Origin of the sequence: Bacillus sp. FJAT-42376 (assembly GCF_003816055.1) — a bacterium.
GTDB lineage: Bacteria > Bacillota > Bacilli > Bacillales > Bacillaceae > Metabacillus_B.
Map to the genome: position 1 here is coordinate 3,209,102 of NZ_CP033906.1, position 57,671 is coordinate 3,266,772.

Annotated in this window: 54 protein-coding genes, 3 pseudogenes and 2 other annotated features (2 of these 59 running past the window's edge); of the genes and pseudogenes, 8 read left to right on the forward strand and 49 right to left on the reverse strand. The window is 41.6% G+C overall.

What is annotated here, in order from left to right; all coding sequences use genetic code 11:
• The 3 genes in view from nadA to nadB are tightly spaced (at most 12 nt apart) and all read right to left on the reverse strand, a layout consistent with a single transcriptional unit that may run on beyond the window.
• Positions 1-960 carry the 5' portion of a quinolinate synthase NadA gene (nadA, locus tag CEF21_RS16155; RefSeq protein ID WP_481747598.1) on the reverse strand. Its footprint begins 141 nt before the window's first position, so 960 of the gene's 1,101 nt are visible here — the first part of the coding sequence; its start codon is at positions 958-960; the stop codon falls past the left edge of the window.
• A gap of 12 nt (positions 961-972) precedes the next feature.
• A complete protein-coding gene (gene nadC, locus CEF21_RS16160; protein WP_123918135.1) occupies positions 973-1,803 on the reverse strand; it encodes a carboxylating nicotinate-nucleotide diphosphorylase in 831 nt (276 codons plus the stop codon).
• Positions 1,800-3,329, reverse strand: coding sequence for an L-aspartate oxidase (gene nadB, locus CEF21_RS16165; RefSeq protein ID WP_123918137.1), 1,530 nt, complete (start codon positions 3,327-3,329; stop codon positions 1,800-1,802). The genes nadC and nadB overlap by 4 nt, the downstream gene beginning before the upstream one ends.
• Positions 3,330-3,417: 88 nt before the next feature.
• Here nadB and CEF21_RS16170 point away from each other — a divergent pair, with 88 nt between their 5' ends.
• The gene (locus CEF21_RS16170) at positions 3,418-4,566 is read left to right on the forward strand and encodes an IscS subfamily cysteine desulfurase (RefSeq protein WP_123918139.1); all 1,149 of its coding nucleotides are present in this window, start codon (positions 3,418-3,420) and stop codon (positions 4,564-4,566) included.
• Positions 4,563-5,099: a transcription repressor NadR gene (locus tag CEF21_RS16175; protein ID WP_241156694.1), complete on the forward strand. Its 537-nt coding sequence runs from the start codon at positions 4,563-4,565 to the stop codon at positions 5,097-5,099. Before CEF21_RS16170 ends, CEF21_RS16175 begins: the two co-directional genes overlap by 4 nt.
• A gap of 93 nt (positions 5,100-5,192) precedes the next feature.
• Here the strand turns inward: CEF21_RS16175 and pheA are convergent, their stop codons facing one another.
• The 19 genes and pseudogenes from pheA to CEF21_RS16265 all read right to left on the reverse strand — a co-directional run bounded on the left by pheA (position 5,193) and on the right by CEF21_RS16265 (position 21,291).
• On the reverse strand, positions 5,193-6,053 hold the full coding sequence (pheA, locus tag CEF21_RS16180; protein ID WP_123918141.1) for a prephenate dehydratase: 861 nt from the start codon (positions 6,051-6,053) through the stop codon (positions 5,193-5,195).
• Between the two features lie 15 nt (positions 6,054-6,068).
• Complete coding sequence (locus tag CEF21_RS16185) at positions 6,069-6,518, reverse strand: ACT domain-containing protein (protein WP_164462223.1); 450 nt, start codon at positions 6,516-6,518, stop codon at positions 6,069-6,071.
• 108 nt (positions 6,519-6,626) lie between these two features.
• Entirely contained in the window at positions 6,627-7,916 is a 1,290-nt protein-coding gene (gene obgE, locus CEF21_RS16190; protein WP_123918145.1) for a GTPase ObgE, read from the reverse strand.
• 30 nt (positions 7,917-7,946) lie between these two features.
• On the reverse strand, positions 7,947-8,495 hold the full coding sequence (locus CEF21_RS16195; protein ID WP_123918147.1) for a Spo0B C-terminal domain-containing protein: 549 nt from the start codon (positions 8,493-8,495) through the stop codon (positions 7,947-7,949).
• Positions 8,496-8,875: 380 nt separating this feature from the next.
• Complete coding sequence (rpmA, locus tag CEF21_RS16200; RefSeq protein ID WP_123920319.1) at positions 8,876-9,166, reverse strand: 50S ribosomal protein L27; 291 nt, start codon at positions 9,164-9,166, stop codon at positions 8,876-8,878.
• Between the two features lie 15 nt (positions 9,167-9,181).
• Positions 9,182-9,520 carry a ribosomal-processing cysteine protease Prp gene (locus CEF21_RS16205; protein ID WP_123918149.1) on the reverse strand — a complete coding sequence of 113 codons (339 nt, stop codon included), beginning with the start codon at positions 9,518-9,520 and terminating at the stop codon, positions 9,182-9,184.
• A gap of 11 nt (positions 9,521-9,531) precedes the next feature.
• A complete protein-coding gene (gene rplU, locus CEF21_RS16210; RefSeq protein ID WP_035405301.1) occupies positions 9,532-9,840 on the reverse strand; it encodes a 50S ribosomal protein L21 in 309 nt (102 codons plus the stop codon).
• A gap of 16 nt (positions 9,841-9,856) precedes the next feature.
• Positions 9,857-9,947 (reverse strand) — a sequence feature (ribosomal protein L21 leader region).
• Positions 9,948-9,989: 42 nt separating this feature from the next.
• The gene (locus CEF21_RS16215; protein ID WP_123918151.1) at positions 9,990-11,450 is read right to left on the reverse strand and encodes a ribonuclease E/G; all 1,461 of its coding nucleotides are present in this window, start codon (positions 11,448-11,450) and stop codon (positions 9,990-9,992) included.
• A gap of 58 nt (positions 11,451-11,508) precedes the next feature.
• Positions 11,509-12,375 carry a M50 family metallopeptidase gene (locus CEF21_RS16220; protein ID WP_164462224.1) on the reverse strand — a complete coding sequence of 289 codons (867 nt, stop codon included), beginning with the start codon at positions 12,373-12,375 and terminating at the stop codon, positions 11,509-11,511.
• Positions 12,368-13,150, reverse strand: a complete 783-nt coding sequence (locus CEF21_RS16225; protein ID WP_123918153.1) for a M23 family metallopeptidase — start codon at positions 13,148-13,150, stop codon at positions 12,368-12,370. The genes CEF21_RS16220 and CEF21_RS16225 overlap by 8 nt, the downstream gene beginning before the upstream one ends.
• 306 nt (positions 13,151-13,456) lie before the next feature.
• The gene (gene minD / locus CEF21_RS16230; protein WP_123918155.1) at positions 13,457-14,260 is read right to left on the reverse strand and encodes a septum site-determining protein MinD; all 804 of its coding nucleotides are present in this window, start codon (positions 14,258-14,260) and stop codon (positions 13,457-13,459) included.
• 2 nt (positions 14,261-14,262) lie between these two features.
• The gene (gene minC / locus CEF21_RS16235; protein WP_123918157.1) at positions 14,263-14,946 is read right to left on the reverse strand and encodes a septum site-determining protein MinC; all 684 of its coding nucleotides are present in this window, start codon (positions 14,944-14,946) and stop codon (positions 14,263-14,265) included.
• 66 nt (positions 14,947-15,012) lie between these two features.
• Entirely contained in the window at positions 15,013-15,528 is a 516-nt protein-coding gene (gene mreD, locus CEF21_RS16240; protein ID WP_123918159.1) for a rod shape-determining protein MreD, read from the reverse strand.
• Positions 15,525-16,412, reverse strand: a complete 888-nt coding sequence (gene mreC, locus CEF21_RS16245; protein ID WP_123920323.1) for a rod shape-determining protein MreC — start codon at positions 16,410-16,412, stop codon at positions 15,525-15,527. Before mreC ends, mreD begins: the two co-directional genes overlap by 4 nt.
• 95 nt (positions 16,413-16,507) lie before the next feature.
• Positions 16,508-17,530 (reverse strand): rod shape-determining protein, encoded by a 1,023-nt coding sequence (locus CEF21_RS16250; RefSeq protein ID WP_123918161.1) that lies wholly within the window; start codon positions 17,528-17,530, stop codon positions 16,508-16,510.
• A gap of 117 nt (positions 17,531-17,647) precedes the next feature.
• A pseudogene (locus tag CEF21_RS16255) lies at positions 17,648-17,806 on the reverse strand (JAB domain-containing protein); the annotation flags it as partial.
• Positions 17,807-17,998: 192 nt separating this feature from the next.
• Positions 17,999-18,122, reverse strand: a pseudogene (locus tag CEF21_RS21965) (transposase); the annotation flags it as partial.
• Positions 18,123-18,296: 174 nt separating this feature from the next.
• On the reverse strand, positions 18,297-20,015 hold the full coding sequence (locus tag CEF21_RS16260; RefSeq protein WP_123918163.1) for a trypsin-like peptidase domain-containing protein: 1,719 nt from the start codon (positions 20,013-20,015) through the stop codon (positions 18,297-18,299).
• 286 nt (positions 20,016-20,301) lie between these two features.
• On the reverse strand, positions 20,302-21,291 hold the full coding sequence (locus CEF21_RS16265) for a DGQHR domain-containing protein (RefSeq protein ID WP_123918165.1): 990 nt from the start codon (positions 21,289-21,291) through the stop codon (positions 20,302-20,304).
• 115 nt (positions 21,292-21,406) lie between these two features.
• On the opposite strand from CEF21_RS16265, the gene CEF21_RS16270 reads away from it, so the two are divergent.
• Entirely contained in the window at positions 21,407-21,733 is a 327-nt protein-coding gene (locus tag CEF21_RS16270; protein ID WP_123918167.1) for a helix-turn-helix domain-containing protein, read from the forward strand.
• 590 nt (positions 21,734-22,323) lie between these two features.
• Positions 22,324-23,265: a hypothetical protein gene (locus CEF21_RS16275; protein WP_123918169.1), complete on the forward strand. Its 942-nt coding sequence runs from the start codon at positions 22,324-22,326 to the stop codon at positions 23,263-23,265.
• An 82-nt stretch (positions 23,266-23,347) separates the two neighbouring features.
• Here CEF21_RS16275 and CEF21_RS16280 read toward each other — a convergent pair whose 3' ends face one another.
• The 22 genes and pseudogenes from CEF21_RS16280 to CEF21_RS16380 all read right to left on the reverse strand — a co-directional run bounded on the left by CEF21_RS16280 (position 23,348) and on the right by CEF21_RS16380 (position 46,180).
• A complete protein-coding gene (locus CEF21_RS16280; RefSeq protein WP_241156695.1) occupies positions 23,348-24,466 on the reverse strand; it encodes a DUF4238 domain-containing protein in 1,119 nt (372 codons plus the stop codon).
• A gap of 287 nt (positions 24,467-24,753) precedes the next feature.
• Positions 24,754-26,622 (reverse strand): hypothetical protein, encoded by a 1,869-nt coding sequence (locus CEF21_RS16285; RefSeq protein WP_123918173.1) that lies wholly within the window; start codon positions 26,620-26,622, stop codon positions 24,754-24,756.
• A gap of 12 nt (positions 26,623-26,634) precedes the next feature.
• The gene (locus CEF21_RS16290; protein WP_164462225.1) at positions 26,635-26,949 is read right to left on the reverse strand and encodes a helix-turn-helix domain-containing protein; all 315 of its coding nucleotides are present in this window, start codon (positions 26,947-26,949) and stop codon (positions 26,635-26,637) included.
• Positions 26,946-28,025 (reverse strand): tyrosine-type recombinase/integrase, encoded by a 1,080-nt coding sequence (locus CEF21_RS16295; RefSeq protein ID WP_123918175.1) that lies wholly within the window; start codon positions 28,023-28,025, stop codon positions 26,946-26,948. Before CEF21_RS16295 ends, CEF21_RS16290 begins: the two co-directional genes overlap by 4 nt.
• A gap of 93 nt (positions 28,026-28,118) precedes the next feature.
• Positions 28,119-28,655: pseudogene (gene radC / locus CEF21_RS16300) on the reverse strand (RadC family protein); the annotation flags it as partial.
• Between the two features lie 34 nt (positions 28,656-28,689).
• The gene (locus CEF21_RS16305; protein WP_123918179.1) at positions 28,690-29,271 is read right to left on the reverse strand and encodes a Maf family protein; all 582 of its coding nucleotides are present in this window, start codon (positions 29,269-29,271) and stop codon (positions 28,690-28,692) included.
• A 118-nt stretch (positions 29,272-29,389) separates the two neighbouring features.
• Complete coding sequence (locus CEF21_RS16310) at positions 29,390-30,490, reverse strand: GerAB/ArcD/ProY family transporter (RefSeq protein WP_164462226.1); 1,101 nt, start codon at positions 30,488-30,490, stop codon at positions 29,390-29,392.
• On the reverse strand, positions 30,487-30,654 hold the full coding sequence (locus tag CEF21_RS21380; RefSeq protein WP_164462227.1) for a hypothetical protein: 168 nt from the start codon (positions 30,652-30,654) through the stop codon (positions 30,487-30,489). Before CEF21_RS21380 ends, CEF21_RS16310 begins: the two co-directional genes overlap by 4 nt.
• Positions 30,644-31,834 carry a Ger(x)C family spore germination protein gene (locus CEF21_RS16315; RefSeq protein ID WP_123918183.1) on the reverse strand — a complete coding sequence of 397 codons (1,191 nt, stop codon included), beginning with the start codon at positions 31,832-31,834 and terminating at the stop codon, positions 30,644-30,646. The genes CEF21_RS21380 and CEF21_RS16315 overlap by 11 nt, the downstream gene beginning before the upstream one ends.
• Positions 31,831-33,357, reverse strand: coding sequence for a spore germination protein (locus tag CEF21_RS16320; RefSeq protein ID WP_123918185.1), 1,527 nt, complete (start codon positions 33,355-33,357; stop codon positions 31,831-31,833). The genes CEF21_RS16315 and CEF21_RS16320 overlap by 4 nt, the downstream gene beginning before the upstream one ends.
• Positions 33,358-33,478: 121 nt before the next feature.
• Positions 33,479-34,459: an SPOR domain-containing protein gene (locus CEF21_RS16325; protein ID WP_123918187.1), complete on the reverse strand. Its 981-nt coding sequence runs from the start codon at positions 34,457-34,459 to the stop codon at positions 33,479-33,481.
• 100 nt (positions 34,460-34,559) lie between these two features.
• Entirely contained in the window at positions 34,560-35,363 is an 804-nt protein-coding gene (locus CEF21_RS16330) for a hypothetical protein (protein ID WP_123918189.1), read from the reverse strand.
• Positions 35,347-35,970: a hypothetical protein gene (locus CEF21_RS16335; protein ID WP_123918191.1), complete on the reverse strand. Its 624-nt coding sequence runs from the start codon at positions 35,968-35,970 to the stop codon at positions 35,347-35,349. Before CEF21_RS16335 ends, CEF21_RS16330 begins: the two co-directional genes overlap by 17 nt.
• Before the next feature lies 1 nt (position 35,971).
• Positions 35,972-36,979 (reverse strand): type IV pilus biogenesis protein PilM, encoded by a 1,008-nt coding sequence (pilM, locus tag CEF21_RS16340; RefSeq protein ID WP_123918193.1) that lies wholly within the window; start codon positions 36,977-36,979, stop codon positions 35,972-35,974.
• A gap of 44 nt (positions 36,980-37,023) precedes the next feature.
• Complete coding sequence (locus CEF21_RS16345) at positions 37,024-37,791, reverse strand: prepilin peptidase (RefSeq protein WP_123918195.1); 768 nt, start codon at positions 37,789-37,791, stop codon at positions 37,024-37,026.
• Positions 37,792-37,878: 87 nt separating this feature from the next.
• A complete protein-coding gene (locus CEF21_RS16350) occupies positions 37,879-38,322 on the reverse strand; it encodes a prepilin-type N-terminal cleavage/methylation domain-containing protein (RefSeq protein ID WP_123918197.1) in 444 nt (147 codons plus the stop codon).
• Between the two features lie 104 nt (positions 38,323-38,426).
• Positions 38,427-39,632, reverse strand: coding sequence for a type II secretion system F family protein (locus tag CEF21_RS16355; protein ID WP_123918199.1), 1,206 nt, complete (start codon positions 39,630-39,632; stop codon positions 38,427-38,429).
• Positions 39,632-40,672 carry a type IV pilus twitching motility protein PilT gene (locus tag CEF21_RS16360; RefSeq protein WP_123918201.1) on the reverse strand — a complete coding sequence of 347 codons (1,041 nt, stop codon included), beginning with the start codon at positions 40,670-40,672 and terminating at the stop codon, positions 39,632-39,634. The genes CEF21_RS16355 and CEF21_RS16360 overlap by 1 nt, the downstream gene beginning before the upstream one ends.
• A gap of 15 nt (positions 40,673-40,687) precedes the next feature.
• Positions 40,688-42,355, reverse strand: coding sequence for a GspE/PulE family protein (locus CEF21_RS16365; protein WP_123918203.1), 1,668 nt, complete (start codon positions 42,353-42,355; stop codon positions 40,688-40,690).
• Positions 42,356-42,370: 15 nt separating this feature from the next.
• The gene (locus CEF21_RS16370; protein WP_241156882.1) at positions 42,371-43,765 is read right to left on the reverse strand and encodes a VanW family protein; all 1,395 of its coding nucleotides are present in this window, start codon (positions 43,763-43,765) and stop codon (positions 42,371-42,373) included.
• 14 nt (positions 43,766-43,779) lie between these two features.
• Positions 43,780-44,604 (reverse strand): PRC-barrel domain-containing protein, encoded by an 825-nt coding sequence (locus CEF21_RS16375; RefSeq protein ID WP_123920327.1) that lies wholly within the window; start codon positions 44,602-44,604, stop codon positions 43,780-43,782.
• Positions 44,605-44,641: 37 nt separating this feature from the next.
• Positions 44,642-46,180: an O-antigen ligase family protein gene (locus CEF21_RS16380; protein WP_123918207.1), complete on the reverse strand. Its 1,539-nt coding sequence runs from the start codon at positions 46,178-46,180 to the stop codon at positions 44,642-44,644.
• A 137-nt stretch (positions 46,181-46,317) separates the two neighbouring features.
• Here CEF21_RS16380 and CEF21_RS16385 point away from each other — a divergent pair, with 137 nt between their 5' ends.
• The 3 genes from CEF21_RS16385 to CEF21_RS16395 are packed head-to-tail and all read left to right on the forward strand — an operon-like array spanning position 46,318 to position 49,206.
• On the forward strand, positions 46,318-46,842 hold the full coding sequence (locus CEF21_RS16385) for a type IV pilus modification PilV family protein (RefSeq protein ID WP_123918209.1): 525 nt from the start codon (positions 46,318-46,320) through the stop codon (positions 46,840-46,842).
• A complete protein-coding gene (locus CEF21_RS16390; RefSeq protein ID WP_123918211.1) occupies positions 46,826-47,443 on the forward strand; it encodes a PilW family protein in 618 nt (205 codons plus the stop codon). Before CEF21_RS16385 ends, CEF21_RS16390 begins: the two co-directional genes overlap by 17 nt.
• A gap of 17 nt (positions 47,444-47,460) precedes the next feature.
• Entirely contained in the window at positions 47,461-49,206 is a 1,746-nt protein-coding gene (locus CEF21_RS16395; RefSeq protein ID WP_123918213.1) for a hypothetical protein, read from the forward strand.
• A gap of 44 nt (positions 49,207-49,250) precedes the next feature.
• Here the strand turns inward: CEF21_RS16395 and CEF21_RS16400 are convergent, their stop codons facing one another.
• The 4 genes from CEF21_RS16400 to CEF21_RS16415 all read right to left on the reverse strand — a co-directional run bounded on the left by CEF21_RS16400 (position 49,251) and on the right by CEF21_RS16415 (position 56,787).
• A complete protein-coding gene (locus CEF21_RS16400; protein ID WP_123918215.1) occupies positions 49,251-50,816 on the reverse strand; it encodes a vWA domain-containing protein in 1,566 nt (521 codons plus the stop codon).
• 156 nt (positions 50,817-50,972) lie between these two features.
• Positions 50,973-52,682: a sensor domain-containing diguanylate cyclase gene (locus tag CEF21_RS16405; RefSeq protein WP_123918217.1), complete on the reverse strand. Its 1,710-nt coding sequence runs from the start codon at positions 52,680-52,682 to the stop codon at positions 50,973-50,975.
• 85 nt (positions 52,683-52,767) lie between these two features.
• On the reverse strand, positions 52,768-54,078 hold the full coding sequence (locus tag CEF21_RS16410; protein ID WP_123918219.1) for a bifunctional folylpolyglutamate synthase/dihydrofolate synthase: 1,311 nt from the start codon (positions 54,076-54,078) through the stop codon (positions 52,768-52,770).
• A gap of 63 nt (positions 54,079-54,141) precedes the next feature.
• Positions 54,142-56,787, reverse strand: coding sequence for a valine--tRNA ligase (locus tag CEF21_RS16415; RefSeq protein ID WP_123918221.1), 2,646 nt, complete (start codon positions 56,785-56,787; stop codon positions 54,142-54,144).
• Between the two features lie 45 nt (positions 56,788-56,832).
• Positions 56,833-57,065 (reverse strand) — a binding site (T-box leader).
• A 158-nt stretch (positions 57,066-57,223) separates the two neighbouring features.
• On the opposite strand from CEF21_RS16415, the gene CEF21_RS16420 reads away from it, so the two are divergent.
• Positions 57,224-57,415, forward strand: coding sequence for a hypothetical protein (locus CEF21_RS16420; protein WP_123918223.1), 192 nt, complete (start codon positions 57,224-57,226; stop codon positions 57,413-57,415).
• Positions 57,416-57,435: 20 nt separating this feature from the next.
• Here CEF21_RS16420 and ysxE read toward each other — a convergent pair whose 3' ends face one another.
• Positions 57,436-57,671, reverse strand: the 3' end of a protein-coding gene (gene ysxE, locus CEF21_RS16425; RefSeq protein WP_123918225.1) for a spore coat protein YsxE. Its footprint extends 781 nt past the window's final position; 236 of the gene's 1,017 nt are visible here — the last part of the coding sequence; the start codon falls outside the window, past its right edge; its stop codon occupies positions 57,436-57,438.

Genomic DNA, 57,671 nt, shown 5'->3' on the forward strand with positions numbered 1-57,671 from the left:
TAAACAAGGACACATATAGGGGTTCAGCGAAACAATTTCCTTTTCCGGATTCATAGAGATCAGTCTGTTGACGAGGTTCATTTCTGTACCGACCGCCCACTTCGAACCAGCAGGCGCCGCAGAAATCTGTTCGATGATATATTTTGTCGATCCGGCCAGATCGGCAAGCTGAACGACTTCGTGTGTGCATTCAGGATGAACAATAATCGTCATATCGGGTTTTGTCTTCCTGATGTGGGCAATATTTTTTTCTGTAAACTTCTCATGAACAGAGCAATGCCCTTTCCAAAGAAGAATGGAAGCCTGCTCGGAAGGACCCTCCAGCGTTTCTGAAACCGGGTCCCAGACGGCCATCTGATCCAAAGGAATTCCAAGATCAAATGCGGTATTTCTTCCCAAATGCTGATCAGGCAAAAATAGGATGCGCTTTTTTTGCTGCAAGGCCCATCTTACAATTTCTTTTGCATTGGAGGAGGTTACCGAAGCTCCGCCATTTCTCCCTACAAAAGCCTTAATCGCTGCAGTAGAGTTAACATAAGTAAGCGGAATAATGGTATCACCGAAGAGGGCCTGTAATTTTTCCCATGCACGCTCTGTCTGGCTGATATTCGCCATGTCCGCCATGGAACAGCCGGCTCTCATGTCAGGCAAATAAACATACTGATCGCTGCTCGTCAGCATATCTGCCGTTTCGGCCATAAAATGGACTCCGCAAAAAACAATATGCTCTGCTTCTTGGTTGGCTGCCGCTGCCTGGGCAAGCTGAAGCGAATCCCCCGTGCAGTCAGCAAATTGAATGACTTCGTCTTTCTGATAATGATGCCCCGGAATAAACAGTTTGCTGCCATATTCCTTTTTGATTTCCCTGATTCTCCGCTCCATCTCCTCTGTTGTTAGAGATCTGTATTTCTCGGGAATCAGCGAAACGGATTCTTCCATCAGCACATCCATTAAATTCATGATTCTTTCCCCCTATTTCATCAATAAGCTGTAATCGAGTGCTTTGACCGAGTGAGTCAGGTAACCGAGAGATATGTAGTCGACACCTGTATCCCGGTACAAATGGAGATTCCCGGCATTTATTCCGCCGGAAGCCTCTGTAATAATGAAGTCCGGTGTGATTTCAATGAATGTTTTTACTTCCTCCGGTGTCCGGTTATCAAACATGATAATGTCCGCTCTCGCTTCAATTGCTTCCAAAAGCTGCTTCTCATCTTCTATTTCCACTTCAATCTTGACGGTATGGCCAACCGCTTTTCTTGCTTTTTCAACCGCTTCACTGATGCTGCCCGCAAAGGAAATATGATTATCCTTAATCATGACTGCATCATATAGACCGGAACGGTGACTGCGTCCGCCGCCGCATCGAACAGCATGTTTATCAAACATCCTTAATCCGGGCGCTGTTTTTCTCGTGTCGCAAATACGTGTATGACCGGAATCCAGCCGGGTAACGGCGTGATGCGTCATCGTAGCGATCCCGCTCATGCGCTGCAGCAGATTTAACGCAACACGCTCTGCACTGAGAATCGATATAATTTTTCCTTTTACAACGGCAGCGGGTTCACCTATCTGGACCGCTTCTCCGTCTTTTTTCAGTACTTCAATTTCTGTCTCCCGATCAAGCAGGCTGAAAACAGCCCGCAACACAGACTCTCCTGAAAAAATTCCTTTTTCTTTTGCATAAATGACTGCCTCTCCGCGGTCTTCCTCCCTAAAGATTCCGCTTGCCGACAAATCCCGGTCCCCAAGATCCTCTATTAAAAATTGCTTTATGCTCTCTTTTACTTTCAGCGGATTCATGCCATCACCTCTAAAGCTTTTTTAGAATGATTCCAAACGATCTCTTTTCGTTCCCAGGACACTTCTTTAACGGGATAATCGGCCCGAAAATGACACCCTCTGCTTTCTGTCCTCTGTAGTGCTGCACGTGCAATCAGCTCTCCGACCGTCAGCATGTTGGCTATTTCAAGGGATTCTGCAGTTAGGTTAACGGCTGGCTGAATCTCTTTTTTCTTGCGTATGAACCATTCAGCAAGCTTATTCAGCCCATCCTCATCTCTTTCAATCCCTGCAAACCGGTCCATCCTGTCTGCGATGTCCTGTTTTGCAAGGCGATAAGTCCACCCTGTTATTTCGCGCATGACTGGCGGTCGCATTGTATAATCAGCATGATTCAGATCTTCCGCGATTTTTTTTCCAAAAACAAGACCTTCCAGAAGGGAATTGCTCGCAAGCCGATTCGCCCCGTGAACACCTGTGCAGGCTGCTTCGCCTGCCGCATACAGCCGCTCAATATTCGTTCGTCCATTCAAATCGGTTTTAATTCCGCCCATAAAAAAATGCATACCTGGCATAACCGGAATAAGCCCCTGCTCCAAATTTATCCCCTGATCCGTACACATTTTCGTAATACTTGGAAATCGTTTTTCAAATTCGGGAACGTCTTGAATATTTAAAAATATTGATTCACCGTTCTGAATCCTTTTGAACATCTCTCTTGAGACTACATCTCTTGGAGCAAGATCCTTCATTGGATGAGCGGTTTCCATGATTCTCTGTCCAGCGGCGTTTTCCAGAAAAGCCCCTTCTCCCCTCACAGCTTCCGAGATCAGCCCGGTGACTTTGCCTTCCTTATGCAGCATAGTCGGATGAAACTGAACGAATTCCATATCCGTAAGCCTTGCTCCAGCCCTATAGGCGAGGGCAATGCCGTCCCCTGTACAATGACTGTGATTGGATGTGGTTTTGTAAAGCGCCCCGCAGCCACCTGCTGCAAGAACGACGGCTCCAGCCTGGATCCATTCCGTGTTCCCGTCCTCGCGGAGAATACAGGCTCCGCAGCATTTTCCATTTTCCACGAGAAGCTCTGCGACCATCGTATTTTCCAGGATTCTGACTTTATTTTTGACTTTCTTTACAAGAAATTGAATCAGTGCTTTCCCGGTTTCATCGCCGCCTGAATGAATGATGCGGTTCTGTCTGTGCGCACCTTCCCTCCCGAGCTTCAATGTGCCGTCCTCTGTACGGTCCGCCGGCATTCCATCTTTGATCAGGTGCTGAATCAGTAAGCTGCCTTCTGATGTGAGCTGCTTAACCGCTTCCGGTTGAGTATGTCCGTCTCCCGCGAAAACGGTGTCTTCAAAATGTTTTTCCCAGGAATCCTGTTCAGAAAGAGCGGCAGCTACACCGCCCTGAGCCATATAGGAATTCCCTTCACCTGTCCGGCCTTTTGTGACCAGCGTTACGTTCAATTCTTCACAAATATGATAAGCAGCTGCTAAAGCTGCAATTCCGCTTCCGACAATCAGTACATCTGTTTGCCGCATCTTCTCACCTTACTTCACATGTGTCTTGACACTTATCTTTACATAATTTTAAAATAAGCACAAGAGTTTTTTGACTGGGGGAGCCTCATTGATTTATTTAGATTATGCTGCATCCGCTCCTATGAGCGAACAGGCCATTGATGCTTATGCGAAAGCGGCAAGAAATGTATACGGAAACAGCCAGAGTCTGCATGATGAGGGAGGGCGTGCTTCGGAATGGCTGGCTGCATCGAGGAAAAAAATCGCTTCTCTTTTAGGAGGATTTGAGGAAGGTCTTTATTTTACAGGCAGCGGAAGCGAAGCCAATGTGCTCGCCCTGCAGTCCTTATTGAATGGTGCGGATCCCGCTAAAAAGGAAATCGTGTATGGAGGAACGGAGCATACCTCCATCAGAACCTATATCAAGCAGTTATCAGCCAGGGGGTATACGGTAAAAAAAGCACTTCCCGGAAAAAATGGAGTGATTGGCTGGAACGAAATTCAGCCATTCGTAACGGCTCAAACCGCTCTCATCAGTGTCCAGCATGCCAATTCAGAGACCGGTATACTCCATAACATAAAAGAAATCAGCGGGCATGCTTATGAAAAACAGATTTTATTTCATTCTGATTGTGTACAAACGTTTGGAAAAATACCGATTCTTGCAGAAAAATGGAAATTGAGCGCTCTTTCTTTGTCAGCGCATAAGGTTCAGGGGCCAAAAGGGATGGGAGCTGCCTACATTTCCCCGGGAGTCAGCTGGAGGCCAGCCATTGAAGGTACAGCTCATGAGCACGGTTTCCGTCCGGGTACAGTTGATGTTCCGGGAGCAGTCTCCTTTGCAGTAGCGGCCATGGAGTCGTTTAAAGACATGGACAAAGAACAGGACAAAATGAGAGAATACAGAAAGCATCTTGTATCCTTTATTGAGGAGAAGAAGATCGGAGAAATTATTGAAGCTCCAAATGAAAAGAACCAGCTTCCGGGCATTATCGGATGTCTGCTATCCCATAACGAAGGACAATTTGCGATGCTCGCATGCAGCCAGAACGGAATTGCTATTTCCACAGGAAGTGCGTGTCATTCCGGAATGACCATGCCCTCGCCAGCTCTCCTTTCCCTTGGAGTACCCGAAGATAAAGCTCATTGCTTTATAAGAGTTTCCACCGGAAAAGGAACCGTCCTTTCTCATATTGAACAGCTGGAAGTCATGTTAGAGCGCTGTGCAGAATCAGCAGGAAGGGTGAAACACAATTGACCTCTAAAGTATACGGGGAAGATCGAAGACAGCAGATTTTACAGCTGCTGAAAACAAGCAAGGTCCCGCTGACAGGAAGCGGCTTAGCCAGCAAAATGAATGTCAGCCGGCAAGTTATTGTGCAGGACATATCCTTATTGAAAGCTAAATCAGAGCCGATTATGGCAACGAGTCAAGGATATCTTTATATGCAGCAGCCTGCTCCTCCGGCTGCCGCCGAGCGCCTTATTGCCTGTTCGCATACACCGGGTGAAGCACTGGAAGAATTGAGGCTGATCGTTGATTATGGGGCAGCCGTAAAGGATGTAACGGTTGAACATCCGGTTTACGGGGATTTAACCGCTTCAATCATGGTTCATAACCGGAAGGAAGCAGAAGACTTTATCGAAAAAATTTCTTCCAGCCAGGCCTTTTACCTTTCGCAGCTGACAGATGGCGTGCACATGCATACCATCGCTGCAGAATCAGAATCGATTCTGGATGATGTGTGCAGAGCTTTAGATGAAAAAGGCTTTCTTATTCGGGAAGAATAAAAAAAGAGGCGGATCAAAACGGGCGCAGTTTCCCTTTTGATCCACCTTTTTTTTCAGGTTAAGGGTGTGGAGCCCTAACCATCCTTATTTGGTTCATGCATAAAAAGCCTGATAGCTGCCAAGGATCTTGACTCCGCACCCAAGCGCTTCCAGTTCATTAACGGCACCGGGAATCAGCACACTGTCCATCGCATGCTCTAAATCAATAATGAAAAAATAGTTTCCGAGGCCGGTTTTCATCGGTCTTGATTCAATTTTTGACAGGTTCAGTTTTCTCCAGGAAAACGCAGAAAGCACCTGATGGAGCGTCCCCGATTTATTCGATGGAAGAGTCACCATGACGGTCGTTTTATCTCTGCCTTCGTATTCGGGCAAAATAGGGGGCTTTTCTGTCATGGATGGGTGTAAAACAGCGAAAAGAGTGTGATTATAATGGTAGTCGTGGATATCCCTTTTCACTATGGATAATCCATAAACCTCTGCTGCCATTTCGTTTGCAATCACCCCTGCATTTTCTTCCGGGTGCTCACTGACATACTGGGCTGCCGCGCCTGTTGAAGCGGCATAAGAATGCCCGGCGAGTGGAAACTCCTGATGCAGATACCGGTGACACTGGGCTATGGCATGTGAGTGGGAGATGATCTTATCCACTTGCTTCCAGGATTCAGCCCGCTCAGGATGAACCATAAAGTGCTGATTGATCGGCACGACAAGCTCACCGACAATATGCAGCGGCTGTTCATGCACAAGGTAGTCGACCGTCAAATTGACTGAGCCTTCAATCGCATTCTCGAGAGGAACAATGGAAAAATCCACATCGCCTGCAGCTACGGCATCCATGCATGCGGGGATCGTCGAATAAGGAATCTGCTCCGTCTGCTCATTGACAAATTTTGAAACAGCGAGATGGGTAAACGTTGCTTTAGGTCCTAAAAATCCAATACGATAACTCAAGTGTACCTACTCTCCTTAAGCCCCTGATCCAAGTATTTCTACTTTATCGATGAATTCCATTTTCTTAAACCGGGAGATTAGATGATTAATGTCTTCGTTCATTCCATTAATGTTCAAGGACAGCGTTACATTCGCACGCCCCTGAAGAGGAATGGTTTGATGAATGGTCAGGATATTGCATCCTGCACCAGCAGCAATACCAAGAAGCTCAGATAACGTGCCTGACCGGTCTTCTAGCTGAAAGAAGAGGGTAATAATTTTCTCCTTTACCACTGTGTGAAATGGAAAAACGGCATCTCTGTATTTATAAAAGGCACTGCGGCTGAGATCCGCGCGCTGAACAGCCTCCGCTACGGAAGCCGCTTTGCCTCTTTCCATCATTTTTTTCACGTCCAGTGTTTTTTTCATCGCTTCAGGAAGGACATCTTCCCGGACAAGAAAAAACGTTTCGTCTTTCAATTCCATCAGCCCTCCATAGCCATGCTGGCGAAGATAAGGATCGCGCAGGATCCTAAACTAAACGGACTTTCCCATATGTATAGTGTCCAGGCAATAAGCCTGGACACTTTGACGTTAATCTACGAAATCAAATTCATATTCAAGAAGTCTGACTGTATCCCCATCTTTAGCTCCCCGTTTGCGGAGAGCTTCATCCACACCCATTGTGCGGAGCTGGCGGGCAAAGCGGCGGACAGATTCTTCTCTGGAGAAATCCGTCATCTTGAAGAGACGTTCAATCTTTTCACCGGTAACATCAAAGATACCTGCACTGTCTCTCGTAATGATAAATGGAGTTTCCTCTTCCTCGAGTCTGTAAACGACACGGTGAACACTCGGATCTTCTTCCTCTTCATGAAGCGGGAATTCCGGTGTGCTTTCAATCGTATCCGCAATTTTGAACAGAAGATCGCGAATCCCTTCTCTTGTCGCAGCTGAAACGGCAAATACCGGATGATCTTCCTGAAGTTTTTCTTTAAATGTCTTCAGATTTTCTTCCGAGTCCGGCATATCCATTTTGTTTGCCACAATAATTTGAGGGCGTTCTGTCAATCGAAGGTTGTATTGTTTAAGCTCTTCATTTATTGTCAGGTAATCCTCATAAGGGTCCCGGCCTTCAAGACCAGACATATCAATCACATGAACGATGACCCTTGTCCGTTCGATGTGTCTTAGAAATTGATGTCCAAGACCTATCCCTTCATGTGCTCCTTCAATAAGCCCCGGAAGATCCGCCATGACAAAGCTGCGGCCATCCTGCGTCTCTACCATCCCAAGGTTTGGTGCCAGAGTGGTGAAATGGTAATCCGCTATTTTAGGCTTCGCTGCCGAGACGACTGATAGCAGGGTTGATTTCCCAACACTCGGGAAACCGACTAAGCCAACATCTGCAAGCAGCTTCAGTTCCATTACAATATAGCGTTCCTGGCCCGGCTCCCCGTTCTCGGCAATTTCAGGCGCCGGATTCGCAGGTGTTGCAAACCGGGTGTTTCCGCGTCCGCCGCGTCCTCCCCGGGCTATGACAGCACGCTGTCCATGCTCTGTCAGGTCTGCAATAACCTGTTTTGTATCATCGTCCATAACCACTGTACCAGGAGGAACTTTAACGATCATTTCCTCGGCATTCCGGCCATGCATGTTTTTGGACATTCCATGCTCTCCGCGGTCTGCTTTAAAGTGGCGCTGATAGCGGAAATCCATTAACGTGCGCAGTCCTTCGTCCACTTCAAATACGACGTTCGCGCCTTTGCCTCCGTCACCGCCGGCCGGTCCTCCGTCCGGTACATATTTTTCACGGCGATAAGCAACCATTCCATTGCCTCCGTCGCCGCCTTTTACATAAATCTTGACCTGATCGACAAACATTATGTCTTTCCTCCGTTCTGTGATGCCTCGCTACTTTGTATAATAAATGACAGCTGCCGTCAATTCTTCAGCTGTGATGGCAAGTTCCGACACTTGGTTATCCGGCAGTTTTTGAAAGTATGTATGCAGGATTTCCGTTTCTTTTAGAATGCCATGAAAATCAAAAAAGAATCGGACCTGTCCAACTTTTTCTGCCATTTCAATCGTGATGACGAGTTGATTTTCACTCGTTTCTCCGGCGCATTGATCGAGTAATTCAAAAAATTCGCCGAACCATAGGGCAAGCATTTGGTCATATTTGTTTAATGAAAAGGTTTCTCCGACAATTTCATACTCCAATGTGTACAGATGACGGTTCCACCCAAAGCTTATAAGCTTTCCAGCCAGTTCCGGAGCTTTAAGATTGCAAAGCCTTGACTCTTGCTGGGCTTCAATAATAATCTCTTCCATAATCTCATTTACTCGCTCATATTTTCCAAGAGACAGGTTGCCCTTAATCAGCTGCAGCCGGTTCATCCAATCATGACGATAGTGGCTAATTGCGTCAACCATATTCCAGTTTTTACTCTCTTTAGTCATCTGGACTCCACTCTTTCTATTTCTTTTAGGAGCATGTTCGAAACGATTTGGTTTGTAAACTGAGTGAACAAGTCAGAGGTACCATTCCTAATTCAGAAAAGCTTACTTGATGAAATTATAGCAAACCTAAGCATGGAATAAAAACGGTTAATATAGAAAATAAGGATTTAGGGGATTTCGTGAGGTGTTCCTGCAAGAACAAAAGCGCGAGTGTCTACTGAAAGAATAATCCAAAGAACCTGAATCACTGCGTCTGACATCATCTGCCGGACAGTCAATGAAGCCTGGCAGATACCGGACGCCCTCTAAACCGGCAGCCTCCTGGAAAACACCGTAAAAAAAAGAAACTCTAGCCTTATTCAGCTAGAGTTTCGGTTGAATTAAGCTTCTTGAGCTGCAGGATATACGCTCACTTTTTTGCGGTCGCGGCCAAGACGTTCGAAACGAACAACGCCGTCAACTTTTGCAAATAGAGTGTCATCACCACCGCGGCCTACGTTTTCACCCGGATAGATCTTTGTACCGCGCTGGCGGTAAAGGATTGATCCGCCGCTTACGAATTGTCCGTCAGCACGTTTAGCGCCAAGACGTTTCGACATAGAATCACGGCCGTTTTTTGTGGATCCTACTCCCTTTTTGGAAGCGAAAAATTGAATGTCCAATTTTAACAACATGAGGTTCACCTCCTACTTTTTTAAAATGGTCATACGGATATACTCCCCGTATTGTTCTTCAATTGTCTGAATTGAGACAACCATGCCCTCAAGAAGCAGCTGGCCCTTTTGTAGAGCTTCCTCTGAAACAGCATCAGGCCAGTCAAATGTGACAAGACCCTGCTTCTGGTCCATTTCAAGTACCGGTTCAATTCCTGTGAGTGCATGAATCGCGTTAATCGCTCCAAATACCACACAGGATGCTCCTGCACATACGAGATCTTTCCCAGTTTCATCGAAATCAGCATGCCCGGACATGGAGAAGGACTGGATCATACCTTCCGCAGAACGGTTTACCTGAACGTTTATCATAGGATCAAGCCTTACGCGTTGATTTTTTCAATAACAACTTTTGTGTATGGCTGACGATGACCTTGCTTTTTCTTCTGGTTTTTCTTCGCTTTGTATTTGAAAACAACCAATTTCTTCGCACGGCCTTGTTTTTCAACTTTAGCCGTAACGGTTGCTCCAGATACTAGAGGGCTTCCAACTTTAACGTCGTCGCCGCCTACGAATAGAACTTTGTCAAATGTAACAGTTTCACCTAGCTCGCCTGCCACCTTTTCGATGTAGACTGCTTGGCCTTCTGCTACTTTAATTTGCTTTCCGCCAGTTTCAATAATTGCGTACATTCCACTGCACCTCCTATTTGATACTCAGACTCGCCAGTGTACAGGTGAATAATGATGAAGTTCATCACAATTGCTTACTACCTGCATCCGAGCGGTTGTAGCCACGGGTGCTACAAACAGTAACATAAGAATATTATCAGAAGTTGCTTCTATTTGTCAATCTTCTTTTCCTTTTCGGCTATTCTTTGCAAGATTTCTTTTTCAGTTCCAAATTGACGCAGTTCATAGCCGGGCTTGTCCATTTCTGCAGATGTAATAAAAATACGGAAATGCAGTTCTTTTTCAAGTTCCTGAAGGCGGTCATCAAACCACCCTTTTACTTCTCGTTCTGCCTGAACCCACACCGCTTCTGCATCCATATACCGGTATTTGCGCAGTTCCCTCTCAAGATCAAAAGCCTGTGTCTGGGCAGAGTCCACTCTCCCTTTTCCTCCGCAGACCCGGCAGGAATCGGTTAAAAGGGTATCAATATCCTCACTCGTCTTTTTTCTCGTAATCTGAAGAAGATTCAGCTCTGTAAAACCAATAATTCTTGTTTGAATACGGTCTCTTCCTGCCTGATTGTGCATGATCTGCAAAATCCTCTGCCGGTCAGCCGGATCCTTCATATCAATAAAATCAATCAGAATGATTCCATTCAGATTCCTCAGTCTGATTTGCCGCGCCGCTTCGAGTGCCGCCTCTTTATTTGTTTCGTAAATGGTCTGGCGCTGCGAATCCTTTCCGGTAAACTTGCCTGAATTCACATCAATGACATGGAGCGCCTCCGTTTTTTCAATAAGCAGGTAGGATCCGTTTTTCAGCCAGACGGTCTTTTTTTGGAGCTTATGTATTTCTGCATCCACTGTGCTGAATATTTCAGAGCCTTCTTTCGCGTGAAAGATTTTTGTCTCGGCCCCATGGGGCATTCTCCCCCTCAGCCTGTCTGCAAAAGCAGCATTGTCACAGTGAATTTCGCTATAGAAAGAAAGAGGCCGTTCCGCCGAAATGACCTCGAGCAAGTCGCCGGATTCCTTCAGCATAGCGGGTGCTTTTCCTGATTCAGGTGGAAGGAGGCTCAAAAATTCCCTTCTGAGCCTCAGCAGCTCTTCTTCCAGCTCATAAGGGTCCATGGAAGCAGCCGCAGTTCGGATAAGCACACCTTCCCCGTTATCAAGTATTCCGCTGCTCCAGTCTCTCAGTCTTTCAGCATCACTGCTTCCCAGCTTTCTGGAGACTGTCACTTTTCCTCCATAAGGCATATAGACAAGCGAACTGCCTGCAAATTCAATATTGGCTGTCAGCGCCGGTCCTTTCCATTCATCCCCTTCTTTCTTAATCTGGACCATGATTTTTTGCCCTTCATGCAGAAAAGAAGAAATCGGCTTTTTCTGATCGGAATGCCTGAACGCAGGCAGATCATCCAGCCGGAGGAAGCCGTTTTTCTCAAGGCCGAGATCAACAAATGCCGCCTCCATGCCCTTTACAACCTTTTCGACTTTACCCCAATACAGGCTTCCGGACTTGCCTTTTTGGCTGGATCTGAGTAGTTTTATATCTGCAAGTTTTCCGCTTTCCAATAAAGCAATCCGTTTCTCCTGGAGATTGGCTTGAACAATTAGCGTTTTCAACGTATTCCCTCTTTTGCTATCAGCTTTTCCCCCATTTACTCACTTTTTTTTCAGGAAGTCAATACGCATAAACGAGCTCCTCTATCTTGGAATTCGTTCTTTTTTCAGAAAAAAAAGCGTGCAGCAGCTCATTTTCATCGAGTTCCGACCATTTCGCCCCTTCGCGGCAAACAATGATGGGATGCTTGCATCCTCGTTTAAACTTGGATAAAACAGACAGAATTTCTTCTCCTGACTCGACCTCCAGAGGAACAAGCCGTTGTATGGATTCGGTACTTCCATAATACCGGTCCATTAAAAATCTCAAGTGAACAAAACGCCGCTGCCGGAATTCTGAATAAAGGCTGAAACACAAAAAAACTGTAATCATCCATAAATTAAGCTGATATGGGAAAAAAAGCAGAACGGCAGCTTTGTATAAGACGAGTGCGCATAGTGAAAACGCAAGCGTGGATTTGTGCGCATCCGGGAACGCTTTAAACAGGGAAAAAAGAATGAACAACAGCTTCCCTCCGTCCAGCGGCCAGATCGGCAGCAGGTTAAACAGCAAAATGGAAAGATTGTAAAACGTAAAGAGGGAGAAATCTTCATGGGAGACGAATCCTGAAACAAAGCTCAGCCACACGGCGCCCTGCATCAGGAAATGCTGCACGGGTCCGGCGAGAATCACAAAAAGCTCCTCTTTGATTGACCGGTTCCCATGCTCTTCCATTTCAGCCACACCTCCAAAGGGAAGGAGAATAATCGCCTTCACTCTCCAGGAAAAATAAAGAGCGCACACAGCATGACCCAGCTCATGAATCATGACAATCGCAAGCAGAATAGCCAGTGTTTTAAACTGGGATGTTGCTGCACTTATGGCCATAACAACCCACAATAATGGATGAATGTGAATTTTCCGCAGCAAAGATCCATATTTAATCAAAGGAAATCACCTGAATCGGATCAATGAAATTATCGCCCTTTTTAATCGCGAAATAGTACGTTCCTTTTTTGTTCTCATTTACTTTGATGGTTCCGAGCTCTTTGCCTGTGACAACCGTATCGTACAAAGCGACATCTGCACTTTCCAGATTTCCATACCACGATTCACTTCCATCTGCGTGCTGAACGACGATCGTCAAACCTGTATCCGGCTTTTCACCCGCTTCTAATACAACTCCCTCATCGATCGCTTCTACAGTCGGACGATCGGTTTCCACAAGAACTCCCTGGCCGTTTGCCTTAAAATTCTCCGTCACCTTTCCTGATGCCGGGACTGCGTACTCTCCTTTCAAGGGAGCTTTGCCAGCAGACAGCATATCGGTTTGAAAAAGCGCCAGCGGATGTCCAAATTGCTTTTGATACCAGGAGGAAACCGCTGCAAACTGAAATTCATGTTCAAGAGATGCTTTTGCCGCTGTTCGGATCGCATCGAGCTTTGGGGATTGTTCCTTAAAGACAACAGCCATCCCGAGTACAAGGGTTGCAGAAAGAAAGAGTTTAAGCAGAAAGACGTCCGGCCTGATCAGCGGATGACCCGTATCTTTTAAGGTCTCGGGACCGCCTTCATAAGAGCGAATGATGCCCGTATACTTTTCCTCTTCTTCCATAACTGCTTCCTTTTCCCAGACAACAGGAAGGTCCGCTTTCCCTGAAAGGGGTCTGGACTTCTTTTTCTTCGCCATCCGTTTTCTGATTTCATCCGCCCTTCTGGACATTCTCATCCACCCTTTTAATGTCAGTTTGTACAAGTCTATGACTTGTCCGTTGGATTTATGTTTTTGCGGAAAGAAAAGTGCGGAAAAATTACAGAATAGAACAAAAGCAAAAAAACTGACCCAGAAAAGGATAGAATCCCAGTCAGGTCAGTTTTTTTTTAGATCTGTTAAACTTGGCTGTTGATTTCCGATGCAGGTGCTCGCTTTCCGCGGGGCGGGAGTCTCACACCTTCCGCTCCAATCAACAAGTGTTAAAAATCAACATAAGACTTTAACAGAGCCTCTTTATTAAGAAAGGACACCCGTCTAGACACGAGCACCAAAAAATTTCTTGATTTTGTCCATAAATCCAAGGCTCTGCTGATCGAGTGTCTGCAATGGAACAGATTCTCCAAGGATCCTTCTTGCAATATTCCTGTAAGCAATCGATGCCCGGTTGTTCGGATCCATCGCAATTGGCTCTCCGCTGTTGGACGCTTTAATTACCTGATCATCATCCGCGACAATCCCAAGGAGATCGATGGACAGATGTGCAACAATTTCATCCACATCCAGCATGTCGCCATTTTGAACAAGATGATTGCGGATTCGGTTGATGACAAGCTTTGGAGGCTCTATATCTTCCCGTTCAAGAAGACCGATGATCCGGTCGGCATCCCTAACAGCCGAGACTTCCGGTGTCGTGACTACAATGGCTTTGTCGGCACCTGCCACTGCGTTTTTGAATCCTTGTTCGATCCCCGCAGGGCAGTCAATGACGATATAATCATAATCCTGTTTCAGTTCATCAATCAGTTTTTTCATCTGATCCGGTGAAACGGCGGATTTATCGCTCGTCTGCGCAGCAGGAAGCAAATACAAGAGTTCATCAAACCGCTTATCCTTCACCAGAGCCTGATGAATTTTGCATCGGCCTTCCACAACATCCACCAGATCATAGATAATGCGGTTTTCAAGTCCCATTACAACATCCAGATTCCGCAAACCGATATCTGTATCAACAAGACAAACCTTTTTGCCTAAAATGGCCAGGGACGTTCCTAAATTCGCGGAGGTAGTGGTTTTACCAACCCCTCCTTTACCAGAGGTAATAACAATCGCCTCTCCCACGGCTACATTCCCCCCTCAAGCGTAGTTACATCAGGTCTTACATGCATGACATTCTGCAATCTGTCTCTCTTCATTTGCCCTTCATCATCTATGTACGCGCACTCCATCCCGTGTTCTTCAGCATGAATCCGTTCGGGAGCCTGATTAAGAGAATCATAAATTTTCAGCTGGGCCGGAGCCATGACGGAAGCGGCGATAATTGCTCTTTTGTTCCCGTTATACCCGGCATGGGCTGTCCCACGGAGTGCACCTAAAATAAAGATGCTTCCATTTGCTATAACGGTACCGCCCGGATTCACATCGCCGATTAGCAGAAGGTCTCCCTCTACTTGCAGCACCTGGCCGGACCGGACAATTCTCGCCGCTTTTACGACTTCGGCCTCTTTTTTCAGTCTGTTCGCTTCTTCCTTTGTCACTACATCCGATTCTATATTTTCAACAACCAGATTTTTCTTTTTGCGTATCGTTGTTTTAACAACCTGCTGCTGCTCTTCTGTCAGAAGCCGTTTTCCCGATTTCACGCTAACTCCGATCAATGGTCCGTTTTCCTGTACGTACTGCTTTGAGGAAAGCATCTCTTCCAGTTCAAGAATTAGTGTTTCATAGGTGCACCCATCATCCAGATAAAGAGTGAGGCCATTCTTTGTTCCTTTTATTGTCACATACTGCTGTTTTTGGGCTTTCACGATGTTCACCTCAATAACATTACAAATTCGACAAACCGGTCCAAATCTCCTTTTTTGCCAAACCGTTTAATCCTCTGTCTGCCTTTTGAGGCGGGTAAGGAACAATTTTAAAGGAAAAATGATGACAAGACCCGCAATCGAATTCACAGCCAGTGTCGGCAGCAGTCTTCGATTGGTAAATTCATAAAAGTTCAGCGGATTCGGGCTTATGACAAGCTGAATTCCATACACATAAAATTCCAGAATGCTTATCGCAAGCATTCCGACAAACAGGACGACAAATGCATTATTCTGAAGGACCTTAAGCGCTCTTCCTGAAAGATAAGTCAGAAAAGGATAGGCAAAGAGATAGACTCCGAGAATTTCAGTATAAACAATATCATGCAGCAGACCGAAAATTAATGCATAAACAATGGCCAGCCGATCCTTCACATAGACAGAAATGAAAAGCAAGATGAGCAGCACGAACCTCGGCACATAAAACATATTATCGGTAAAAGAAGGGATCAGAATTAAATCAACAACCGTGCTTTCCATGATGAAAAAAAATAAAACAACGACCGGGAGGAGAAACCGTCTCAATTAGCTTCCCCCTCCGCCGCTCCATCACTGACATCTCCTTCTGGAGGGACAGGGGCTTCACGTTTGATTATGATTACATTCTCCACATCATAGAAATCTGCGGCCGGTTTCACATAGGCCATTTTCGTCAATCCATAGGAATCAGGCTGAACGTCCTCAACGGTCCCTATAGCCAGGCCAAGCGGAAACACTCCGCCATTTCCTGCTGTGACAACCTTATCTCCCTTTTTAATTTTCATGCTGGTGTTGATGTTTCTGAAAAGAAGCATTTCCCGCTTTTCATCATAGCCGGCAATCAAACCAAAAATATTCTTATCCGATTCCACCACGGCCGGAACCTGATTGACCCGGTCTTGGGCACTGAGGAGCTGGACGGTGGACGTATAGGCATCAGCACTCTTAATTTTTCCAATCAGCCCTTTGGACGTCATGACGGCCATATCTTCCGTAACGCCATTCTTCGTTCCACGGTCGAGTGTAATATACTCATACCACCGGTCTGGATTTCTGGCGATCATCGTTCCGATAATGGGCTTAAACGCGCTTAAATTCGTTTTTGCCCCAAGATCCTCACGAAGTTTGCCATTTTCTTTCCGCAGCCGCTGAACCTCTGCATCAAGAGTTGCATACTTTTCAATTCTTGATTTTAAATATTGATTTTCATTATATGTATCCTTTAAAGCAGCAATTTCTTCAAAAGTCCCCCCAATGAATTGGGCAGGCTTATGGAAAACAGATTGAAATAAACCAGTTGAATCTTTTACAAACTTCTCCGGCCACGTTAATTCACGGTTGCCTTTGACGGAGAAGCCAATCAGTGCCACGAGCAAAATGACGCTTGCCAGAAGCAGAATAAGCCGTTTGTTCATAAAAAAAGGCGGCATCATTTACACCTCTTAACGTTTGATATTCCTTATGATGAAATGCTTCTTTAAAACGATTCGGCACCTCTCTGCTGAGGCACCGAATCCATAAGACATTAACGCAGATTTTTTGTTTTCCCTTTAAATAAGTGGATATGCTCAAGAGCCTTCCCTGTGCCGATTGCCACACAATCCAGAGGATTTTCAGCAATCAATACCGGCATATTCGTTTCTTCGCTGATGACTTTATCCAGATTGCGAAGAAGGGCTCCGCCGCCTGTCAGTACAATACCCCGGTCCATAATATCCGCGGCAAGTTCCGGAGGCGTTTTTTCAAGTGTATTCTTAACTGTATCCACAATCGTATAGACGGTGTCGCGAAGAGCCTCAGCAATTTCTTTCGCTGTAATTTCAATCGTTTTCGGCAATCCTGTCAGGAGATCGCGGCCGCGGATTTCCATGTTTTCCACATCTTCCGGTGAACCTGCTGATCCAACCTCCATCTTAATCGCTTCTGCCGTCCTGTCGCCAATCATGAGATTATAGGTCTTGCGGATATAATTGATAATCGCTTCATCCATTTCATCCCCGGCTACCCGGATGGACTGACTGGTTACAATCCCGCCAAGAGAAATAATCGCGACTTCCGTCGTTCCGCCGCCGATGTCGACAACCATGCTTCCGGTCGGTTCCCATACAGGGAGGTTAGCGCCGATGGCTGCTGCAAATGGCTCTTCAATCGTATAGGCATCACGGGCCCCTGCTTGTCTTGTTGCATCAATAACGGCACGCTCTTCAACAGCAGTTATGCCGGACGGCACACAAACCATGACATAGGGCTTTCTTGAGAAAAGACTTTTATTTTTCGTCGCTTGTTTTATGTAATATTTCATCATCGTTGCAGTAGTCTCGTAATCTGCTATTACGCCATCCTTCATTGGACGAAGCGCCACTACATTTCCAGGTGTACGGCCAATCATATTTTTTGCGTCATTTCCGACTGCGACAATGGACTTGGTATCAGTTTGTAATGCAACAACAGAAGGCTCCCGCAAAACGATTCCTCTGCCTTTCACGAACACGAGGGTATTTGCCGTACCCAAATCTATCCCAAGGTCTCTAGTACCAATTCCAAACATTCATGTATCTCCCTTTCTGAAACGAATCACTTTTTGTAAAATAAGGATGAACCTTAACGAAAAAACTCATAAACCTTATTATAACGTAAATCGTCAAAAAAAAAAGTGGATTTCAGGTTACAAATATCCTTTTTCCTTCAGGCTGATATATTTTCTGTCTCCGATGATCAAATGATCAAGCAATTCAATCCCAATCATTTTCCCGCATTCGGAAAGCCTCTTTGTAACCTCTATGTCCTCGCGGCTTGGAGAAGGATCTCCTGAGGGGTGGAAATGTGTATGTTTAACAAAGGAATATTCATAACATACCTATGCAACGGAAATGAAAGTCAAAATATGGATGGTATGTAATGTTTTATCTAAAGTATGTTGTATCTCATTTAAAGTATTGTATCAAATGCATTTTTATTATCCACGAATTAAATAGGTTCTCCGTCAAATGTGGGGTGGCAGTGAAAACTGCCACCCTTATCCAATATGCAGACCCAATCCTTTAAACTGATTTTGCAATAAGATTTTCGCACGGAAGCGAGTAAAATTTTCGAAATCCATAGGCATTCCGTTTTAACACTTTTGTGGAATTGTTGATCCCTACTTGTTTCTCGACAATTCAAATATAAAGGAATGGATATCTGCGTGTATTTTATTTATGTAATTATTTGGGTACCCCAACAAATAGTATAGAGCCTTAAATAAAGTATATTAAATAAACCCCGTTCTTAAGTTCGAACGGGGTTTTGGTTATTGTGATTTATTTCATTATTTACTAGACTTCCTTTGCCAATTTTAATACTTCAGAAATTGGTATTATTTCATTAGGAGATACACCATTAGATGTAGTTCCCTTAGTTGCAACTCCAATTACCTCATTTGAAGCATTAAAAACCGGACCACCACTATTGCCTTCGTAAATTGTAGCCGAAATTTCATACCTTACATTTATTTTCTCGTGCATTCTAATCCCTTCCACATAACCACTTTGAGATTTAATATCATTGCCTTCTCTATATGAGGGAAATCCAACCAAATTAATTTGCATATCTTTTTTAATACTTTCGTTTGCACTATACCCAATACTTTCAATATCGAGATTTTCAACTTCTAATATAGCAAGATCCTTTTCAATACTGTAACAAATAATTCTTGCTTTATAAATTATGTCGTATGGTGAAGCTCTATGAATAGCTACATAATATTTGTTAATAAACTTAACTTCATTTTTCATTAAATCTATAACTTCTTTAACAACATGTGCATTAGTGATTAATCCTATTCCTTTTAATAGAAAGCCAGATCCTTGCCCATAAATGAATTCTCCTGTTTCATCGTTTTTATCAATATATAATTCAAATTCATTACATTCCATCACAAATGTATTTTCTTGATAAAATTGTATGTCATTCGGTGGTATTATGATGAGAGGCTCTTCATTTAGATGAGCAATTTGATTATACCTTTTCGCAAGATTGAGAAATACAGGATCAATTTTCCCTTTCACATTACCAATGTGTGCGATTTTTCCTCTTAAAATCGAAAACATGTCCGGGTATGTATTATTGTTTTTCTGACGAAAATTATATTTGGAATTAAAAAGTTCTACTGCAACATCTAAATTGTCTATATTTTTCTCAGCAGAATGCAGAATAGATCGTACTTTTCTTACATATTTTCTACTTACATTGAGTTTACTATTAACTACAATCCCTGTTACCGACTGATGCTGCTTCCAGTCACTCATCCTGGTTTTACTTTCTTTTATTGAAAATCCATATTTATTTATTATTTTAATAACTTCTTCACTTATCTCTATATTTCCATCGCTGTGCTGAATAGCGATCTGTGTTGGGAATATTCGTTTATTGCTTGAGAAAGTAATATCATCCGCATAGCGGGTATAGTTACAACCTCTTACATTAATCGCTATTCTCGTCAATTCTTTGTCCATGCTCTTTGAAAGTATATTAGATATTATGGGGGAAGTTGCTGCACCTTGTGGTAAAAAACCATCTGGGTGACAACAAAGATTTGCCAAAGTAGAAGCAACTGTTTCGTTTAATTTAAAGTAAGAAATAAACATATGACGAACTCTACGGAAATTTATACTCTCAAAAAAGTTTTCCAAATCAAAGTTCAATACAAATCTCTTATTGATGTGTTCATTTGCATTCGTAATAATATCCCGATTTTTCACAAATCCATGGGCTCTTTGATGTGAGTTAAAGTTCAATTCAAGTACGTACAAGAATTTTTTTTGTAAAATTGAGAGATTAGTATTAGGCGAGTATATAATGCGGGGATCACCATTTTTTTTTCTTAATTCAAATCTTCTATAGCTGTGTGCTCTATCTCTTATTAGAATCTTCCACAAGAACTCAACAGGAATTTCCAAAAGATTAGCAATATCATTAAAAGTGTTTAAGTTTTGAAAATTTCTTTTTATTTTATCTTCATTGGCTAATAATTCTGTTCTTATATATCTTCTAATTTTAGACTCCCCTTTTTATTCTTAGGCAAGCATGGATAAATTCTACCTTTCTAAATTAAATAGAAAATTATACGCGATTAGCTAAAAGTAGAAAATACGTAAAAGTGACGCAGATAAATAATACATTAAATATTCGGGTTGCGATTTCACAACCTAAAATTAAAATTACCTCATGCTTGCCAAAGGCAATTATACAACATTTATTAAAATTGGAAAATAATTAATTTATTACAAAAAAAAGTTGGCTGCTACTAAACCAACTTTCCTTCCAAATATAAACATATTATTATATCAACCTACTTAATAAATCGTTTGCTAAAGTTTTAGACCCTGATATCCCTTTTATATACTTCAATTCACCATCTATAGACCAATCTACATCTTTAATTTGTTCTAAACTATCTTTTAATCCTTCAATATCAATAGTTTTATTTGTATTTTTAATATATTTGGGAATAATATGTGATCCAAGAATTGAGAGTGCATGGATACTGACAATATGGGTTAACTTATAATCTTTATAATCATCCCATTCGTCAGAAAACAAATCCTTTATTATGTTGAAATACGCCTCAGTAATTAAAAGGATTTTTTCTTTAGTAAACCCCTTGAAAGTTCCATTTTTAGCCAATAAAGCAATACTTTTATGAAGGTTTTGCAGAGTGATGTGTTTTCCTTTACTTCTTTTACCAACTATTGTTCCCATTTTGTTAAATGGACTTTTTTCGTTAGTTATTAGATTTGTAGCTACCCAGCTAAAATCATCTTTATCTCTTTTTAAATATGTGCTTAAGGACGTACCGATTCCCTTAGCTTTAGTATTTATTGTATCGAATAATTTAATCTCCTCCTCATCATCTAAATAATGGAATGCTAGAAATGGTATATTTATATTTGATTGTGTTTCTTGAAAATATAATTCAATTCCTCCTAATCTATGTTGTCCATCCATAAGTGAAGCTTTATTTTTACAAATTAATCTTCCATATCCTGGTCTACCACTATCATAGAGAGAAAATTCCCATCCACCCATTGCATTTAACAAAATAGGTGTGAATAGAGCATCAGTTCCACAAGAAAGGTATTTTGAAAAGTCTTTACATCTTTGTTTACTAACAGGTCTTTGATAGCCCACACCTGAAGGGTCATTGTAAGGCTTAACATAAGTCAATTTTAGCGCATCACTTGCTAATAAATTACTTTGATAAATTATCCTACCTCTCATTTTTGATTGAATTACGTTTTCAATAACTAAATTATTATTTAATTTATTCATTGTTTATCCTCCTAAATAGCACTTATAAGTATATATTTAATCATTATTTTATATATATATATATCTGTAATATATGGAAACACACCTCTAATCTGTACATAAGAGGTGAAAATAATTGGAAAATATAGTTAAGTTAACTGGAGAAAGAATACGTATTTTACGAAAAAATAGGGGATGGACACAAGAGGAATATGCTGAAAAAGCTGACTTCCAAACATCATATATTGCAAGTGTTGAAAGAGGAGAAAGAAACATTACACTTGAAACACTCGAGAAACTTTTAGTCCCATTTAATATTAATGCAAGTATATTTTTTACTGGTTTTAATTTAAATTCAAAGAACATTGAACGACTTATTACACAACTTATTACATTAGAGGAAAAAGAAATTGATTTAATTAATGATATTGCTGCGAGAATCATTAAAACATATAAACCTTAATAGATTACTGGTAAAAATAAATTGCATTATAAGTAAATATTTAATTTTTTTAATAAAAAATAGAAATACCTCTAGCCAAACTTGCAAAAATACCTATTTTAATAGTTAAAAACACAAATTGGGCTATTTTATTATTTTTATTAAAACCAATATGCTTGTATTAACAATTTAACAAGAGAGGTTGGTTTTAGTGGCTATTCGAAAATTGAAAATTATAGAAACGGAAACAGGAAATGGTATCAATAACAAAATTTTTTCTATTCGATATTTTGATGATTTATTTTTCAATGAGATAAAAGTAAGTTTTCAAGTTGTTAGAACATCTGAAGGTAGAATGTGGACATTTATAGTAGAAAATGAGGATTTCTTTCAAAGGAAATTACAGTATATACAATCACTAAAATCAATTTTTCAAATGATCCTACCTACGCTTATTGATAAATACAATTTTTCTCCGCAGATAGTAACTATCCATCACAAAAGTAACATTTTAATTATATAAATTCCTAAGTAAAGGACTTTATATTTATGAAATCTAGTATAAAATGGAATCCTAAAAATTCTCATTTTTCTAGGGGAGGATCAAGAAAATGGATATAAACTTAAAAAAGTTATTGGCTGCTGAAATAGATGATATGCTACAAAATGAACTAAATGATACTATATATGAGCTTAATCAAAAAATTAAAGAAATGATACCAAAAATACATATACCTAACTTAGAACCTGAAATTCTCAAAGAAATTCAAAACTTCAGTAAAACTAACATAGAAATAATGAATACTATTAGCTCTACTTATATAAAGGCATTCCAAACAAATTTCTTTATTCCAGTCACAAACTTGTTTTTGGATGTTGCTTTAAAACCTATTGACATAGACAAATTGACAAAAGGATTAAAAATACAATTAGATTGCTATGAAAAGGCCATGACAAGGTATGATGATCAATTATGGGCTATAGACGAAGCTATCTTCAATAAAATAGAATCTGTAAACCTACTACCCTCTTTTCAACAAATAGAACATCACGTTGAAGACAACTTAAATCAATACATGGAGTATTTTAGTAAAGATGCTTTTTATATAAAGTATGCTTCACTTTTAGAACAATCTTATTCTGCTTATAAGGATGAACAATATATCTTAGCTTCATTTCCACTTTTCGCAGTAATAGAAGGACTTATAACGACTTCATTTCATGATTATGAGATTAATTTGGAGTTAAAGCCCTTTTTAAAAGGAAATAAAAACAAACTATATACCAAGTTAACAGACTACGTTAAAACTACAGAGGATGAAATAGCTATTAACGTCCTCTTTTTTAGAAGAGTATCTTATGTATTTAATAACCTCTTTAAACCATCCTGGAATAAACATCCCACTCAAATCAACAGAAATTGGATAATGCATGGTTCTTATAATTACGACCAAATAAAAAAAAGTGATATATTAAAACTTTTTCAACTAATTAAGGCAGCAGAAGTATTAAAAAATATTACTTTTGAAAATATAGCCTCCCAATCGAGGTAGCTTTTATATCCGATCTTTATTTATCTAATACTAGATTAAGTGCCATTCTTATTTATACTAATTTATTAATTTGAAATTTGCGTTATTCATCTAACTTTAAGAATTTTTTTGTGCTTTGGGGCTTACGTGCATACTTTAATTGTTGTTCAGCTAAGTATTGAGCAATATACGGTGACTCAGTTCTATTAATTCCTCCCATGTGAATAGGAATACTTAAGCTATTCGCATAATCAGATATCTTAATCCAAGAGAAATTTATATTTTTTGCCACTCTATTCTGACTGTAAGAAATTAATACTCCATCGGAATCAGCTGATTTAAAAGAAGCAAGTTCTCTATCCAATTCTTTTATTAAAGGGGTTTTCTGATTACTTTTATGAATGCCTTCAATATATCCTCGTTTTATTTTTTGATTAAAAAATACGTTATTATAAGCATTCAAAAAGAACAATTCATTTAAGCGGTCAACATCTTTGGCTTTTTTTAGAATTAACGTTCCATTTTTTTCATTAGGAACATCGTATGCTAATGAATCATAAAGAAGTATGCATTTTTTTGGTGAAATAGGAAAAAAAATCAGCATCCCTCTAGTCATGTATCCAAAGCCACCCGGATAACCCTTTTTTAAATAAAACGAATTGTAACGAACTATAGGGTTATCCGAAGTTATAAAACCTCTTGCCCCGGTTTGTTCAACAATCAATATGGGTTTTAGATCGAGAACTAACGTAGTGGTCTCTATTGCATGTTGGATACTATGGTTAACTGGGTTTTTAATTTCGACTTTAAAAGAATTAAGATTTACCTTTTTAAATCCTGGATGTTCTTTCATTAATGCTTTTATTATATGATCTGACATTTTAATTATTGAATCTCCATTTTTTAAGTTCCTTGCTTCAGTAATTAATAAAAACATTATAAGATGTATATAATCCTCTTTATCTATGTCAGGCAATTGGTGATTATTAAGTATATATTTTATTATTACTGAAGCTTTAGCTTCTATTTCTCTATCCAAAAATATTTCCAAGTTATTGTCTGACCCATAAAAATTATGTTTCTGACACATGTTCCTAATTGAAGAATTAGATATATATTTAGAATATTCCAAGTTATATGTATCTATGGCCCTTTCTGTTTCAGAGAAATTCCTCAAGTAAAACTTAGGAACATAATGTTGTCTATTTTTCTCGGCCATCATTTAACCCCCTACTTGTAAAAAAATTTTTTAAGCAAAATAAATTAATCCAATTCTTCCGTTGCCGTATTAACTTTGCTTGGTGTTGAGTATGTATGTATATAAATATTTGTTTAGTGTTCTAATTTCCAAAATTCCTGTGTGTTATTTTTTGAAAATTCACAAAGAAGACCCTGGGAATCCGGTACTTCTCTGTGTCAACGTATATGAGAAGGGAGTTATTGTCTAATTTTAAAAGGATCAAGCGAATAAGACTCTTGAAAATCTATACTTTTCACAGATCGCGAATATTAGTTTGTTTTTTTATTATTGTTTATTTCGTCATTGATAATGTCATCCATCAATACTTCTCCAATATTTGCGTATCTACTTGCTTGTGTTATAGATAAACCAAAACAATCATGTAAATACTCTGCTCCAAAATTACTTGCACAAAACTGTAAAGCAGCAATTCTTAAACTTTTAGGGGGCAGTCCTAGTATAGATTTTACATATTGATTTATTGTACCTTTTTTTATGGAAACATCCTTTATTGATTTGTGTGAACAAAATAAATAAATAGAATTTTTTCCATTTAACCGTCTCAAACGTTCATCTAATGTAAGATGGAGTAGTAACATCTCCACTGTAGATAAAAACACTGGAGGTCTTCCATTTAAATAGATAGATTTACTAGCTAATTTTATATCTTCAATTTTTATTTCCATAATGTTTTTAGTCTGTAAAGCATGGAAGTATATTAGTGAGGAAATTAGTTTTTCTACAAATAATTGGTCACTCTCTGTTGTTAATTTTCGATATATTTCTGAATGATCCTGCTTTGTTAAAGGTCTCACCTCTATCATTCTATCTCTAGCAATAAAATTCTCTATAGGATTCGCAAAAATGAAACGCTGTTTTTTAGCAAATTGAAAGAAATTATATAATGCTCTTTTTTTTATGTCTCTAGACCTCTGTGGTGTTTGCAACAAATAAGTGTTCACCATTCGTTCTGAAACTTCAGCCCAGTTATGAGCAGTTTCATTGTTAGCTAACCAGTTATAAAAAGAGATCATCATATCTATCTTGTCAATAATAGTACTCATTTTTTTCCTAATTACTGCGTTTTTTTTCTCTAGTAGCTCTTTAGAAGCTAACTCTTTTTCGAGCATTTTAATAAGTGGTTTTTGAAAATTCTGATTTACTGTATAAATCTTTTTAAGAATTTTCTCTTTCGGGTTACTTTGTAAAGGTGAAAGTAGACCTATTCTTTCAAGAAAAGCTAAAAAAACTGTAATCCCTTCCCCTTTAAATTCATTTAAGAAAATGTTTCTCCACTCTTCAGAAAATTTAAATTCAATTAATAGCGTATAGTCAGGGGACTCTAAAATGGCCTCTAAATCTAAATTATTATCATTAAATTTAAATGGCCATGTATTAATGTTATCCGGAATATATTTTGTCAAAAATTTTATAAAACGTGTACCGCTCTCTAGGAGGTTAACTAATGTTTGAGGAGTTCTACCGAGGGTAGCAATAAATTTAGTGTAATTGAAATACAAACCTTTTAATGAGTTATTTGGAAACTCTTTATTAACATATTCTAATGTAGTTTTATTAAATATACTACGGTATGCTATACATGTATAACAAAAAGATTGTGCACTATTAATAGATTCTGCTCCACAATCACGACATCTAGTAGGTGAATAAAAGTAATCTAGTATATCTTTTTTAAACCTATATATTTCTCTTGTTTCTATTGGAAAAAAGGAATCCGAAACCATATCAAAAGCTATTAAATCTTCAGAGTATAGGAATACTTTAATGATATTCAATGCATTTCTAGATTTAATAGCACTTACTTTAAAGTACGAATTATGAACCCACAGTTCACTTAATCTAGCATTATGATCTTTAACCAAGTTCATTATTTTCACAAAATCCACGACTATCCTATTTTGTTGAGAAGGTACCAATGCACTTTTGTTTAAAAAATTTATTAATAGGATTGTATAATTCCCAGTTTCTTTGCTTTTTGTTTTTTTAAAAAGAAATTCTTCATCAGATAAATACTTTGCTAATATTCTTTTGGCATTACAATTATTACATTCTCTAGCTGAAGCAACGGTTTTTCTAGATAAGAGTTCATTACACTTTGGGCAATTGGCTGAGTTCAAACTTAACACCCCTTAAACTGGTGGTAATTGGCGATTGCTACTATTAACCACTTTTTTTTCATGCTGCTGACTATTAACATTTGGATTCTTAACCTCGATTCTTGTGGGCGTATGATCCAATAAATCATGCGGTTTGCAATTCAAAGCTGAACAAAGTGCGTCTAAAGTTGTTATTTTCATTTGTTTAGGTACATCATTTAATAATGCAGATATAGAGGGTGGAGACATTCTATACCCCGTCTTTTCCTCCATGACTCTTGCTAATTCAGAACCAGACCAAATATCATTCTTGGCCATTACTTGCCTTAATCTCCATTTAATACTCATGTATTTACCTCCTTTGCCATTTCCTCCATCTGAGATTTCCATTTTTCCTGTGCAATCCGCACCCTACGTTCAATGAAATCATTACTTGGTTCTAGGTAACCCGCAGTAGTTGAAATATTTGAGTGGCCTAGTAGATGACTCATTGTTAAAATATCTACCCCAAGTTCTACATAATTAGTTGCAAATGCATGTCTTAGCTGATGGGCACTAAATCTTTCTGATTCTGATATGCCTATATCATCTTGCCTTCGAGTTAAATTAGCTCTCATCGTGTCTCTACTAACCCTTGTTCCTGACTCTGATAAAAAAAGGGGCCCTGATTTATCAGTATTAATTTGAAAGTTAGGTAATATCTCATCAATATACCATTTTAGAAGCTCATCTACTCTAGTTAACATAGGAACCCATCTTAGTTTATGCCCAGTCCCCCTACTCCCCTTCCCAAATCTAACATGAATTTTACCTTTGTTTCCTAAGTCAAATCTTACATCTTTAACATCAAGCATAACTAGTTCATTAATTCTTAATCCAGTCATCATTAATGTTTTAAAGAAAACATAGTCTCTTGCGACTGTATAGTATTTTCTCCCCTTAATCATATGTTCCTTTAACCCATCAAAAAAAATTTCTAAGGTCTCTTTATTGGGAGGAACTACTCTAACATCATTATCATCTTTTCTATGGAAAAATTTATTGAATTCATCTAAAACATCAGGAACTCTTACCCCAATTTTATTAAGTATATCTGCACTCTTTCTCGCACGTAAATACTCATAAAAAGTAGATATGTTAGATTGATATTTCCGTCTAGTACTATGTGCTAAACCTTTACCTAACAAGCTCAAATAAAAGTTCTCTACATCATCTGGGTTTATTTCCCAGCAGAATTTATTAGAAAGCATCATAAACTCTCGTATGTTCCTTAAATTTAAAGCAACAGTAGCAGTAGTAAATCCTTTTACCAATTGTTGCTTTTCCCAATCACTAATGAGCTGCTCTTGAAATTCCAACTTCCTCTCATATGTAAGATTACTTATATTAAATTCCTTATTCGCTAACAACTCATATTTCCTCATCTAGCACCTCATTATTTTAGGTGTCGCCTAATATTTTTAGTTAAAGGAATGATATCATATGAATTATTACTTGTCTAACTTAAACATAATCCGATGGTTGTGGATGCAGATAAATGATGCTGCGGACCGCCGGAAAGCTTCTTTAAAAACCTCTCTCGGGTGAACGATGGAGGCATTCAGGCTCCCAATAAACACAGTATGTTTATGGATCACGTGATTTTTTGTATTCAAATACAGGCAGACGAAATGCTCCTGGGTCAGAAATCTCATTTCTTCCATAACAAAATTTGCGCCGTCCTGCGGAGAGCGAATTACACAGCGCTCTTCGGAGGAGAGCTGGAGTATTCTTCTCCCAAGTTCCATGGAAGCCATAATTTGAACCGCTTTGGCCTGGCCAATTCCGGAAATGGACGTCATTTCTTCCACTGTCGCCTCTTTAAGCAGACGCAGTCCTTCGAAATGGGAAAGAAGCTTTGAGGCAAGCTGAAGAACAGACTCTCCCGCCGAGCCTGTTCTTAACAAAATTGCAAGGAGTTCCTGATTGGATAAACTCCCCGGTCCATCATTTAAAAGCCTTTCTCTCGGTCTTTCTTCAGCAGGGAAATCACGGATACTAAGTATTGAACTCATAAGTTCCTCCTTGGTCTCCCATGCGCTCATCTCATTAAACGGAAAATCCTATCTCTCTTAATTCGCGGATCAGCCTGGAAGCCGGCAAGCCTACGACTGAAAAGTAATCCCCTTTAATTTCTTTCACAAAAAGTCCGCCCAGTCCCTGAATCCCATAGGATCCTGCTTTGTCCAGCGGTTCTCCGGTTTCTGCATAGCTTTGAATTTCCTCGCTCGAAAGGTCCCAGAAGACTACTTCCGTCGAAACATAAAACGTTTTTTCCTTGGTTCCTTTTAAAATCGACACCCCTGTTAATACGTGGTGGGTTCTCCCGGATAATAACCCCAGCGTCCGGATCGCGTCCTGCTCATCTTCAGGTTTGCCCAGGATTCTGCCATCGAGTACGACGACCGTATCCGCTGCCACTACAAATGAGTCCGGGAAAGCGGCGGCTGCATGTCTTGCTTTCTTTGCTGCCAGATACTGCACAGCATCCTCAGGTGATAATCCGGGATCAATTGATTCGTCTGCATCTGTAATCATCACATTAAACGGGATGCGCAAATTTTCAAGAATTTCCTTTCTTCTTGGGGAGCCTGAAGCTAATATAAGATGCTGCTCAAGATGTGCGTGCATAAACGTCCATCCTTTCATGATTCTTAGGGAGATACAACACGATCGTATCAAAAGGACAGCTGAAGCACAATTTTCAATAATTCATTTTCCTGCCCGAACCGCAAAGGAAAAATGCTTTTTACATTCTGCCATGAGAAGCCTTATGCTTACCCGCAAGAAGCCCTGCTGCTAAAAGAAGAATGAACAGAACATATAAAAGAAACCACCAAAGCGTCCAATACTGAAAAACAAAGTTATTAAAATCAATCAGCTTTAAATGAATCCGGTTAGACATCGTCCATACGAAAAGCGATGCCGGGAGAATAAACGGCCTGTATGTCCTATGCTTGGTCATCGCCTTAAAACCAAGCATAGCCGACTGCATACAGAAAGTAATTTTTACGAAGATGCCAAAAATCCAGAATACGCCTATAAGCACTTCAATCCGTTCAAACAGTTTAACAATGGTAATATCACGCATCAGTTCAAAAGTTGAATATGTTTGGCGGATGACCAGATCGAAGCCCTGAATGGCGATACTGACGAAGGTTGTAAAAGATAGAACAGCGGCTCCAATAAAAAGAGAGATAAGATAAGACCGCCCCAGCCCTTTTTTATTGCTTACATAAGTAAAAAATGAAGAAATGAGGATTACTTCAATAAAGGGAAAACCAAGAACGGGATAGGCACCGTGAAGCAGCGGCTTAATCCCCCTTGAAAAAAAGGGCTTTAAATTAGCTAAATCAAATTGATTCATGACCAGCAAGAGAGATACCCCGAGCATTGATAGCGTAAGCGGAAGAAAAAATTGATTCACGGTCGCCAAATTATTTAATCCGAAATAAACAGAATACATGACAACGAGCAAAAGCAAAATTTGAAAACCGGCCGGATTGCTTTCCGGGCTAATGGACGTCGTCATAAAATTGCTGATATTCCTCAGGATATAGGCAGCAAGATTTAAAGCATAAAAGATGATCAAGGCATTTATAATAAAGCCCCCGGCTCTCCCGCAGACTTTTTCAGTAATCTCAAAGATCGAGGCGTAATGGTATTTTTTTAGAAGCCATACAAGCAAGAGATTTAGCAAAAGACCGATTCCCCCTGCTATGATCATAGAGAACCACGCTTCATTTTTTGCGGAAATAGCAGTTAAGCCCGGAGCCATTAAAATCGAACTTCCCGTCGTAAAGCTGAGCACCAGAAAAAAGAGCTGCTGTTTCGTTATCACATGATTCATGAAATCTGGCCCCCGCCGAACATCCATGTATAAAAAGGATGCAGAATGAAGGCGATCCAGCGGTCCACCGGAAAGACATCCAATCTGAACAAAGAGCAGATTCCATAAACGGCTGTCACCAGCCACAGTCCGGCAAGAGTCATTGTATATCTTTTATTTTTCATAAATGCTTTTCACCCTCAATCCAGTAATCTGGACGTTTACAGTGGCCTTCGTCTTTAAACGGGCCCTGCTGAACATGTCATCCCATTGATCCTTCCTCTTGAGCCATTCTTTATAGTGATTTTCATAAAGAAGCTGTCTCAGTCCAATTACATCTGTTTTCTGCGAAATAGCGGTTTGAAACGCCTGCTGCATTTCCTCTTGGAGCTTTTTTTCAGCACTTTTCTCAATGCGATTAAGCCCGTCCCCCTTTTCGAGGACAATGGGACACGTAACCTCACCGACTTCTGCTGTAGCAGAAACCTCGGCTTCGTACTCAAGCGGGTCGATGGATATATTTTTCAGCTTTCCTTTTGTATGGGAAAACTTTAATCCGATCCTTTCATTTGGATACCCCGGACATTCTACCGTCGTTTCAAATACATCGACCATATTTTTGAGCAGTCCCCATCCCCGGGATTCGCCCGGAGAGTACCAGCCGATCAGCTTGCTGTCTTGAAAAAGAGCAAAGCCGGTCATTTCAAACATTTTCATATTCCCGTTTATATTATTCAAAACCGCCGAGTCCGAAGCGTCAGCAGGTGTTGTTTTCTGAATCCCCGGAATAACCGGTTCTGTATATCCACCATAGTTCCAGCGAAGGACATCCTGAAATTCAATCCCCTTTTTGAGCCCCATGCTTCCTCCATACACGTCAACCCGTCTGGCAATGGACAGCGCCGGCATATTCTGTATCGGAATATACACATGAAACAGATCCTTGGCGCTATTCCCCTTTGCAATAAAAACATTTACATTATCGCGGATCTGATAGTATCTCTCCAAATAATCAATGATTGGAAGAAGCCCCTTAGTTTTGGCGAATTCTTCCCCTGCCACAATGACTGAAATGTGCGCAAAATAAAGCTTCCTAGAAAACATGTTCCTTGCTTTTTCCATAATGTCAGTAACCGTGGGGCCGGTAATGGTATACGAATAAACAGCCCCTCCGGAACCCCCTGAATCTGTTGCACCTTTTGATTTTGCCGTGGCTCCGGGATTGACGATTTGCAGCTGCATACTGATTCCTTCCGGGCTGACATCAAACCCAAGGCCTGATACGATGGCAAGCTCATTCAGCTCCACCCTGCCGCATGAGGTAAGAATGAAAAGAAGGGAAAGGACAAGGGAACCTCTCTTCATGCCTGCCCACCGCTTTCCTGTTTTTTTTGCATCTGCTTATACAGCTTCGTGTTTGATATCCATAAAGGCATTCTTAAAAGCCCGTCCTTCTGTTCATCCAGTCTGAGGGGAGCAAAGGGCTGAAAATAAGGGACTCCGGCAGATGTAACAGATGCCAGATGGATCACTAACCCGATGAAGAAAATAATCATTCCGTAGATTCCGACTGTAGAAGCAATCACCATCAGCAAAAAACGAAGCAGCCGGCTCGCTCCCGCAAAAGAATAGTAGGGGGCCACAAAGCTTGAAATAGCTGTTAAGGAAACGACGATGACAATCGCAGGGGAAACAAGGCCGGCTGCAACTGCTGACTCGCCTATCACAATTGCCCCTACAATTGATACGGCTGACCCTACCGGTCGCGGCATACGGACCCCGGCTTCACGGAGGATTTCAAAAATAACCTCCATAAGGAGAGCTTCCACGAATGCAGGAAACGGCACCCCTTCCCTTTGAGCAGCGAGGCTGATCAGAAGTTCAGAAGGAATTAATTCTTGATGAAACGTCGTAACTGCAATATAGGTAGCTGGAAAAGCCAGTGAAATGATATAGGCTATTAAACGGACGATGCGCACTAGGGAGGCAATATCATAATTTTGATAGTAATCTTCGGCTGCCTGGAAGAAGGACCAGAATGTCCCCGGGGCAATGATGCAAAAAGGGGTTCCTTCCATCATAATCACGACTTTTCCTTCAGTCAGGGCAGAAGCCGCTACATCCGGACGCTCCGTTGATAAAAAGACAGGAAACGGGGTCATCCGATTTTCTTTTAATAGTTCCTCAAGCATCCCTGTTTCAAATAATTTATCCGCTTGGAGAGAATCCAGCTGTTTTCTGACATGGTCCAGCACACGCTGATTGACAAGTCCTTCAATATAAGCGATTGATAGTTTCGTCTGTGTGATTTTCCCCGCCGTAACAGACGTAAAATGAAGGAGCGGAGTCGAAATCCTTCTTCGTAACAGGGGAATATTATCTGCTATTAATTCAACGAATCCTTCCCTTGGTCCCCGGACCATCGTTTGGGTTTGAGGCTCTTCAATCGTCCTGCTTTTCCAGGAAGTCAGTGGAATCGAATAAGCAAACGCCTGATGGCCGATAAACAAAATGACACCGCCCCTTATCAGGGCGTCTGTCACTTTACTGAAATCCTGGGCTGTCTGAAGCCCGGCAGAAGTTTGAATGGTTCTTTGAATCCACCCCGGATCATCCTCCGGGATGCCTTCGCGCAGCTGGTTAAGCATAGGAGAAATAATAAATTCCTCTATTTGCTGGCGATCCGCCATATTTTCCAAGTATACCGCCATAAAAGAAAACGTTTCGAGCTGATACGGCTGCCGAATTAAATCCCTGCTATTTCCGAACAGCGATAGGAGAGTCTGTTCATTTTCGAATAGTTGCCTGCTGATCGGGAGAGCCGCCCAGTCTGATCGGCGCTGATCCAATGCATGTAACCGCTCTTGTTTGGTTTTTTGCTGCCGCATAGGAACCTCTCCCTTCTGAAATGTATGATGGTATCAGTATGCTTCTCCAATTTTTCCTTATTCACATCCTGCATACAGCGCAAAAAAAGACACCCGGCAGCCAAGTGTCCCACATTCCCCTTTACTTATCGCCTTTCAAACCGTCCAGAATCATCTGCTGGGCTTTCCATCCGTTCGGTGCAGAAGGACTGGATGACAGCAATGCAGCTGCGGAAGAAAGATTGGCCTTTAAGCGTGAATCTTCCTTTACCTCCTTTAAATCTAAAGAGGCCGTCTTGAGCTTACTAAGGTCAGGCTGTCCTCCGGAAATGGCTTGAAGGGAGGCGGCAGTTATCTTTTCCGCTGCCTGCTGCAAAGACTCGGCAGCCTTTCCGGATTCTGCAATCTTCCATTCAGTCTGTTTTCCTCCCCACGCCTCCATTTGCAGGGTCTGATAATTTTTGCTGAGGCTGGCCGTTTCTTCTTTAGAAAAACCCATTCCTCCGTATACGAAATAAGCACCGCCCTCTTCGCGGACAACAGCGGCAAATCCTTTGCCCTTCATTTCATCTGCGATCTGGTCGGCCGAAGAACGGGATGAAAACTTCCCGTTCTGAACCACAAACGTGGCCATCTTTCCAGAAGCACCTTTATTGGCGGCGGCAGGAGGAGTTTCTCCGTTTTGCACAGAGCCTGTGCCGGTTCCCGCTGCTTCTCCTCCTCCTTCTGACGGCTGTGCAGCGGCAGGCATGTCATCATTGGAAATGACATTCAAGGCAATAAAGCCAAACGAGATTCCCAGTACAACCGCGACAATGACCGTAAACAGAAATTGCTTAATAGGAAAGAGCCGGTCCTGGCCCCCTTTATGGGACTCAGCCGGGAAAGACCAGCCCTTCTTCTTCTCCGTGTGCTTCACCAGAACTTTCGGATCTTCCTCGAATATATCTCCATCCTCATCCGGCAGAATCCATTCAAACTCATCTTTCTCCGGTTCCGCTGATGCGGCCGATTCCTTTGCGGCCTGCTCTTCCCACGAAGAGAAAGGAATAATCTTTTCATCTGCAGCAGATTCCCCATTCATTCTGATCTTAATGGTCCGTCCTTTTATTTGCTTGTCCACTCCGTCACCGCCCCTGTATGACAACTTTCCTTCATGCTAGCACAGGAAAATTAAAAAAGAACAAGACATTTGTCGTCTTGTTCCAAAAGGTTTTCGCCAACTATTCGGTTGTTTCGCCAATGTTTTCGTCCGAAGGCGTTTCAAATGGATCGATGACTTTCCCGGGATCAGAATGAGGGAATGGCGGCAGCTGATCTTTCAGTTCCTCCAAATCCGGCATATAGTAGGCAGAGACGATGACGTCGTATTTAAGCGGGACATCGGCAGTTTCTTCCTTAACAGCCGATTCAGTGTTCGTAATTGTTACTGATTCAATTTGAGTGATTCTCTTTAAAGACTCCAATGTTTCTAAAAATCTTTTTACTCCGCTATAGTCTTCTGATTCCAAATTGACAGTAATGGATACTTTTTTCATTCCTGCTGGAAGGGCTGGCAGATCGGCTGCCGGCTCGCCGGCCGAAGCTTCCCGGGAACTGCCGTCAGCTGCAGGCGCACCGGACGTCTCTTCCTCCGCAGTTGAACTGGCAGCTGCAGTTTCTTCTTCTTTCTTCTGATCTGCTGTTTGATCCGTAAAATCCTGATCAGAAAACAAGGCCGATTTAACGGTACTCCCTGATAGTGTTTCAGCTTTTTCTAAATCCAGCAGCAACTGTTCTTCAAAGCGATTATTCGGTACCTCCATCTGCAGTTCAGCAAGAGAATACTGATTAAGAATAGCATTCGCTCCTCCACTCGTGCTCGTTGGAGATAAAAGCTCTTCAGAAGTTGCAATGTTTTTTTGATAAGAATCCTGCTGCTTGGTGATCGGGCCTAGGATTAGAGATTGAAAAGCAACATAGGCGCCCCCGAGAATCGCAAGGGATAAGACAGCAGCAATGAGATGCTTCCTATTGAACTGAATCATCCTTCTTCTCCCCCTTACTCTGTATTTCTTTCCACTTCGCACGATTGAGCTCCAATTCGAAAGTAGCCAGGTATGGCTTTTGCGTCTTCAATGAAGCTGATGCTTCCTCATCTGCATTTGCCAGGCTGACCTGTTCCTGTGTACTCATTTCCGTCAGCTTCACTGTTTGAAAATAAGGGATCTCTTTTAAACGGTTTAAATAGAATGCTGCTTCTCTCGATTCCTCTAAATGAATAGAAAGGGTTAATTTATTTGCTTCTGTATAACCAAGTGATTGAAAGTAGCCGCTATTCGGCAGCTTCAATTTCAGGTCCTCCATAATGGGAACAAATTCAACCGGATAATCTTCTGTCCAAGTGACAGCATTCGCCAGCGTGGTAAAGGCACTTCCGTTTTCAGCACCGTCAGTCTCAGCTGTAACAGCCAACTGCTCCTGAAGATTCAGGTCCTCCTGTTTCAAACGCTGAACCTCAGCTTCTTCCGAGTTGAATTGATTTTGCATAAACAATAATAACAAAATAGCTGTAAGTGCCAGCAGCCCCATTACCATAAGTGAAGCATAGTTTTTACGCTTTCTTTCAGGCAGTAAATTAATTTCGGCAAGCATGCTATTCCACCTCTTTTAGCGCAAGACCTAGCAAAACGTCAAATTTCCCGGGCAATGCCTCATTTGATAGTGTATAAATCGACTCTTTTAAAATACTCGCAACAGGCATTCCTGCTGCAGCCGTAATTTTTTCTGAAAGCTCCTTCATTAAAGGATGGTCACCCGCCAAGAAGACTCTATCAATTTTGCGTTTGCCCTCATTGAGAGTATATTGATAAAAATTCATAACCCGTTCAATCTCACGCAGACTGTCTTCAAAAACGGATAAGACTTCCTCATTGGTCTGAGTTTTATGGGTAAGTTTAAAATACTCACCAGATGCGGATAAATATTGACAATCCCAATCCTTAATCTGAACAGCAATCGGAAGACTTCTCATCATGAGCAATTCATCCTGCTTGAAAATCGAGAACGTCACTGATTTCATATTGGTTTGAATGAGGAGGCTGCTTACTAAACCAGGTTTATTTCCCTGCAATTTGTTATGAAGTCGAAATAAACAGAGCGGGGAGATATCGGCCACAGCAGCCAATAAACGATGCTGATCTAAAAACCTGACGTAATCCTGAACCGCTGCTTCTGGAGCTGCAAATAAATAAACATCCCTGCTTTTACCGGAACGGTCAATAATCTGCACGTCAAATATAGGATCTTCAAAAGGGAGATGAATGCTATTTCCAAGCTCTGTGTATAAATATCCCTTCATCTCATCTTCTAGAATATCATCTGGAACTTCTATTTTTTTCACAACAACAAATGAGTCCGGTACAATAAATCTAATTTTTTTCCGTTTAAGCGACCATTCCTGCTTGCATTCTTCAAGAATCAGGGAAAGCTTATCATAATCCTGAATCCGGCCGTTGCTAATGATCCCTTCTGGAAGAAAGTGCTCTCCAAATCCGCTGATTTCCAAAGGATCTAAAGACTTGAGCTCAAGGTATTGAATAGAATAGTCGGTAAAAAGCAAATTGGCTACAGATGCTCTGGGACGGAATAGAGAGAGTTTCATGCAAAAGCTCCTTTGTCAAAATTACCCGGTTAATCCGGGAGAATTTAAAAGAATATGAATACCGATACATACCAGTCTATCAATCTTTCACCCCAGAAATAAGAAACAAGGGCCCCTAGAACAATAAATGGTCCGAAAGGAAAAGGCTTTCCCCTCTTTACTTTTCCAGCCGCCATTCCGAACAAACCGGCAACAGTCCCAAAAAGCGTGGAAAGAAAGAATGCGAGAAGAACGAGCTTCCATCCAAGTGCTGCTCCAAGCACACCAAGCAGCTTCATATCCCCCGCTCCCATACCTCCCCGGCTTGCAAGGATAATGACGAACGGGATAAAAACGCCTAACAGGAGACCCGCAATCGGATCCCACCAAGGATGGAGAGGAATAAAAATTCGCTCAATTAATAAAAGCGGGAGAAAAACAAGCAGCACTTTATCCGGTATGATCATATAGCGGATGTCAGATATCATAATAATTGAGCATAGAGAGATAAGAGTTAGAGCGACCGTCAATTCCTTTGACCATCCCACCAAAAGCGGTGATATCGTGAAAAGAATAGCCGTAAGAAGTTCCATAAGTGGATAAATAGGTGAAATCGGTTTTCTGCAGTTTGCACAAGCACCCTTTTGAAATAAATAGGAGAAAATCGGCACTAATTCCTTCGCAGACAGCTGATGACTGCAGCCTGGACAAGCCGAACGGGGACGGACAATGGATTGTCCTTCAGGAACACGAATACCGACAACATTAAAGAAAGAACCAAGAACCGCTCCAAGGATAAAGAGATATGTATGGATGATGAATGGGAGAATCATGATGGTTCACCTTCTTGTTGGGATTTAGGGTTTAGGTGGGGTGGTAGTTTGAATGGATAAGTCCTCCCGGGGGAGGACTTATCATTTTTATGGGCTCGTAATGTCTTCTCTAGTGAGTGTTTTTACTTCTTTTGCATTAATGTACGTAGGCGGGTTGGCTGTAGCATCGCTAATCAGTGTAACTCTAAACTCAAGGGCCTTTGTATTTGTATTTTTAGTAACCGCAACAACGGAACTTGTTAGATTGTATCCTTTACCACTTGGATTTTTAATATCTTCAATTTGTCCATCATCTAATAGAGACTGCAATGAAATAGTAGTAGGAACTTCCAGCTTGTTTGCGGCAATGTGCATTCTTGCAGAGTTAGCCATCTGCTGTGCGTTTGCAATATGTGCATCCTTCTTTGAATTACTAATAATTCCGCCGATTGCCGGAATAGCGATTGCAGCGATAATTCCAAGGATAACGACAACAGCCAACAATTCAATCAGTGTCAAACCGCGCTGATTCTTAAACATTTTTTTAAACATGGTACAGGTATCCCCCTAATTTTAATTAGTAAATTTAACCCAATTCACTAGATTTATTATACAATACCATTAGGCATTACGATAGATATTTTTGACAAATATTTTTACTTGACATGATTAAAAATATCAAACATCGGGACTATTATCGCTATGACTATTGTACCTACAATTCCAGCCAGAAGTACGATCATTAGGGGTTCAATAATTGATTTTAGTCGGTCTGTACTGGTTTCCACTTCCTCTTCATAAAAGTCGGCTACTTTCCCGAGCATTGAATCAAGTGAACCGGTTTCTTCGCCGATTGCGATCATTTGTGTGATCAGCGGGGGGAAAGCCCAGTGCTTACGCATCGGATCCGTTATGGAGTAGCCATTTTCCAGTGATATTTTTGATTCGGCAATGACTTTTGCAATGACTTCATTTTCCACAACTTTTTCAACGATGCCCATAGCTTGCAGAATCGGGACCGAGCTTGAAAAAAGAGAGCTCAAGGTTCTTGTCATTCGGGCCAGGACAGCTTTTTGAATCATTTTCCCGAAAACCGGCAGCTTTAAGGCCACTAAATCCAGATAGTAGCGAGTTGCTGGGGTTTTCCTCATAACTAAAAAGGCTGCTGTTAAAAGGGCGAATAGAATGAGCAATACCCACCAGTAAACCTGCATAAAATTACTGGCATTGAGCACAACCTGCGTAATAACAGGAAGCTCTGCCCCAAACCCTTCAAACATCGTAACAAACGTAGGCACAACAGATAACAGCAGGAAAATTACTACTCCAACCGCAACCACAGCAACGGCCATTGGATAGGCAAGTGCGGACTGGATTTTCTGCTTTGTCCTGTTTTGTTTTTCATAGTGTTCAGCAAGCCTTTCAAGCGTCTCATCCATGTTTCCACTCGCTTCACCAGCTCGAATCATATTAACAAACATACCCGAGAATATTTTGCTGTGCTTGGACGATGCGGCAGATAGAGGATTTCCTGACCTCATATCTTCCTCCATCTGCTCAAGGGCTCTTCGAAGCGGCTTGCTTTCGGTTTGCTTTGCGAGAATGTTTGTTGAGTCAACAACTGATATTCCCGCTTTCAGAAGCGTAGAGAATTGACGCAGAAAAATGACGAAATCCTGAAGCTTAACTGGGTTGCCGATGCTGATGTCCTTAGTCAAAAAGGTTTCCGGTACTTCGTTTAGCTTCGTAACCCTGATATTTGACTCACCAAGCTTCAAAACAGCTTCTCTTTTAGACGGAGCGGTCAGTTTCCCGCTCACTTTGCCCTTCTTGTCGCGGCCTTCATATTGATATCTTCCCATTACTCCACCGCTCCCTGCATATATGGCAATGCGGTTTCCATTTCAATAATCCCGCTTTTCACAAATTCTTCAAGCTTGCTTTGAAACGAATGCATTCCCTGTGCACGGCTTGTCTGGATTACACTTGGAATTTGATGTGTTTTTTCATTGCGAATCAGATTGGCAACAGCTGAATTATTCAATAATATTTCAGTTACCGCTCTTCTCCCTTTACGGTTGGCGGTCGGAAATAGTCTTTGAGACACTACACCGATCAGTACAGATGCAATCTGAAGCCGGATTTGCGGCTGCTGATTGGCTGGAAACACATCAATCATTCGGTCAATGGTCGTAGATGCCGACGATGTATGGAGCGTAGCCAGCACCAGATGCCCGGTTTCCGCAGCAGTAATCGCTGTATGAATGGTTTCCAAATCGCGAAGCTCCCCGACCAGAATCACATCCGGGTCCTGCCGCAATGCAGCTTTTAGCCCTGCTGCAAATGTAGTCGTGTCAAACCCGACTTCTCTTTGCTCAACCACGCATTTTTGATGCTTATGCAAATACTCAATCGGATCTTCAAGTGTAATGATATGTTTGCGGATTGTTTTATTCATATAATCAATCATGGCAGCAAGTGTAGTAGACTTGCCACTGCCTGTCGGACCGGTTACAAGCAAGAGTCCATGGGGCTTATCCACCATATCTTTTAGAATCGGAGGCAATTCCATTGAATCTATCGATGGAATAGTTCTTGGTACAATTCGAATTGAGAGAGAGATGCAAGACCTCTGTCTAAAGGCATTGATCCGAAATCTTGAAATACCGGGAATACCGTAAGAGAAGTCCAGCTCCCCTTTTTCTTCAAAAAGAACCCATTTTGTTTTCGAAATGATCGCTTTGGCCATACCTTCCGTATCAGCCGGCATTAGAGGTTTATCCCCCATTTTAACCAAGTCTCCATTTATTCGAAGGACAGGTGGCACGCCAACAGATAAATGAATATCAGACGCCTGGCGTTCGTAGGCAGTTGTTAAAATGGAATCAATTTGATTTTTCATTTAGGCCTTCACCTTTTATTCCGGCATCGCAACCCGGAGAATTTCTTCTGTTGTCGTAAGCCCTTGCTTCACTTTTAAAAGGCCGTCGTCAATCAAAAAGATGGTTTTGTTTTTCACTGCTAAATCACGAAGGACAGAGAACGGTTCGTTGTTTAAAATGAGCCGTCTCATCTCATCATCAATCATTAAAAGCTCATGGATGGCAATTCTTCCTTTATAGCCAGTCATGTTGCACATCCCGCAGCCTTTGCCTCTAGCTGTTTTTTCAATGCGGAGTCCTCTGCGGGCAAAAATTTCTGCTTCCCGCTTTGTCACAGTCTGCTCCTCTGCACAATCCCGGCAAACCTTCCTGACAAGCCGCTGAGACACGACGCCTGTCAGGGAGGACGCCACCAGAAACGGTTCTACTCCCATATCAATCAGACGGGTAACCGTACCAAGCGAATCATTAGTATGAAGCGTGCTCAGCACAAGATGCCCGGTCAGCGAGGCTCTTACAGCAATTTCTGCTGTTTCGCGATCACGGATCTCCCCGACCATAATGATATTCGGATCCTGACGTAGCATCGATCGAAGTCCTTTTGCAAACGTCATTCCCACATTGGCATTGACCTGGATCTGGTTGATCCCTTCCAGCTGATATTCAACAGGGTCTTCAATAGTAATAATATTTACCGCCTCACTATTAAGCCTGTTAAGGGCCGCATAGAGAGTGGATGATTTACCTGATCCCGTTGGCCCCGTTATTAAGACAATGCCGGTCGGCTGTTCGATTAGACTATTAAATCGCTGAAGGTTCAGACTGTTAAAGCCGAGTTTGTCCAAATCATTCAGTGTGCTGCCTAAATCCAAAATCCTCATAACAATTTTCTCGCCATAAACAGTGGGAAGTGTAGAAACACGCAGATCCAATGGATTCAAGTTTATAACGGTTTTTATCCTTCCATCCTGAGGAACCCGATGCTCGGTTATATCAAGATTCGACATGATTTTTATTCTGGCTGTCAGGACGCTTTGCATGTGTTTTGGCAGCGTCCGTTCATTTTTCAGAACCCCGTCTACACGGTAGCGGATCAATATTTTTGTTTCATGCGGATCAATATGAATATCACTTGCTTTTTGCTGAACAGCACTTTGCAGGATCTGATTGACCATGCGGACGATTGGGGAATCATCTCCGGTAATCGTATCTTCCTCTACTTTTTCTTCAACAGATATTTGATCCAAAAAGTCTGACATACTATCATCAGATTCATAATATTTTGCAATAGCTTTATTAAGATCGTCTTTGGAAGCAATCGCCGTTTGAATCTGGAATCCAGTCGCTAAGCGCAAATCGTCCACTGTATAGAAATCCATTGGGTCAGCCATGGCAACGAAAAGCTTGTCTCCCTCTTTCTTAAGAGGAATAACCAGGTTTCGTTTTGCCATTTCTTTAGGGACAATATTCATAATTTTTTGATCAAACGGATATCTATAAAGACTGATATGAGGAATTCCAAGCTGAAACTCCAGCACTTCAATCAGCTGCTGTTCCGTCATGAATCCTCTCTCTACTAATGCGTCCCCAATCTTCTGCCCTTTTTGCTTTTCTGAAAGAGTCTGATTCAGCTGTTCTTCCGTGATGAGGCCGGCTTCTACAAGAAGATCGCCTAGCCGTTTACGGGTTGTGGTCAAATTCATTCGCCCCCGCTTGTTTTATTTTTCAATGGGCTCTTTTTCTGAAGCAGTATTTTCACCAAGTGCTTCCGGCAGCTTTTCAGGCTGCGTATTTTCAGCTGGAACAGCTTTCTCTTCCTCAGACTGATTTGTTTCATCAGCAGGCTGCTCACTTGCACTTGCAGGGGGCTGCTGTTCTTCTGTAGCCGGCAGGCTGTCAGGGTTCAAAGGCCCTGCTGGCACAGCGACCCCTTCAGGTAAACCCGTCACAGGATTTAATAAATTATTAATAACCTCATCTACTACTTCAATCGGCTGATAATAGCGCTTTTCAAGAATTTCATGAATTGGAGGATAAAAATCTTCTGCGATTTCTTCAATCCCCTGCGGATAACCTTGATGGTCCGTTATCCGTCTTGTCACTTTCACTAAAATTCCATCGGCACCATCGCGGATTTTTTTCTCTTCACCTACAGAAAGAGAAGTATTGTAACGAATAATTTGTTTAAAAGGGAAATACTCAGGTTCCGGAATAACCGGTTCATATTTGTATAAAAGAGGTTTCCCGGATATCTTAACCGTCAGGTTCTCTCCAGAAATTTCAAAAACGAGAGTGTAATCTGTCTGATTTGGGTTAAAAATTTTTAAATCCATTTCTTTAGGGATAATCTTTGCCTCAAATCCCGGATCGGTGTAAGGCGGGGCAACTACTCCTGTGTGCCTTTCTACAACAACAAAATTTGTTCCAAGCACCGTTTTAAAAACAGCTGAAGCGATCATTCCGAGCGAATCTTGGTTAGTTGCTTCGGGGAATTGCTCCACTAGGGACCATTGGGATAATGCTTTCACTTTTATTGAAGGATTGGATTTGACAAACTTGAGTATTTCCGGATCGTCAACAGGGACAGGCAAACTTGCCTCGTGAATAATCTGCTCTTCACCTGCAACATATTTTTCTAAATTATAGTGCAGTCCAGCTTCAAGCTTTGCAACTGAATCTGTTAACTGCTTTTTAATTTGGTCCATATCAATTTGAGCGGCGTCATTTGAAGCTAAATCAGCTAAAATACGATCAACGAGCATGCTGTCCAAAGAAACTTCAAGCTGGGAAGGCTGGCCATCTGCTGCATTGCGAACACTTTCATCTACTTTAAATTGAATGGCTGCTTCCGGAAGAATTTCTTCCCGCTTGAGGAAAGTCAGCTTTATTGGATTAGCACTGCGCCAATCCTTTATGGAGTCCTCTACTTTTTGTGCTGCTTCTCTTTGAGGCAGACCCGATATATCTATGGAGGCAATTTGCGTGTTAGGTTTAAACCGGTCACCATTACTCAGGTAATCCCACACAGCTTCACCTGCATAGGAAAACCCAGTCAAATAGGCGGTACAAATAAGGAGGGCGAGGAATACCTTTAAAAGCTTTGAGTTTCTCACCAATACATTACTCCTCACATTTCAACGTTCATTGATAATTCAACAATAATTCCGGGACCTTCTTCTTGAGCATGGCGAATCGCTTCCGCTGTAAGTAGGCTGTCTTTTTTCACCAGAATATGCCCCGATTTCGTATAAATATCTTTTAAAACTCTCTTGCCTTCAAGAAGCTGAAGCTGTTTTTCTTTAATATCATTCATCGGCTGGGACGCATATCCCATAGACTTAGGCTCATGCGTAAATACAGGTTCTGACACAATCTCAGGCTCTGCAGGAGCTGGAGCAGGCATTTCTGATACAGGAATGGTTATTGCAACAATTTCTTCTGGCTCGACAGCGTTTTGCCCTGCCAATTCCTCTGGTGCCGAATGGAAATGAACATCCTCTTTTACGACAAGAATATCCTTCCCGAAGGTCATTACATCACTTGATGCAATGGTCACCTGTTTTTCCTTATGGCCGATTTGGAGTCCAAGAATTAATCCGTTATCCTCATCAACAAAGAATTCCTTTGCTTCTCCTAATAACTGGCCTTTCCGAGTCATAACACGAGTATCATTTATTTTAATCCGCTTATTCACAAGCTGGTTAGCAATGGGAATTTCGTTTAAATCAATAATAGAATTTTCTGATTCAATTGTTACCGCATATTCTCCGATTCCCACAATCTTCTTAAATGGAATCGCTTTAACACTTACCTGCCACTCTGCATGTTCAACCGTAAGGAAATCAACCGTTCCCTTTTCCGGATTGATTACCAAAGATTTCACTTCTCCAGCCTCTGTTCCTTCAGTAATACAAACGATTGGCAATCCGACTATTTCAATACTTTTTTTCATCATTCACCACATCCAATAGATTAATAGATTAATAGATTCATTGTTGCTGCTTATTCGTCCAGGATAGCTGTTCTTTTAAGTATGGATAGGATTCCAGATATTCCATTGCTTCCATGTAAACATTTTGAAATTCTATTTCCTGTCCCTTTTCCTCTAAATAAGTTAAATATAATTGCACAAAAACAAAATATTCCCGGATTCCTATAGTAGAAGTCAGCACCTTATCCATTATCGCATTAAATTCATAGCCAGGAGTAGTTTCTTTTAACTCTAGAAGCTGATTATATAAAACTTCCAGAAATTCATCCGGCATCGATTTCTGAATAGATACTGCTTCTTCAAGAGGTTGTTCCACTAATTCTCGCTCTTCATAAGCATCTCCCGAATCGCCAGTGTCAGTGTTTTCTTCGATATCTTGAACATACAGTTCAGGAATTTGCAGTTCAGCTGCTTTTTCTTCAACAGCCTCCTCTTGTTCAAATTCCTCTTCAGCAGGTTTACTATCAGAATCAAATGCCATGACAGATTCTTCTTCAGCCGCTTTTCCAACAGAAAGTTCTTCTTCGTCAGAAATGGGCTTATTTGTAATTAGTTCAAATACATCCAAGTCCAAATCATAAATTGGAAGATCGTCCTTAACAGCATCCTCTTCTAACTTAGAGGCAAAAACGTTTATTTCTTCGTAGGTTATTTCTGCTTCTTTCTTCTCTGCTTCTTCCTCTTCATTGGTGAAGTCTATTTCCAGATCACCTGCAAGTTCCATTAAAACGCCAGCATCACTTGCTGGAGCAATTTCCTTTATTAAAACAGCATCTTCTTCTGATATAGAATTTAAAGAGGTTCCCTCCTCGGTAACGAGGTTATCGTATAAGTTCTCCTCTTTTTCCTGATCAAAATTATTTTCCAAAATCTCCTCTAAGAAGCTTCGGCCATTTAATGAATTTAAGTCTTCTTCATCAGCTGGAACACCGGATTCCTCTTCATCAGGATGACTCTCGAACCACTCTTCCAATAACTCTGGATCAGAGTGAGATGGAACAGAAGTTTCAGTTTTGTCAGTAAATTCTCCCTCGCTTGAAGAAGATTCTTCAATATACCAGTCGGTTTCAAGAATTTCTTCACTTTCATCTTCCACGAGGCTACGCTCCTGATCATCAGGTTTTTCTTCAAACCAATCAAGTTCAATCATTTCATTCTCGTTTGTTTTTACATCATGATTCTGATTATGAAATTGCTCATACTCAGGATACTGATTGCTTTCTTCTCTTTCGAAAGGAGATTCTTCATACAGATCTTCATCTGTATGATCATAACCCTCAGCAGCAAGAAATTTTGCCCCTTTTTGATGAATAAAATAGGCTGCCATTCCAAGCAATAATGCTGTTACGAGAACAGACTGCCATATAGGCATAACCTGAGATCCCGCTATGTACAGCAAAGCCAATAAAAATGAAACTGCTGTAATCAGCCACTTTCCTTCCGATCTTAATGGGAAAGGGATTAAAAGAAATACAGGAACCCAAATCAGCAAACCTGCAAGTAAGTACAAAATAAAATTCCAACTAATAAAATCCAATTTATCACCCCAGCCGAAAGATTCATGCATAAAGAACTATCAATCAATTAAACGTGTAAAAAAATCCCTGAATTGGACAATATTCGACTTTCATTTATTGTATAATAAACTTATTGAATTTGAAAGAAGGGAATCCAATGTTTGAGAGAATTATTTCTTCCGATCAAAAAGGATTTACATTAATAGAAGTGCTTATTTCCGTTACTATTTTCAGTGTCCTGACCATCGGAATGCTGCAATTTTTCAATCAGGCATTAAATTTTTCCAATAAAAATGAAGATAAAACACTTGGCATTTATGTAGCCCGAAACATGATTAATTATATGGAACAGCAAAGCTTTAGTAATATAAATAGTTTTTATGTGAAAGAGACCGGGGCAACGGTCATTGAATCCCCTTCTTGTGAAAAGGATACGCTGGCAGATGGAGAAAAGGTACTGAATCAAACAGAGAAGATCACGCTTAATGGAAAAGAAACAACAAGATGTGCATTAAATTTTTCTCCGAAATTAAATAACCGGCAGTTTTCGGTAAAGGTTGAAGTTAAAAGACATTCTGATGAAAAACTGCGGAATTCATTGATCCCCGTCAAAGTGATTGTTTCATGGGATAATACTAAAACACAGCTAGAGGGGTACATTGCCAATGAAAAAAACCGCTGATAAATGGAACAATGACCGTGGGATGACACTGATAGAGGTTTTGGCCGTGTTATTGGTATCAGGAATTGTGATAACGGTTTTTTATAATGTCTTTATTATGGGTATTAAAACCTATGAAAAAACCAGTGTAGAGGTTCAATTGCGGGATGAGGCTGATTATGTGCTGTCCGACCTATTAGATGTAGTGAATCAGTCGAAAATCGACAAAGCTGAAATATGTTCTTCAGAGCAAAATGGTACCCCATGCCTGCGTTTTGTTCAAAACAAATCAATCGAGAACAAGGACGGAATTTTTATTGAGCAGGATTCTTCAGAAATCACAACAACAACTTTTATTTTTGGTAAAGAGGTCAAGAAAATAGTTGATCAAAATGGAAATAAAGAAACTGCCATTCTTACACAATCTCCCTACGAATTACTTGTACCTGTCAGGCCAGAAGAATCAGCAAATATCTTCTGTATTGAAAAGTCAACAGACGGATCTGATTCCTGCAAATCCGGACTAATAGAAATGTCGATTCAAATTCAGAATGTTAACTTTACCGAAGAAAAAAATATGACGGTTAAACCAATGACACTTAAAAGCCAATTTGGATTCTAAGCTTGGAGGAAACGAGTATGTTAAAAAATCAAAAAGGTCAGGCGTTACTAACCGTAATGGTCGTTTCCCTTGTATTCACTGTACTCGGGCTGACTATAGTAGCAGGGTCCCTCGGAGGAACGAAACGAACGGAAATAAGGGTGGGGGACATTGAGCTTACAGCGAAAGCATCAAGAGCTTTAAATGAGGTCATTGCCCAGTTTCGAAATAAAGTAACGGATCAATCGCAATTCAAGCTAACCAGTGTAACGGATATTGCAGCTATTAACACAAGACTTGGTACATTAAAATCAGATTTATTGCAGAGCACTTCAATATCCGGCCAGGATAATCCATTAAAAATAGCAGATTTAGCTACACTATATAAAATAAATTCTACTAAGTATTTAACAAGAGCCTATGAATTTTCCTATACAGCAAAAGATGGGAACCGGAAAAAAACCGTCACAAAAAAAGTGTTTCTTTCTCCCACTCCATCTTTTTTAAATTACGCAGCCGGCACCGGGCCTAATGGAGAAATGTACTTGAATGGTGCGTCGGAATTTAATGGAAATATCTATACAAATAAATTACAAACAAAAAATATAGCCCAATTTTATGACGCTTCATCCGTTAACGGATTACCTTCTTCCAAGGACACCAGATATCCTAAGGTTAATGGCAAAGCAATTATTCGAACAAGCATTAACGGAAAAACAAATCTATCTGACTATACCCTATTAAAAACGTATTTTGAGGAGAATTCCAACACTGTTTTTCAAAAGGATACAGAGGATTACATTCCCGTAAATTTTGAAAATACCCTCGCCCAGATCCTGAACAGGGTCGGTTCAGTCAATGATTTTACAGAGAGCGCCTTTCAATCCGAAGAAGCTATTTCAGCTGCTATTTCAAAATTAGTAAAACCTTGTGAAACAAATTTACTTGCATGGCTATTTCCTTCAGCGCTACCTGTACCATCTAAAGGATCATGCTCCAATTCTTTAAAACTAATAGATGATCAGCTAACCAACCTAAGTGAAATAAATATTATTAATAAAAGTCAGGGACAGAACATTATTTATACAGATATAAAGAAAAAGGGACTTAAAAACTACGACATTTTAAAAAACCTTGTGCCCTTAACGATTCAAACAAGCTTTGAGCTTGCCGATGAAAAATGGATGATTGTAAACGGAGACTTAGAAATATTAGCAAGCACTGACACTCCATTAAAACTATCAGGCAATCTTTTCGTAACCGGCAATCTTACGATAAAAGGAAATCAGACAAATGCTTCCGGAAAGCCCGAAACAATTGAGGACGATGAGGTACTCGCAGACTCCACTATATACGTACTTGGCAAAACCTCTATCTCTAATACAAACATAAAAGGGATACAGGGTAAACAGCTAGTCGTTATGTCACATGGAGACTTATCTGTCTCCAGAATTAACGAATTTAAGGATCGTGACCAAATTGAACCCATTGATGCTTTCCTTTATACGGATGGCGCCGCTGAGCTTTACGGAGTGGGTTCTATTTTCAACATTAATGGAGGGATATTCGCTCGGGATAGCCTGACAATCAATGCAATCAGGCAGAATTCTATCACCCGTGCTCAGGCGCTTAAAGATTATATACAAGATCCCGTTATACAAAAAAACCAGGCTTCGAGATTTTCCGTAACTCACGATCCGAGTGTTCTTATTGACCAAATGGATGCTCTTCCAAGAGTTGATAAGTACCAGGTTATCATGGATGATACTTTAATTAGCAGGTAACAAGTAAGGCCTTCCCGGATGGGAAGGCCTTTTATTTTAGAAATTTACCATTTAAGTCCATTTGAATTATTCGGATCCTCTACAACAATGGTTCCGGCAGCATTCAATTGAGTTTGACCATCTTTAACTACTGCTTCGATTGAATCAAAACCTTGTGTAATGCCAGTTGCCTTGAACAAACCATTTTCAATAGACAGCTTAAATGCATTTGTCGGTCCTTTTTTCATGCTTTCAATATATTGGTTCGTTGCATCAAGTGGATCAAATTTAAGGTAAGAATTTAAAACAACTGTTTCGCCTACATTAATTTTAATCGGGGCAAAGACTACACCTTTAACAGGGATTTCGGTTACGGTTATTGTTACTTTTTGGTTAAGTGTAAAATCTCCTCCATTAAAGACAATCTCAAAGTCTATCGGATAGGTCCCGCTTTTATTAAATGATAGCGGCAGCGTGTAATTAAGCTGACTTGGATTAGGCTTCGGGTTATACTCAATTGTTGGCAGAGTCATTTTGTACTGGCCATTTGATAGCTTTGTTGCTTGTGAGTTTTGCTTCAGCGATGCCCCCTCCGGTAAATTGAACAATACGTATCCGTTTGATAAGACTGGTTTTGTAGAAGAGATATTTTTTGAAATCGTCTGGAAAATATCTACGATATCACTATTTACTGCATTATTTGCCTGACCTTTGGTGGCTAAAGATATATCCTCCAATAAGTCCATATCAATTTGGGCTCCGTTTTTTGCATCTCCAAATCCTATAGAATTAATGACTACTCCATTATTCCCAAGTAACTGAGACTGTTCCTTAATATGACTAAGGATATCTGCTTGAACCGAACTGTAATCTCTGTATTGATAGTATTCCTTATTATTATGAATAACACTTACTAATCCGTATGATTTGGAGTTTGAATCAAAATAGAGCCTTTTCATTCCCGTGATATACTGATCGTCCCGAAACCATAGGATGTTCCTGGAGAATACATCATTTACGGTCATAACTTTTTCTGAATTGGTAGGCTTACCATCCGTCATAAATATTATATATTGTTTTCGGTTTGGGGAATCCTTTCCCTGTTCCAAAATCAATCTCGCCTTCTCAAGGGAGTTGGTGTAGTTCGTTCCACCTGCCGCTTGCATAGCTGTAACTTTAGTCGTTATTCCAGCTGTGTTAGAGTTCAAAACAAATTGGGAGTTACCATCACTGACTCCGGAATCAAATGCGACAAGAGCGAAACGGTCTTTGATTGTTCTGCTGCTGTTATTCTCGTTAAAAGTAGCAAGTGCTGCTGCCATAGCATCTTTTGCATGGAGCATTTTCGACTTGCCGTTAACAAGTTCATTCATCGAACCGGACTTATCGAAAACAAAGACTACATCAATAGGCGGTCTCTCCGTCTTCGGAGCTTCTCCTTTAGGAGTTACTGTTATTAGAATAGAAGAAGATGCATCTGCACCAAAACCAATTTGTGTCTTATCCGGACTAGCACTCACCGAAGACTCAATTGATATGCCAGCTTCAGCAGAGGCAAATTGACTAGGTAATATGAATTGCAGAGTAACCAGCGACATTAGTAGTATAGCGGCAAATATCCGTTTGATCATTGGAATGCCCCTCCTATAGACTCATAAAATATGTAATTCTTTGTCTTAACAATCATATTATACCAAATTTCCAAAGTAAAATAATCTATTTTTCCTATAGCCGGCACATTATTTTTTCGACAAAAAAACCAGTCTCTCGAGACCGGCTGTTTTTGCTTATTTTGTATATCCTGCCACTCTGTTTCTGCCTGCCTGTTTTGCGCCCGTATACATCGCCCTGTCTGCGTGGCGGACAAGGGAGAGAGGATCTTCCGCATCATACGGTGCTTCCGCGATGCCCAGGCTAGCTGTAATGAACAATTGCTGTCTGGATTTCCCTTCCAAGTCCTGCTCAACGAGAAATGGCTTGCCTGCTATTTCATTCCGGAGCCCTTCGGCCAGAGCCAAGGCTGCATTCCGGTCGATTTCAGGCAGAAGAATAACAAACTCTTCTCCGCCGTATCTCGCTGTCACTCCTTTGTTCCCGACAAATTTCTCCAGTCTCCGAGCCAGCTCAATCAGCACTTCATTTCCTGATTGGTGCCCGTATGTATCATTGATTCTCTTAAAATGGTCAAGATCCAAAAGAATAAGAGAAAGCCGGGAAAGAGACCCTTCTTTTATCCGCTGAAATTCTCTCTCCAGTTCCTCTTCCATAAATCTAAAATTATATAAACCGGTGAGGGAGCAGCGTATCGATTGTTTAACCGTTTCTTCATGATAGCGGGCATTTTCAATCGCTACGGCAAGATGGGCGATGAGCAGGTTTACAATCATCAGCTGATGGTTTTCGAATTTCCTTCTTTTATTGGAAGCGAGCAGGACCACACCCACTACTTTCTGATGCCTGAATATAGGGAATGCCATCATGCTTTGGGCTGCCGGCGGAATATATTTGCTTAAGTGCTGCCACTGTGTGCGCTTATGAAAGAGAAAGGTTTTTTTTCTTGCAAAAACATAGCCGCTGATCCCTTCGGTTATCGGCACCGTCTGTTCAGGAGATTCCTGCGGTTTGCCATTCTCCATTTTCCGTATGATTTTAAGAGAAGCATCATCTACGACGTCCACAATATACGCATAATCCACCTGAATCATGGCTGCTGTTTTTTCTAAAAATACATCGAGAACATCGTCTACCTTTAATTTTTCCGTCAGCTGATACCCGACTTCGCTTGCCTTCTGAAGGTAAACATTAATATGCTTCGCCGCATAGTAATGATTTAGCATAATTGAAGTCAGCACTGTCGGCAGTCCGACATAGAAAAGAGCCATGTTTCCCATCTGCCCGTAAAGCACATAGAGAATGAGCCCGAACGGTGAGACGATGCTCGCAGCAAAAGCCTCCCAAAGCAGATCCTTTGAAAACAGCGGGGATTTTCTCTTATATATATATCTCCAGACGATATTATTCAGGATAATCTGATTAACAAACAGGGAGACCAAAATATAAATTATAATTTGAGCGATAAAAAGAAATGAAAGGTTTTGTGCCCCGTGGCCTCCCCCGAGCAGTTCATAAACTGCGCCGCTTACGAGAGAAATGATCATAAACATTAAGAAATTGACCGGATAACGGTATAAATCTTTCCAGCCGATTCGAAGCTTGATCATTAGTACGATCATAGACAGCTGGACAAGGATCATTTCAGCAAATAATCCAAAGTACAAAAATACTGCCAGGGAAACGCCCTCTACAAAAAATACCGGTGTTCCGTTCACGACAATGGGCATGAGCGCAACCGCGCACATAAGGAGGAGGAACAGGCCCAGGTCCTGTATGGATTTCTCTGACAGGTCAGGAGGCCAAAGCTGATACGTCATGTACAAAATAATTGGCGAAACAATAGCCCAAGATATCCACAATAGTGTTTGCTGACGCTTATCCAAATTGGCCTCTCCTTCCCAAGTCTCGATTATCTCTATATTTTAGCAAATTTTCAGACGTTTGTGTGAACTTTTTAGGTCTATCCGCCTAAAAATTTCTTTTTGTTTCCAATAACACCTGTCGAATTTGAGAAATAAAGTATAAAGAACCGCATACAACAAGCATGTCCCCGTTTCCAAGCTCTTCCGGGAACTGGCGGATAAACGTTTTCCAGTCGGGTGCTATTTGCTTATTTTCAGCACGGGAGACGTTATACAACACGGAAGCACTTGCAGCACGCGGAAAATCAAATTCTGTAAGATAGATGGAATCAGCTGCTTTTTCCAGTTCATGCAGCATGCCGCTGTAATCTTTGTCCTCAAGGGCTGTGAATAGCATGTGGACTTTTTTCCCTGCTCCATGGATCCGGATGGTTTGAGACAAGCTTTGTGCCCCTTCCAGATTATGGGCTCCGTCCAATACAATGAGCGGGCTGCGGCTGATGATTTCATATCTCCCGCTCCAGCTCGCCTTGTGAAGACCTGTTCTAATCGCTGCATCTGTTATTTGAACCGTTCCCCGCTTTTTAAGCAGGTTCAGGGAAATGACAGCGAGAGAAGCATTCACCGTCTGATGGGCTCCGTACATGCTGATTTGCAAATCTCGCCAGTGGTCGGCGCCTGCCGTAAGGGAGAACGTTTCCCCTTCTGAATGCGGCTTGAGGTAATCAATTTTAAAATCCTCCCGGTAAACATACAGTTCGGCATTCATGGCGGATGCTTTGCTCCGGATCTGCGAGAGCCCTTTTCCGGCTTCGACAGCTGTGACAGCCGGAGTCTCCCATTTAATAATTCCGGCTTTTTCTGCCGCGATTTCTTCTAAGGTATCCCCAAGAATGTTCATATGGTCATACCCTGTATTTGTAATAATCGAAAGGATCGGTTCAGCGATATTGGTGGAATCCAATCTGCCCCCAAGCCCTGTCTCAAGCAAGACAAAATCAGGTTGGTTCTGTACCCCGAAATAATAAAACGCCATGGCTGTAATGATTTCAAATTCAGTGGGAGCTTCCCCTGTTTCTGCTTCAACTGCTTCAGCCACCGGCTTCAGCACGTTTGCAAGCGCGATAAGATCTGTGCTGCTGATTGGATTCCCGTTCATGCTGATCCGCTCGTTGAAGGTTTCCAGATAAGGAGAGGTAAAGGTCCCTACTTTATAGCCCGCTTCATTTAGCATCGATCTTAAATAAGAAACGGTTGATCCCTTTCCGTTTGTTCCGGCTATGTGGATCGTCTTAATGTTCGTGTGCGGGTTTCCCAGCTTTTCCATCATTCCGTTCATCCGGCCAAGTCCGGGTTTTATCCCGAATCTCAATCGGGAGTGAATCCAGTCGAGTGTTTCTTCATATGTTCCAAGCATTTTTTTCCACCTCACTAAGATAAAAAAGCAGGTGACCATCTTCGAGATGATCACCTAAAAACATCAGCCTTTTAATTCAGCAATTCTCGCTGTTACAGAATCGCGTTTCTCCACGTATTCTGTCTCTTTCGCGCGCTCTTCTTCAATCACCTTTTCAGGCGCTTTTTTCACGAATCCTTCATTTCCAAGTTTCTTTTGAACGCGTTCTACTTCCTTGTTCCATTTTTCCAGTTCTTTTTCCAGGCGCTTGATTTCTTCTTCCATGTTAATGAGGCCTTCAAGCGGAAGAATGAGTTCTGCCCCCGTCACTACTGCTGTCATCGCCTTATCCTCGGAAGGCAAATCTGTGCCAATTTCAAGCGAACTCGGGTTGCAGAACCGTTCCAGGTAGGAGCGGTTGTTTTCAAGCTGATGTGTAACTTCTTCTTGTTTCGTTTTGATTTTCAGCTGAATTTTTTTACTCATCGGGGTATTCACTTCCGCCCGGATGTTCCGGACTGAACGGATAATTTCCATTAATAGCTTCATATCGCTTGCTGCCTGCTCATTGCCAAGCTCAGGCTTAACTTCAGGCCATGAAGCAACGGTGATGGATTCCCCTTCGTGAGGAAGACTCTGCCAGATCTCTTCTGTAATAAACGGCATAATTGGATGAAGCAGCCTTAATGTATTGTCCAGCACGTATGCAAGGATGGAGCGTGTCGTGTGTTTCGCCGCCTCATCTTCTCCGTACAGCGGGATTTTTGCCATTTCGATATACCAGTCACAGAAGTCATCCCAAATGAAGTTATAAAGGACACGGCCCACTTCTCCAAATTCATAGCGGTCGGCAAGCTTTGTCACTTGTTCAATCGTTTCGTTCAAGCGGGTTAAAATCCACTGATCTGCGACTGATTTTTTTCCGGACAAATCGATTTGTTCAAACGTTAGTCCGTCCATATTCATTAAGGCAAAACGTGAAGCATTCCAAATTTTATTCGCAAAGTTCCACGTAGACTCTACTTTTTCAAAGCTAAAGCGCAGATCCTGACCCGGAGAGCTGCCTGTCGCAAGGAAATAGCGCAGAGAGTCGGCGCCATACTGATCGATGACTTCCATTGGGTCAACCCCATTGCCAAGTGATTTACTCATTTTGCGTCCCTGATCATCTCTAACCAGTCCATGGATCAGTACATCATCGAATGGACGCTTTCCGGTAAATTCAAGACCCTGGAAAATCATACGCGAAACCCAGAAGAAGATAATATCATAGCCTGTCACCAATACGTCTGTCGGATAAAAACGCTGATAGTCAATGGACTCTGTATCCGGCCACCCCATTGTGGAGAACGGCCAGAGGGCGGAACTAAACCATGTATCCAGGACGTCCTCATCCTGCTTCCAGTTTTCGGGATCGATTGGCGGCTCATGTCCTACGTGAACTTCACCTGTTTCATTATGATACCAGGCCGGGATTCGGTGGCCCCACCATAGCTGTCTTGAAATACACCAGTCACGGATATTTTCCATCCAGTGCAGGTATGTTTTTTCAAACCGCTCTGGAACGAAATTGACTTTTTCGTCAGAGGATTGAAGATCAACTGCTGCGTCAGCCAGAGGCTGCATTTTTACAAACCATTGAGTAGAAAGATAAGGCTCTACTACGGCGCCGCTCCGTTCACTGTGTCCAACAGAGTGCGGATGGTCTTCGATATTGAAAAGGACACCATCCTCCTGCAGATCCTTCACAATCTGCTTGCGGCATGCAAAGCGATCCATTCCTTCATATTTGCCGGCTTTGTCATTCATCGTTCCATCTTCGTTCATGACGAGAATACGAGGCAGATGGTGGCGGTTACCGATTTCAAAATCGTTCGGATCATGAGCTGGCGTAATCTTAACCGCACCCGATCCAAACTCCATATCTACATAGTCATCCGCTACGATCGGAATTTCTCTGCCGGTAATCGGGAGAGTCACCATTTTACCGATCAGGTGCCTGTAGCGTTCGTCTTCAGGGTGAACCGCTACCGCTGTATCCCCAAGCATCGTTTCAGGACGGGTTGTCGCAATTTCGATATGCCCTGACCCGTCTGTGAGCGGATAGCGCATGTGATAGAACGCACCCTGTACATCTTTATAAATAACCTCAATATCAGACAAGGCGGTTTTCGTTGCCGGATCCCAGTTAATGATGTACTCGCCGCGGTAGATCAGTCCTTTGTTGTAAAGCGTGACAAATACTTCCCTGACAGCTTTTGAAAGTCCCTCATCCAGTGTGAAGCGCTCACGGGAGTAGTCCAGTCCAAGACCAAGCTTTGACCACTGCTCGCGGATGTGGGAGGCATACTCCTCTTTCCACTTCCAAGTTTCTTCAACAAATGCTTCACGCCCGAGATCATAGCGCGATTTCCCCTCTTCACGCAGCTTGGCTTCTACTTTTGCCTGTGTCGCAATACCCGCATGGTCCATTCCCGGAAGCCAAAGCACATCAAATCCCTGCATCCGCTTCATGCGGGTCAGGATATCCTGCAGCGTTGTATCCCAGGCATGACCCAAGTGAAGCTTTCCTGTTACGTTTGGCGGGGGAATGACAATGGTATAGGGCTGTTTTTCCTGATCATTCTCTGCTTCGAAATATTTTCCGTCCAGCCAGAATTGGTATCGGTTCTGTTCAACGGCTTTTGGATCATATTTGGTCGGCAGGTTGGGCTGCTGATTATCGGTCATTTCCGTTTCCTCCTAAAAATAGACAAAATAAATACTCCTCCCATCCAAAAGGACGAAAGGAGCTGATTTCGCGGTACCACCTTTTTTCATGGGAAAATAAAGCACATCCCATGCTCTTAAATGTGTTAACGGCCTGCGCCGGTTTTCCCTACTTAAACGTTCAGGAAAACTGCTAAAGGGCGACCTTCCAGTTCCGCCATCCTGAGAAATCTTTCAGCAGATGATTTCCCTCTCTTTAGGTGCGGTGCGCCTGTACTCTTCCCTATCCTTGCATTTCAACATATTTTTTTATCGTTCTAGTCATAATAGTATTATAAAAATGTTTTTTTCGTCAACATCTTCCCCGTTTTTTCTTAAATTTATACAGGATGAAAGGAACGCACAGCCGGGGCTTATGTACATAAACTGATTATAACTCAAAGAGAGGTGAATACCAATGCGAAAACGATTTAATTCCTACACTGTGCCTCCCTGGGTTAAAGAACTCAAGGTAACAGCTGTTCAGTTCATCATTCCCATCACTGTTTTTCAGGGAATCCGGACTCTCCTCTTCCCTACCGGCTTTGACGTCCTTCTTCTCGCCGCCCTCATCTTCCTCGCTTTAGCCTTTCACATGGGATGGCTGTAGGCGCAAAAAAGAGGGATTTCTCATCCCTCCGTTTGTGCCTCAGCTTTTTTCTTATTTTCTATATCGACCAGCCGCATTACAAAGTATTCATTGTTTTTAAAGTACCAGTATGCTTTAATCAATTCCTTATTTTCCTGCAGCTGGGACGGGCGGTTTCTTTGGTTTTCCCGGGAAAGGACAGCCCGGTAGAGCGCTTCAGGATAAGCTAAATAGCTGATAAAAAGAGGCATTTCCTCCTTAGTAAACGGGAAATCCT

Bases quoted from the DNA above. Each gene is read 5' to 3' on its own strand.
- CEF21_RS16385 (WP_123918209.1), top strand. From the start codon at position 46,318: ATGTTTGAGAGAATTATTTCTTCCGATCAAAAAGGATTTACATTAATA.
- CEF21_RS16185 (WP_164462223.1), bottom strand. From the start codon at position 6,518: ATGGAATTGAAAGACGAAACGTTTTTTCTTGTCCGGGAAGATGTCCTT.
- CEF21_RS16360 (WP_123918201.1), bottom strand. From the start codon at position 40,672: ATGAAAAATCAAATTGATTCCATTTTAACAACTGCCTACGAACGCCAG.
- CEF21_RS16290 (WP_164462225.1), bottom strand. From the start codon at position 26,949: ATGAGTATTAAATGGAGATTAAGGCAAGTAATGGCCAAGAATGATATT.
- CEF21_RS16355 (WP_123918199.1), bottom strand. From the start codon at position 39,632: ATGGGAAGATATCAATATGAAGGCCGCGACAAGAAGGGCAAAGTGAGC.
- CEF21_RS16420 (WP_123918223.1), top strand. From the start codon at position 57,224: ATGCGAAAACGATTTAATTCCTACACTGTGCCTCCCTGGGTTAAAGAA.
- CEF21_RS16415 (WP_123918221.1), bottom strand. From the start codon at position 56,787: ATGACCGATAATCAGCAGCCCAACCTGCCGACCAAATATGATCCAAAA.
- CEF21_RS16375 (WP_123920327.1), bottom strand. From the start codon at position 44,604: ATGAAAAAAAGTATTGAAATAGTCGGATTGCCAATCGTTTGTATTACT.
- rplU (WP_035405301.1), bottom strand. From the start codon at position 9,840: ATGTACGCAATTATTGAAACTGGCGGAAAGCAAATTAAAGTAGCAGAA.
- CEF21_RS16410 (WP_123918219.1), bottom strand. From the start codon at position 54,078: ATGCTTGGAACATATGAAGAAACACTCGACTGGATTCACTCCCGATTG.
- CEF21_RS16400 (WP_123918215.1), bottom strand. From the start codon at position 50,816: ATGATCAAACGGATATTTGCCGCTATACTACTAATGTCGCTGGTTACT.
- CEF21_RS16310 (WP_164462226.1), bottom strand. From the start codon at position 30,490: ATGAATCATGTGATAACGAAACAGCAGCTCTTTTTTCTGGTGCTCAGC.
- CEF21_RS16265 (WP_123918165.1), bottom strand. From the start codon at position 21,291: ATGAATAAATTAAATAATAATTTAGTTATTGAAAACGTAATTCAATCA.
- CEF21_RS16280 (WP_241156695.1), bottom strand. From the start codon at position 24,466: ATGATGGCCGAGAAAAATAGACAACATTATGTTCCTAAGTTTTACTTG.
- CEF21_RS16395 (WP_123918213.1), top strand. From the start codon at position 47,461: ATGTTAAAAAATCAAAAAGGTCAGGCGTTACTAACCGTAATGGTCGTT.
- CEF21_RS16365 (WP_123918203.1), bottom strand. From the start codon at position 42,355: ATGAATTTGACCACAACCCGTAAACGGCTAGGCGATCTTCTTGTAGAA.
- CEF21_RS16205 (WP_123918149.1), bottom strand. From the start codon at position 9,520: ATGATAAACGTTCAGGTAAACCGTTCTGCGGAAGGTATGATCCAGTCC.
- nadB (WP_123918137.1), bottom strand. From the start codon at position 3,329: ATGCGGCAAACAGATGTACTGATTGTCGGAAGCGGAATTGCAGCTTTA.
- CEF21_RS16225 (WP_123918153.1), bottom strand. From the start codon at position 13,150: ATGTCCAGAAGGGCGGATGAAATCAGAAAACGGATGGCGAAGAAAAAG.
- CEF21_RS16250 (WP_123918161.1), bottom strand. From the start codon at position 17,530: ATGTTTGGAATTGGTACTAGAGACCTTGGGATAGATTTGGGTACGGCA.
- CEF21_RS16335 (WP_123918191.1), bottom strand. From the start codon at position 35,970: ATGCTTGCCGAAATTAATTTACTGCCTGAAAGAAAGCGTAAAAACTAT.
- CEF21_RS16330 (WP_123918189.1), bottom strand. From the start codon at position 35,363: ATGATTCAGTTCAATAGGAAGCATCTCATTGCTGCTGTCTTATCCCTT.
- CEF21_RS16390 (WP_123918211.1), top strand. From the start codon at position 46,826: ATGAAAAAAACCGCTGATAAATGGAACAATGACCGTGGGATGACACTG.
- nadC (WP_123918135.1), bottom strand. From the start codon at position 1,803: ATGAATCCGCTGAAAGTAAAAGAGAGCATAAAGCAATTTTTAATAGAG.
- CEF21_RS16305 (WP_123918179.1), bottom strand. From the start codon at position 29,271: ATGCACGCACATCTTGAGCAGCATCTTATATTAGCTTCAGGCTCCCCA.
- CEF21_RS16320 (WP_123918185.1), bottom strand. From the start codon at position 33,357: ATGCGGCAGCAAAAAACCAAACAAGAGCGGTTACATGCATTGGATCAG.
- obgE (WP_123918145.1), bottom strand. From the start codon at position 7,916: ATGTTTGTCGATCAGGTCAAGATTTATGTAAAAGGCGGCGACGGAGGC.
- CEF21_RS16275 (WP_123918169.1), top strand. From the start codon at position 22,324: ATGGATATAAACTTAAAAAAGTTATTGGCTGCTGAAATAGATGATATG.
- CEF21_RS16295 (WP_123918175.1), bottom strand. From the start codon at position 28,025: ATGAGGAAATATGAGTTGTTAGCGAATAAGGAATTTAATATAAGTAAT.
- CEF21_RS16195 (WP_123918147.1), bottom strand. From the start codon at position 8,495: ATGACTAAAGAGAGTAAAAACTGGAATATGGTTGACGCAATTAGCCAC.
- CEF21_RS16350 (WP_123918197.1), bottom strand. From the start codon at position 38,322: ATGTTTAAAAAAATGTTTAAGAATCAGCGCGGTTTGACACTGATTGAA.
- pilM (WP_123918193.1), bottom strand. From the start codon at position 36,979: ATGAAACTCTCTCTATTCCGTCCCAGAGCATCTGTAGCCAATTTGCTT.
- CEF21_RS16315 (WP_123918183.1), bottom strand. From the start codon at position 31,834: ATGAAGAGAGGTTCCCTTGTCCTTTCCCTTCTTTTCATTCTTACCTCA.
- CEF21_RS16345 (WP_123918195.1), bottom strand. From the start codon at position 37,791: ATGATTCTCCCATTCATCATCCATACATATCTCTTTATCCTTGGAGCG.
- mreC (WP_123920323.1), bottom strand. From the start codon at position 16,412: ATGCCGCCTTTTTTTATGAACAAACGGCTTATTCTGCTTCTGGCAAGC.
- CEF21_RS21380 (WP_164462227.1), bottom strand. From the start codon at position 30,654: ATGAAAAATAAAAGATATACAATGACTCTTGCCGGACTGTGGCTGGTG.